The sequence below is a fragment of the Peribacillus sp. NPDC058075 genome (genome assembly GCF_042885195.1).
In the GTDB taxonomy this organism is placed as follows: Bacteria; Bacillota; Bacilli; order Bacillales; family DSM-1321; genus Peribacillus.
The window spans coordinates 33,854-91,524 of the sequence record NZ_JBHVSL010000003.1 but is presented as its reverse complement, the minus strand read 5'-3'; the positions used below and the strand labels follow the sequence as shown (position 1 = coordinate 91,524).

The following is a 57,671-nucleotide window of genomic DNA, read 5'->3' as shown; positions in this document are numbered from 1 at the left end:
AATTATAAGGGCCATAGAACTGGGAATTCAGCGTGTCCTTGGAATGGAGGAACCCGTCTTCAGCTTACTTTTGCTTGGTTCAAGTGATGCCAGTCACTTCAGGCGCCATGGCATTGACACCGTCCTTTATGGTCCGGGGCTGGAACAAACTATCCATGGGTACGATGAGCGGGTTTCAGTGGAGAACTTAGTGGAATCTGCCGAGATATATGCAGAGACGGCAGTTAAGTATCTTAGGTCATTTTAAATCTATTTTCATAAAACTTTATGCAGGTTAACGATGCAGGGTATACTGCACGTGCAACTGCTAATGTTCTCTTTCAAGGTGTATATGGCAGTGGTTATTGGTGGGAATATTTATATACTCGATGGTATTAATTCTTTAGCTAAACTAAATATATTGATAGTGTGTTTTGATCAAACTTTGTTTTAAATTTACATGAAGACCAAAAGCTAAAAAAAAAGAGCTTGGAGCAGAAAAACCGCTTCAGGCTTTTTTCTTTTTGGGAAAAGAGGTTCGTAACACCCCGAACCATGAGGAGCGGACGGATCGAAAAAAGTGCGTTAACGATAGAAAAAACTTAAACAAGACCTGGTTGTACTGCCAAGCCATTTTTTTCGGAGACTCCTGCGGAGGCATCGATTCTCATCGCAGAAAAGGTTTCTGTTCCTGACAGCGAATTGACCATTTTTGAAAAAAGCTGTCACTATCTTTCATTGATGAAAATAGGAAATTCATTTCGAGGATTTCCTCTTTCATAAATGTGAGATTGGGACTCCAGGAAAAGGCGGCTTCGCGCTAAGCATAACCGGGCAAGAGTTAGAGAGTCCAGGATAAACCGTTTGTGCTGAGCAGGAATTAATTATATATTAATCCTTGAGTACATTAATTCATGGATTAAAGTATGATGATAAGAAAAGCCCGGAGGAGACAATCATGAAAAATATCAATACAGAACAAGAATACCGTGAACAAATCAACCAAGAGGGACTGACGGTCGGGATTTTTACGACTACATGGTGCCCGGACTGCAAACGTTTAGACATGTTCATCGATGAAATCACTCAAGAACATCAAGACAAACAGTGGTTTACAATCGATCGTGACGAGTTCCCTGAGATTTCTGAAGAGCAGACGGTAATGGGGATTCCATCACTATTAGTATTTAAAAATGGGGAAAAGGTTGCGCACCTGCACAGTGCAAATGCTAAAACTCCAGAAGCGGTCAATGAATTTCTAAAAGACCTTTAAAAGATCTTGAAAAGGTGACCCCCTTATTGTGCTGAAATAGGGGGGGCACCTTTTTTTAGAAATTTTTTCTAGAAATGACTTGATTTCTAAGGTGAAACGGGTTTTAATTATAGATACTGAATATCCATTATGGATATCAAATATCCACATACATACTTAAAGAGGTGAACTGATTTGCAATTAACAAAAGGGGTCGAGCAAGCTATATGCATCATTGTTATCCTCTCAACCCAGGATAAAAATGTCCCGCTTTCGTCTAATGAGATCAGCAGGCGATTACAGGTGTCTCCTTCTTATTTAAAAAAAATCATAAGGAAATTGGTCGTTAAGCAGATAATCACTTCCGTTCCTGGTAATAACGGGGGCCTTACACTTGCCAAAAGCGTAGAAAAGATTAAAAACCTTGAAATTATTGAGGCGATGGAAGGTCCCATTTCGATGTTTCCGGATACGGGGCTTATAGAAAAAGCATTTAAAGATGGAGAGTATGCAGAGAAGGGGATGGACGTCCTTCGTCGGATGTTTTCCCGGGCGGATCAACTTTTAATAGAGTTCTTTTCCAGCCAAACAGTGGCAGATTTGCTGAAAGAAAGCTTTGGCACCACGGACATACCGACTCTTAATTGGAATTCAACGTCATTGAGTGATGTACTGCGTGAAAAGAAAGGTGAAAAGAAGTGAACATGCTTAAACAAGAATGGAAGCTTTTCCTTACAAATCGAAAACTGGTCGGTGTCGCGATCGTTTTACTGTTCGTCCCGATTATTTATGGGGGGTTATTTCTTAGTTCCGCTTGGAATCCATACGGAAATACAGGCAAATTGCCTGTTGCAGTCGTGAATAAGGATGTGAAGGCGGAATATGAGGGTAAAACCTTAACAGTCGGTAATGAGCTAATCGAGCAATTAAAGGACAATGATGATTTGGAATGGCATTTCGTAACGGAAAAAGCGGCGAAAAAAGGATTCGATGATGGTACATATTATATGGTCGTTACCATTCCGGAGGACTTTTCAAAAAATGCTGCAACCGTCATGGATGATAAACCAAAAAAAATGAATTTGACGTATGACGTGAATCCTGGACGCAGTTTCGTTTCTGAAACGGTAGGGAAACAGGCAACGAATAATTTAAAAACGGAAATTGCCGAAAGTGTCACAAAAGAATATGCGCAAGCGATCTTCTCACAACTGGATGAAATCGGAGAAGGATTCAATGATGCAGCAGATGGGGCATCAAAGCTGGATGATGGCGCAAAAAAACTGCATGATGGAAACAAAGAAGTGACGGAAAACCTGAATAAATTAGCTTCCAGCACATTAACCTTTAAAGATGGTGCGAATAAACTTCAAATCGGCGTCGGCGAGTTTTTGGAAGGAGCCAACAAGCTCGAAAGTGGCGCATCGGAATTAAATAAGGGAATTTCACAATATACTTCTGGTGTCGGTCAGCTGCAAAAGGGTGCGGACGAACTTGCATCAGGCACAGGGGAATTAACGAATAATAGTGAAGCGCTTATTCAAGGTTCATCCCAACTTTCCACTGGGTTGGCCAAAGTGGTTCCAGGAGCCCAAACTTTAAATACGGGATTGGCACAAGCGCAAACAGGCAGTGCGAATTTGAATGATGGGTTGAATCAATTATCACAAAATGCAAGCCAGCTGACGGACCAATCGACTGGAATTCCAAAATTGGCAGCAGGTCAGCAAAGTTTAAATGAGGGAATCCATAAACTGACAGAAGGAAGCCAGGCGTTAAATGACGGCCTGAAAAAAATGGATGGCCAATTGCCCGAAGAAGAACAGCTGAATCAGCTTAAGCAAGGACTGACAAGCATTCAAAGCGGTGTAAATCAATTGCAAGAAGCGATTCCCGCAGGGAGCAGCACGTCCGGTACCGTTTCCGGCATTACCCAAGATCTCAATAACAGTCAAGCGGCTTTAACGGAACTTCAATCAACGATTGCGAATAATGGTCAGAGCACGATCAATGCCGTTCAAAACACGGAAGCCTTCAGAAGCATGACCAGTGAGCAACAATCCGAATTAATTGGAGCGGTTCAAAATGAACTTCAAAGCCAGGCGGAAGCACAAAAACAAATCGCCTCGACTCTTGCTGCAAGTGTATCTGACTTATCAACGCAATTAACGGATAAAGTAATGCCTGTATTGAATGGTTTAGGCCAGCTTCCGGAACAAGTGGCCAATTTAAATAATGCGGTGAATAAAGTCAATCCAAACGCCGTTTCAGCGTTAAACGGATATACGGCAATAAGGAATGCACTGGAAGAACAATTGATTCCTGGTGCGACAAAATTAAATGGCGGCTTAAATGGAGCTATAGAAGGCAGCAATCAATTAACGGCGGCAACACAAAGTTTAAATGAGCGGACACCAGAACTAGTGAAGGGGATCAACCAGTTGGCACAAGGCGGTTCCTCGTTAAATAATGGCCTTTCAAAACTAACTGAAGGATCTGGTCAGTTGGTTGATGGGGTTTCACAACTTCAAGCAGGGTCATCCTCCTTTGGGAATGGTCTTGAAAAGTATGCATTTGGTGTTAGCCAAGTTGGCGAAGGGGCAAGCAAACTTGCTAATGGGGCCAATCAACTGAATGCCAACTCAGCGGCCTTGAACGAGGGCTCATCAGCACTTGTTAAAGGCACTGAACAATTGGCAAGCAATCTGCCTACTTTGAGCAATGGAGTCATCCAGCTTGCTGATGGCGCAGGTAAGATCAATGAAGGTTCATCAGCACTTGCTGAAGGTTCCGGTAAATTGGGTGATGGAATCTCCTCACTTAAAGATGGTTCGGTCGAGCTCTCGGAAAAACTCAGTGATGGTGCAGAAGAAATAAGTGAAAATAAAACAACCGATGATAATTACAGCATGATTGCTGAACCGACACAGGTTAAAGAACAAAAAAGCAGTGACGTGCCGAATTATGGTCATGCACTGGCTCCTTATGTATTGTCTCTCGGGTTATTTGTAGGAGCTATTGCCTTCAATATGGGATTCCCGACAGGCTTGCCTTCTACAAGACCTACATCAGGAGTGGCATGGTGGTTCAGTAAATTTACAGTCCTATTTATCCAAGCGACCCTTTCTGCATTAGTGTTGGATGCGATCATGATTTGGGGAATGGATTTACAGGTAGAGAATATGGGGCAATTCATTGGGGTTTCCATACTGACTTCCCTTACCTTCATGTTCATCGTTACCTTCTTGACCGTAGGGTTTGGAAATCCAGGTCGTTTATTGGCGATGATATTCCTTGTACTACAGCTAGGTGCAAGCGGAGGGATGTTCCCTGTGGAACTGACCAATAACTTCTTCAGTCATGTTCACCCGTTCGTACCGATGACATACTCTGTCATGGGATTCCGTCAGGCGATGAGTACGAGCCTTGGAGCGGATGCATTGACAACGAGTATCGTATTCCTTACTGGATGCATCATTGTCTTTAATCTGCTGCTATTGCTGACGATGGTCATCAAGAAGCGCAAAGTACACAATATCGAGATGGATGCATAAACAAATGAAGAAAACCCCCGGTGCAATGCGCCGGGGGTTTTCTTCATTATGATGGTTCTTCCTTGACCTTTTCTTTTTCGATGACTTTCAATTCATTTTCCCCTGAATTTTCAATCACATGTTTAAGGATGGATAATTTGTTATCCCAGAATCGATCGTAAAAAGAAAGCCACTGTTTTAATTCCGCTAAAGGTTCTGGCTGAAGCCGAAAGCGTTTCTCTCTGCCTACCTTCCGGCCACTGACCAATTCAGCTTCAGAAAGGATATGAAGGTGCTTGGCAATCGCTGTACGGCTCATGGAAAAGTGAGAAGTGATTTCTGAAATGGGTAAATCCCCTTCAGCAAGCAATTGCAGGACCTTTCGGCGGGTCGGGTCGGCGATAGCCTGAAATACATCATGCTTTTCTGCTGCAGACACTTAGCCCTCAACAGCCTTTTTAAGACCTTGATTAACGATCTGTTCCCAGCCGTGATTCATTCTTTCGCGAATCACTGAGCTTTTTTCGTTCGGTTTCGGAAGAATTGTTTCAGGCTCTTTCCAGCCGCCATGAATAAGGGTGAACTCCGTTTTGCCTTCCAGTTCTTTTAAAATGAAGGAAATGAACCAACCGTCCGTATCCCAACTGAATGAAAGACGATGAGGAGCATCTAACTCCGTCACCTTACAAGGAGATGGACCAAAAGGTGATTGCACATGGAACTCATGTCCCACTTTCGGTTGAAAATCATTTGGCATGAACCATGTAGCAATGCCCTCTGCAGTCGAAACGGTATCCCAAACTTTTTGGATAGGTGCTTCAAGAATAACCGTCTTCTTGATATCCTGTAATGTATTTTCCATACGGATTCTCCTTTTTAAGTGGAAATATGAAACCAATTGGTTTTGCTTTGTTGATTATATAAAACCTTTTGGTTTCATGTCAATAATTTGTTTCAAGTGATTCCTTTTTATTCATTACAGAATGCTTAATTGCCCAACTCTTCAATTTGTTTTGCCAATCCTGTTATATTATCGATTGATTTCATTATCTCTGAATCTTCCAATGCCTTAGGGTCAATTTGACCATTTTCAATATTATTCAGATATAATTCAATACCATCTGAAAGTTGTTGATTCGAGCTGACGATCTTCTCATGGATGCCTTCAGCGATTTGGGGTGGTTCCGTTGCATTGAATTCTTCAATCTCCGTTTTCATCAATTCCAGTTCTTTTTCAAGATTTGCTCTTGCTTCGTCATTCGCGACGGCGTCTTGTGACAATGCGGGCACCTCATTGGAAAAATCCTTAACGGTATTTACATATTCCGTCGCATTATCTGCATACTCCAATGATGAATTGACTTCTTCTAAAGCTGAGCATCCGCTTAATGTAAGGATGGACAGTAGAGCAATGGTCATTATTTTTTTCATATGTGCCTCCAATGTGATTTTTTATAGTAAGGATCAGATGGGCAGAAATCTCTTTTTATAAATCGCTGCAATGGAATTCAGTATGAAGCTGGGAATCTTCTTCGGAAAAAATGACTTCGAATAAAAAAGGTGAAATGCACTTTTCAAGTCGTGCCACTGATTGCAGGATTTCACTTGTTTAAACCTTGCAACGTCAATGATCTTCACCTTTTTTTCAGAAGTGATGAAGATGTTTCGTAAATGGATATCCGAAGGATTCAATCCCTCTTTCCTTGCCAATTGCAGGGCATGGTCTATCTCAGCAATGTTTTCTTCCGTTATCGGAATTCCCAATGTTAAACATTCAAAAAGGGTGTTGCCTTCAATGTGATCTATAACCAGATAATTTACGCCCGCATCATATAGGGTTGGATAGTATTCGATGGATTGGACGGTTTTGTATATTTCAGCTTCAACTTTAGCTGTGTGTGTATGATCCGGGAAAAACACTTTTAGTGCCTTATTGGTGGAATGTATTCGGAATACATATGCGCTTCGGCCTTTTCCGATCAGTGATAAAGATGGTGCGGCATCAAGCAATATATGCTTTTTATCATCGGAAATCTTAACGCTTTGAGCTAATTCATTATAGTTCTGCATACTTTTCACCTCTATTGTGCGATTTTTCGAATCAAAAAAGACGGTATAACCGATTAGTGGTTATACCGTCTTTTAAAATGTAAAAGACCTCACCAAATAATCGGCAAGGTCTTGCAAACAACTAAAATCAGTTGCCAATAAAGCCGAGGATTCAATCCTGTACTGACGACTTTATTGTATAGCTACTCCCCTTAACAGAAGGATTCTTATAAGTTATATACAGTAATTATATAGGGTATTGCCTCGATCCGTCAAATATAAGGATCGTGTGCTTACCCTTTATATATATTCACTTCAGGCAGAAAGATGCTCGTCTCATTAGTATTAATTTGAGGAGGGATTAATTATATCAATATACTTTATAGTCATCATTTGCTTGTCGCATAAGCATCATTGCAAATATTTCTGTAAAATTACTTAAATGTCTATTAGTTTACTATTATGTTACAATCGCTTTTATCTCCCTATAGATCCAATGGAATATGTTATATTTTAAACGAATGAGTATATTTACCTATATTATTATACTAATATTAACCGATATTTAAATAAATGTTAAAAATATAATTCTTTAGTAGGGAGAATGAGATGAAGAAATTAATTATACCAACTTTCTGTTTTGCAGTGTTGTCTACAGTTGCTTTCGAAGAAAAAATATCTGCAGCTCCACTACATGCGGAACAGGCCAATATTGAAGACGTCATGTTTGTGCAGGTGAATTCCGGATCGCTCAATATGAGAAAAAACGGGGCGGAAGGTGCCAGCATAGTTGCAAAGCTGGCAAATGGCACACAGGTGACGGTGTATTCGGAATCCAAAGGCTGGGCGAAGATCAAAGCCAATGGAAAAGAAGGATATGTCAGTACCAAGTATTTATCGGCAACGAAGCCAAGGACTTTAACGAAAACTGCAGTAACCATTAAAACGACAACAAAATATGTGAATTTGAGCACAGGTTCACTTAATATGCGAAAAAGCGGGAGTGATAGTGCCAGCATAGTCGCTAAGCTGACAAGGGGCACACAGGTGACGGTGTATTCGGAATCCAAAGGCTGGGCGAAGGTCAAAGCCAATGGAAAAGAAGGATTTATCAGTACCAAGTATCTATCGGCAACGAAGCCTGGAGCGGTAAAAAAAGCTGAGGCGACCGTTAAAACGACAACGAAATATGTGAATGTAAGCACAGGTTCACTTAATATGCGAAAAAGCGGGAGTGATAGTGCCGGTATAGTCGCAAAGCTGACAAGAGGCACACAGGTAACGGTGTATTCGGAATCCAAAGGCTGGGCGAAAATCAAAGCCAATGGAAAGGATGGATATGTCAGCACGAAGTATCTATCGGCAACGAAGCCTGGAACAGTGACCAAAGCTGAGGCAACGGTTAAAACGACAACGAAATATGTGAATGTGAGTAATGGTTCACTTAATATGCGAAAAAGTGGAACATCTACTGCAAGCATTGTTGCCATACTTTCAAAAGGGACGAAAGTGACGGTATATTCGGAATCCAACGGCTGGGCGAAAATCAAAGCCAATGGAAAGGATGGATATGTCAGCACCAAATATTTGTCTGCTTCAAAGCCAGGGTCGGGATCAAAGGCAGCCACACCTGCAAAAACGACGACGAAATATGTGAATGTAAGCTCGGGTTCGCTCAATATGCGAAAAAGCGGAAAAGCTACCGCAAGCATAGTCGCCATCCTTTCAAAAGGAACAAAAGTGGCGGTGTATTCGGAATCCAATGGATGGGCGAAAGTCAAAGCCAATGGAAAGGATGGATATGTCAGCACCAAATATCTATCTGCTTCAAAGCCAGGATCGGGATCCTCGGCCGTAACGCCTGAAAAAACGACGACGAAATTTGTAAACGTAAGCTCTGGAACGCTCAATATGAGAAAAAGCGGATCGGAAAGCGCGAGCATAGTCGCAAAGCTTTCAAAAGGAACGAAAGTGACGGTCTATTCCGAATCCAAAGGTTGGGCCAAGATCAAAGCAAATGGAAAAGACGGGCATGTCAGTGCCGAATATCTATCGACAACGAAACCATCAACGGCCGTAACGCCTGAAAAAACGACGACGAAATATGTAAACATAAGCTCTGGAACACTCAATATGAGAAAAAGCGGGTCGGAAAGTGCGAGCATAGTCGCAAAGCTGTCAAGAGGGACTGAAGTGACGGTGTATTCGGAATCAAAAGGTTGGGCGAAAATCAAGGCAAATGGGAAGGAAGGGTATGTCAGTACTGACTTTCTTTCGACGATCAAGCCTGGAGCGGACTCCAAGCCATCCATACCTGATAAAACGACAACGAAATATGTAAATGTCAGCACGGGTTCACTGAATATGCGGAATAATCCTTCAGAAAGTGCTTCCGTCATTGTGAAATTGGCAAGGGGTGTAGAGGTAGAAGTCATCTCGGAATCAAATGGCTGGTCAAAAGTTAAAGCGTATGGCGGAGAGGGTTATGTCAATACGCAATATCTATCAGCGACGAAGCCTGGTCCTTTACCGGGGCTGAATCCAGACGAAGAAGGAAACACGTCAGTTAAATATGTAAATGTGAATGATGGCTCCAGTCTGAATATGCGCTCTGCTGCATCAGCTACCGCTTCAATAATAGCCAAGCTTGTAAACAATACGGCAGTAACGGTTTATTCAGAGTCTAATGGCTGGTCAAGAGTCACGGCGAATGGAAAAACGGGATATGTCAGTACGCAATATTTAACGGTCAAAGCACCGGAAGGTCCGGGAAGTTCGAATGGATCGATAATCAGGATTGATAAAGAGTATGATCTTACGATGGAAAAGATGGTTGAAATTCAAATGGCCGTAAATGGTCAAACGGATAAAAAGTATAAAACCTACATACGTGAAGATGGGTTAACTTTAATCAATTCAACAAAAGGTACGGTTAAAGGAACCGGATGGCGTGTCAGGGGCGGAGCAGGTTCTGATTATTGGGTAGTCGGTCCTGTCAGCAATAATCAATCATTGAATATTAAATCGAAAGTAAAAGGCTCTGATGGATACTATTGGTATGAGGTGGACTATAACAAGACATGGGTAAGTGCCAGTCCGGAAGATATAGAATATAATCTTAACCCAAATAATTTTGTGAATGATCCAATCCATTCATTCCAGTTCGTCAAGCTCTCCCAAGTCACCAACATGAACGTTTCAGAAGTGAATAATCGAATCCTTTCAGGCAAAGGGATTTTACAAGGCCAAGCTGCAACCTTCACTGCGGCAGGGGAAAAATATGGGGTCAATGAAATCTACCTGATTTCACATGCCTTGCTGGAGACCGGGAATGGCACTTCCCCGTTAGCGACTGGCGTAAAGGTGAACGGGAAAACGGTCTATAATATGTATGGAGTGGGAGCATATGACGGAACGGCACTAAGCAGCGGCGCTCAATACGCCTATAATGCAGGCTGGTTCACTCCGGAAGCGGCCATCATCGGCGGTGCAGAATTCATCGCCAAAGGATATATCTCTGCTGGACAGGATACGCTTTACAAAATGAGATGGAATCCCACAGCTGCTGAAAGATATGGATATGCATCACACCAGTATGCCACTGATATTGGCTGGGCAACAAAACAAGTGAAACAGATTTATAATTTGTATAGTTTACTAGATTCCTATAAATTGACGATTGAAGTTCCTAAGTATAAATAAGAAAACAGGAAAAAACACATGAGACCGACTCATGTGTTTTTTTGCTAATTAGTTTTATCCTTTTCCAGAATACCTCTGACGACATCCTCAATCGTCACCACTCCCAATGCCTTTTCCAAGGCAAGTTCAGCAACTGAAAAGATAGGCTCTATTGTAGCTTGTATATTTCTTCCAACAGTGCATGCTGGATTAGGATTTTCATGGATTCCAAATAATTCTTTATCGGAGACAACGTTGACTGCCTGATAAACATCGAGCAAAGTGATATCCGATAATTCCTTGGCCAATGTCGCTCCTGCGATACCCGGCCGGACATTCACTAAACCTGCATTCTTCAGCATGCCGGTGATTTTTCTGATTAAGGCTGGGTTGGTGTTTACACTTTTTGCAATGAAATCAGAAGTGTTAACGCCTTCTTTGTTAATTTCTAAAAGAGATAATATATGGATCCCTACGGAAAAGCGGGTACTGATGGACATCTCTTTTTTCTCTCCTTTTATATCTCTATTCTTTATATAGTATAAATTAATTAACGTGTAATTCAAGTGGTTACAAGTTATAATGGCCTGCAAGAATAATATTCATCCATTAACCGTTTCCTTGTCAAGTCACGCCGTTTCTGCAAAGGTAAAAATAAAAGGTATGTGTAATTGACAAACAGCATGGTGAATCTTATATTATAACGTGTAAATGAATCAGTTACAGGTGAAAGGTGCAGGAAGGGGGAACTGAAATCGGCCGCTATGGCTGGATAAGGAATATCGACACAACAACAAGTGATGGAGGTATATGATGGCTAATAAAAAAAAGGGTAATCAAAAACAATCTTCTGCATTCACGTTTTGGATCATCGGGTTAATCGCTGTAATCATTATTGGCTTTATATTTTTGGCAAATGGAAAGGACGAAGATACTGCAGTTAATGAAATCGATTATAAAGCACAGCCTTATTTGGGAGAAAAATCGGCTCCTGTCCAAATAGTGGAATTTGGGGATTATAAATGTCCAGTCTGTAAGACATTCGAGGAGCAATTCTTTCCTTCTATACAAAGTGAATTGATTGATACAGGGAAAGCGCAATTTTATTTCATGAATTATTCGTTCATTAACGTCGATTCAACAAGATCCGCTAAATTCGCGGAAAGTGTTTATCAGGAATTAGGTAATGATACCTTTTGGAAATTTCATGAGCTTTTGTACGATAAGCAGCCAGCTGACCTGAAATATGAAAAGGAAGATGTCTTTACGGACAAATTCTTAGAAGAAACATTGAAAGAAATCGCAAATGACAAAGATGTGAAAAAGGTCGTTACCTCTTTTAAAGATGAAAAGTCCGAGGACCAATGGAACAAGGATATGGAGCTGGCCGACGAATTGGGCGTTACTGGAACTCCTTCCTTATTTGTCAATGGCAAGAAGTTTGAAGGAAATACAATCGATGATTTAGAGAAAATGGTTGATGATGCAGCGAAGGAGAAATAGTGATGAACAAGCCACTATTATTTTCTTGGATCCTGTCCATCATCGCCACTGCTGGAAGTCTCTACTTTAGTGAGATTCTCCATTATGTACCCTGTACCTTTTGTTGGTATCAAAGAATCTTAATGTACCCGCTCGTTATTTTATTAGGCCGGGCCTTTTATGAGCAAGACTTGAAAATCCATCGATACATCCTCCCATTATCGATTTTGGGCATGTTGGTGTCAGGGTATCACTATAGTCTGCAAAAAATTCCAGCACTGCAGCATTTCGAAATGTGCCAAAGCGGTGTTCCCTGCTCAGGTGAGTATATAAATTGGCTAGGATTCATCACGATCCCGTTTTTGGCCTTTATCGCTTTTACGCTCATCACAATCTGCATGGCACTGCTAATGAAAAAGAAAAAAAGCATCTAATTAAGAGGCGCACCATTCTAAAAGGAATGGTGCTTTTTTATTTATCTTCGAAAATTGCAAAATATCGACGAAAATCCGGATATATCTCCGAAATCTCCAATATATCTACGAACACCCCAAAAGAATAATGTTGACAAGATGGCAACCTGTAACTTATATTATTACATGTAATCAATAAAGTTACAATTAAAACTTCTAAAACAAGATATAGGAGGAATTTAAAATGAAAATCGGTATTATTGGTGCGAGCGGGAAAGCTGGAAGTCTGATTTTAAAGGAAGCATTGACTAGGGGACATGAAGCTACGGCCATTGTCAGGGATGAAGCAAAAGTCCAAATTCAAGGAGCATCCGTACTGGAAAAAGACGTATTTGATCTGAAAGCAGAGGACATTAAAGAATTCGATGTGGTAGTGAATGCCTTTGGCGCTGCTCAGGGGAAAGAACATCTGCATGTCGATGCAGGAAAAATCCTGATTGACGCAATGAAAGGGGCGCCTCAAACTAGACTGATCGTTGTTGGCGGAGCTGGAAGCCTTTTCGTTGACGAGGCAAAAACGATCCGGATACTGGATACGCCTGAGTTCCCTAAAGAATACTTTGCAACAGCCTTTAATCAATCCAAGAACCTTGGGGATCTGCAAAATGCCACTGGCATCCAATGGACGTTCATCAGTCCTTCCGCTTTCTTTGATCCGCAAGGAAATAGAACAGGCGTGTATAAGCTGGGTAAAGATAACCTTCTTGTAAATTCAAAGGGAAAAAGTTATGTAAGTTATGCCGATTTTGCCCTTGCAGTACTTGATGAAATTGAAATTCCAAAGCACATCAACCAACGCTTTACGGTTGTTGCCGAAGCTGAATAATTAAGTGGACGTCGCTCCTTGTGGTGACGTCCTTTTTTCGATCTATTATGTACAACAAATTTTTTCCAGAAATATTGACTGATGTCCATTTTTTGCAGATAATATAGAACGAAAGTCCTATAGAGGCTTTTTATTAATTTCTATTGTTATATTTTGATAGAAACATCTAGAATTCCCAACAAAGAAAGAAGGACTATGCGAAGATGAATTGGAAATGTTCTTACGACTCATGGGTGAATTTTGAAGCCCTTGATAATGAAATGAAATCATTACTTAACGAGATGCAAGATGATGAAAAAAATATAGAAGATGCGTATAAGAACTTGGAATTCGGCACAGGCGGTATGCGCGGGGAAATCGGGGCAGGTACGAATCGGATGAATCTATAAACAGTCCGTAAAGCGACATTGGGATTAGCCCATTATCTGCAATCGATGGGTGATGAAGCAAAACGCAGAGGTGTCGCGATTGCCTACGATTCACGTTTTAAATCGCCTGAATTTGCTTTGGAAGCAGCCAAGACCCTGGCTACAGAAGGAATCAAGGCTTATCTATTCGATGAGTTAAGACCAACACCGGAGTTATCGTTTGCCGTTCGTGAACTGAATGCATATGCTGGGATCGTTATTACAGCGAGTCACAATCCCCCTGAATATAATGGCTATAAAGTGTACGGGCCAGATGGTGCACAGCTTCCTCCGGCAACGGCTGATGTAGTGATTGAATTCGTGAACGCAATTGAAAACGAACTTGCCATTTTGGTAAAAGATGAAGAGACATTGAAAGCGAAAGGCCTCATTGAGATTGTCGGAGAGGAAATCGATACCGCCTATAATGATAAATTGCTTACTGTGCCCGAAAACAGAGATTTAAGTGAAGAAGTGGATGTGACAGTTGTATTCTCACCGCTTCATGGCACGGCAAATAAGTCCGTCAGACGTGCTTTACAAGATCTGGGATACGACAAGGTACACGTTGTAAAAGAGCAGGAATTGCCTGATCCCAATTTTTCGACAGTTCAATCCCCGAACCCGGAAGAGCATTCAGCTTTTGAAATGGCCATTGAATTAGGAAATGAAGTATCGGCAGACCTTTTGATCGCAACAGATCCGGATGCAGATCGACTCGGTATCGCCGTTAAAAATAAAGATGGCCAATATGTGGTGCTTACAGGAAATCAGACAGATGCACTAATATTGGATTATCTTTTAAAAGAAAAGCAAGCGAAAGGCACTTTACCTTCCAATGGAGTTGTCTTAAAAACGATAGTAACTTCAGAAATCGGGCGCAGAATCGCTAAGGAATATGGTTTAGGGACCGTTGATGTATTAACGGGTTTTAAATTCATCGCTGAAAAGATCAATGAATATGAGGATAGCGGCAAGCACACGTTCTTATTCGGATATGAAGAAAGTTATGGCTATTTAATCAAGGATTTTGCCCGTGATAAAGATGCAATCCAAGCGGCCGTTCTTGCGGTGGAGGTTTGTGCCCACTATAAAAAACAGGGCATGGCCCTATATGAAGGGTTGCTTACCATCTTTGAAAAGTACGGGTATTATCTGGAGGGACTACAGTCATTGACCTTAAAGGGGATTGAAGGCGCCGGGCAGATTCAAGGGATACTGAATCAGTTCCGTGAGGCTCCTCCAAAGCAAATTGCCGGAAAAGCCGTAACGATGCAGGAGGATTATCAAAGCGGTGTGAAGCTGACTGTGGGCACCAATAAGGAAGAAGTCATTGTTTTGCCTAAATCAAATGTAATTAAGTACTTCCTTGAGGATGGAACATGGGTATGCTTGCGGCCATCTGGTACAGAACCTAAAATCAAATTTTATTTTGGGATCCAAAGTGAAACGATGGAAGAAGCCGAGTTGAAATTGAAGCGGGTCATGAATGCTTTCATGGAAAATATTCATGGTATGATCAATAGTGCTAAATGAATAATTCTAAGTCTTTGGACCTATGAGTCATATAATTAAGAAAAATAAGGCCTTTTCCTGAAATATCGGGGAAAGGCCTTATTTTTTTCAATAAGAAAGCGGGTTATTGCCTTACTTGGAAGTTTAATTTATGGATGCGTTTACAAAAGAAGGAATTTTTCCTGTTAAGATATTTACAAAAAACGAGTCTATGTTACTATAAAAAGGATGATTCAGAAAAAAATGGGGTTTTTTGTAGATTTATCTTAATATGAAGGAGTTACAAAGGATGAAAAAAGTTAAAAAGGCCATTATACCTGCAGCGGGATTGGGCACTAGATTCTTGCCCGCAACAAAGGCTATGCCTAAAGAAATGCTGCCAATAGTCGATAAACCAACTATACAATATATTATAGAAGAAGCCGTGAAAGCGGGAATTGAAGATATAATCATTGTCACAGGAAAGAATAAACGAGCGATAGAAGATCATTTTGATAATGCTTATGAACTAGAGAATAACTTGAGTGAAAAAGGGAAATTCGATTTATTGGAGAAGGTGCGATACCCATCCAATTTAGCTAATATCCATTACATTAGGCAAAAAGAACCGAGAGGCCTTGGGCATGCTGTTTGGTGTGCACGTAACTTTATTGGTGATGAGCCATTTGCCGTCCTTTTAGGCGATGATATCGTGGAAAGCGATGTGCCCTCCCTACGTCAATTAATCAACGAATATGATGCTACAGGTTCGTCCATCATTGGAGTGCAGCCGGTAAATGAGAACGAAACACATAGATACGGTATCATTGACCCGCTTACGCAAGAAGGCAGAAGATACGAAGTGAACCGTTTCGTCGAAAAACCAAAACAAGGAACGGCACCATCCAATCTAGCCATCATGGGAAGATACATACTGACTCCGGAAATATTCGATTTCCTGGCCAAGCAGGAAACAGGGGCTGGCGGTGAAATCCAATTAACCGATGCCATCCAAAAACTGAATGAAATCCAAAAAGTCTTCGCTTACGATTTTGAAGGAAAACGCTATGATGTCGGAGTTGTCGATGGCTTTGTGAAAACGACAATTGAATTTGCCCTGCAACGTCCAGATTTAAGAGACGACATAATAAAAGTAATGGAAAATATCCTCGAAATGCATAAGGCAGTGGACAAATAAACGTTTACTGACATTCATAATCTTTTAATTTAATGTAGCAACCATCTTTAAAAAATCTCCAACTATTGATCATTCATAGTTGTTATTTTTGGTTAATGAAAAGCAAATAATTTTGAATGGTGAATTTAAATCGATAAAAGGGGATGCCTATTTAGTGAATAAGAAAGTAATAAAAAGAAAAGTCGATTTCCTTAAACAACCTATCGCCAATTTTCTATTAAAGGAAAATCATCAACGCGTAAATAGATATGCAAAGTATTATGAGAAATTAAGCGTGCAAAAAAACACGATTTTATACGAGAGTCGTGATGGAAACAGTATGACTGACAGTCCATACGCGATGTTTAAATATATGCTGGAAAATCAGGACTATCATGATTTCATGCACATTTGGTCCATCCAGGATTTCAGTGTCCTCTCAGGTGTAATAGCGAAGTATAAGGATATGCCGAATGTTCAATTCGTTCAGCGTAATTCAAAGGAATATTTAAAATGGCTGGCAACTAGTGAGTATTTAATCAATAACTCCACATTCCAGTCTTTCTTCATCCCTAAAAGTGATCAAATTTACATCAATACCTGGCATGGAACGCCCCTTAAGAATATGGGCTTTGATATACCGGGTAATCCTTCGGCCTCTCAAAACGTTGTGAGGAACTTCTTGGGTACAGATTACATTTTGAGCCCTAATGCCCATACTACCAACATTTTTACACAAAGCTATAAGTTAAATGGATTGTATAAAGGTGAAATTATAGAAGAAGGATATCCGAGGATCGATTTGACGCTGAATACGAATCCGGGGGAGTATAAGGATTATCTAAGAACGCTAGGTTTGAAAATCAGTGATGCTAAGGAAAATATTTTATATGCCCCGACTTGGAAGGGGACGAACCTTGCCAAGGTAGATAACGATCTTCTTCAAATCATTGCCGATATGAATGATTTACAAAGTCAAATCGGTGAACAATATAATCTATTTATTAAGGTACATCCATTTCTATATAAAGAAGCGGCCAAGCATTCGGATATCAAGGATGTGCTAATACCTGACTATGTGGATACAAATGAATTGCTTGCTGCAGTCGATTTGCTTATCACGGACTATTCCAGCATATTTTTTGATTATCTGGTTACCGATAAGCCCATTCTGTTTTACACATGGGACACGGACGTTTATGCAGAGCAAAGGGGACAATATCTCCAAAATGACGAACTTCCGGGACCGATGCTTTTTAACTCAAAAGAACTGGCACTGGCCATTAAAGATATTAAAAATGTGAAATCGAGATATTCTGATAAATATAAAAAAATGCAGGAAAAATTCACGAACCATGAGGATGGAAAAGTAACAGAGAGAATAGTCAAAAATATTTTCAATAAGTCTACTAAACAACTGAACACAATTACTGCCCTGGATACCGCAAAGGAAAAAATATTGATTTATCCGGGTGGATTGAGGGATAACGGAATTACATCCTCTTTCCTAAACTTAATGAATAATATAGATTATGATAAATATGATGTCAGCTGTTTTACTGCCACTCCTCACTCGCACGAGGTTTTGAAAAATATGGGCAAGGTGAATAAGAATGTACGTTTTCTATTCAAACCTGGCCTGCCTGTGTATAAATTTTTGGAAGTTTACAAAGATAAATTCATCCATAACAGAGGGGAAAGAGGTTTCTTAGGGAAGAAGCTTTACCCTGAAAATGCCTATATTAGGGAGCATGCACGTTTATTCGGTAAAACGAAGTTTGATTTTGTGATCGATTTTAGTGGTTATAGTCATTATTGGGCTAAATATCTGCTGGCAGCAGATGCAAAAAAGAAAGTTTGTTATATGCATAATGATTTGCTTTCTGATAGTGAGCGTATCATTAATGGAAAGAGACCTCACCGTATTAATCTAAGAGGGATTTTTTCGGTATACAATCGATTTGATAAACTGGTGAGTGTTTCTGAGGGAACGATGGAATTAAACCGAAAGAATCTATTGGAGTATGCAGACTTCGATAAATTCGATTATGTAATGAATTCTATCAACCCGGATAAAATCCTTCAAATCGAGTCAAATGAACCTGAAGTTACCGAAAATGATGAAAAGGCAATGGTCACAGAAAACTTCAAAGCAAGGGCGATATTAAACGATGTCAAGGATAATCATGTTTGGAATACCCTTCCGGGAATTTCGAATGCCATCCAATTTCCACTGGAAGAACGTTTTAAAGGTGCTGAAATCGTGATTTCGAGAAAAGCCCATGCCGATCAAAAGACATTTTACAAATTCAGTCATGATAATCAAATAATAGGGTGGATAAGTGAAGAAGCTGTGGAGCTGTTGCCAGACAGCATCATTTATGAAAAAGAAGTGGATAAAATTGCAAGGTTAGTAAGACCTCGATCGAATTATATTTGGTCCTTGCCATATAAAGTCGAAGGAACGTACAAAGTTTCCGGCAGTCATGATTTTAAAGGAATCATTGTAAAAGTCGATAGGGAAGCAAAAACCCAGCATTCGATTTATAGCAGAATATCTGTAAAAAACAAGATAATAGGCTGGATAGATAATTCAGCTTTATCCATGCTTGAACATTGTACAATCAATGAAGACATGAGTCTGAATGACAAGCTGCAAATCATGATGAAAAGAAAGTATATACTATCCAGAAACTATAAAAACAATAAAAAGTTCATTGATAAGATTGAGAGTAGAACGCTGAAGGAAATAAATACCGGTAATCAGAAGTACGGAAAAATAACTAACCCGGAAGACCATACAATCTGGACGAAGGCATATCCGAACTACAAGGCTAAAAGAGTAAGCAAGGCAATCGATTTTGAAGGACAAATCGCCAGAATCATAAAGTATAACAGAACCAACAAAGGCGGCTATTACCTATTCGAAATCGATAATAAGAAAATTGGCTGGTTAAATACGGGGGCATTCGAAATCATAGAAGAGCCAGTCCTGTTAAAAGAACGGGAAGTGCGCGGCACTGCCGAAATTAACTTAGGCGACTATAATATTTGGGATAAGCCTTATGGATTGCAGGATGCCATGGTCTTGGAAAATGGGCCAACCTTTAATGGGCGGATTGTGGAATTCGATAAAGAAGCGGTTACTCAACTTGGTACTTATGCCCATATATTATTGGACGGGATATCTATAGGCTGGATCGATAAACAGGCGTTAAATGTACAAGTGGTCCATGGATTAGAAGTGAATGATCAGTTCGTTCCATATCCTGATCAAAGTGATTTTAACTTTGTCAATATGGGAAGATTATCTCCTGAAAAAGGTCAAGATAATTTAATTCGTGCTTTCGCAGGCTTTCATGAGAAACATAAAAATAGTAAACTGTATATTTTAGGACAAGGACCCTTAAAGGAAGATTTGCAGGCAATCATTGATGAGCTGGACTTAAATCATTCCATTCATCTTTTAGGCCAGCTTGAAAATCCATTTTCGTTCATGGAAAAATGTGACTGCTTCGTTCTTTCCTCACATTATGAAGGGCAGCCTATGGTATTATTGGAGGCAATGACTTTAGGAATGAAAATCATGGCTACTGATATAGTGGCTAACCGAACCGTTTTGGAAAACGGTAAATATGGTTTACTTGTCGAAAATAGCATAGATGGACTGGAAAAGGGCTTATCAACTATGATTAGTCATGATAATCCTGAACTAGCGAAGTTTGATTACACGCAATATAATGGTTTGGCCATGGAAACTTTCAATAAATGCCTATAAAATGAGGGAGATACTTATAATTAGAGGAGCCTCACATATATAGGTTGCGAGATTTGGCAATGATTCATTTTAGCTTAAAGTAAAAGGAGAAATTCTATATGATTTTGGTCGTTGGCGGTGCAGGATATATTGGCAGTCATCTTGTAAAAGAGTTAGTGAATACTGAAGAGGTTGTCATTCTGGATAATCTCTCAACCGGATTTCGTTCGCTGGTTGATTCGAAGGCCATCTTGGTGGAAGGGAATTTAGGGGACGAAGCGGTCTTGAATGATATATTCCTTAAGTATCCCATTAAAGCGGTTATGCACTTTGCTGCAAATAGCTTGGTTGGGGAGTCTGTCCAAGATCCTTATAAATACTATGAAAATAATGTAGGTGCCACTCTTACATTGTTGAATACGATGCTAAAGCATGATGTTAAGAATTTCATCTTTTCATCAACGGCAGCTACTTACGGGATACCGAATGTTGATATGATTGATGAAGATCAGCCAACCAATCCGATTAATCCATATGGCCGCTCGAAATTGATGGTAGAGCAGATCTTAGGGGACTTTGCAAATGCATATGGACTTCATTATGTCGTCTTGCGTTACTTTAATGCGGCTGGAGCACATTCGTCGGCAGAAATCGGTGAAAGTCATGATCCGGAAACACACCTGATTCCGATTATTTTACAGCATTTATTAGGGCAACGTGAGAAGATTTCCGTATTTGGAACGGACTATGACACAGAAGATGGCACTTGCATTCGTGACTATATCCATGTAACGGATTTAGCCCAAGCTCATATAATCGCCCTTCAAGCCCTATTATCCGGGAAGAAGGATACGGCCACCTACAATCTTGGGAATGGAAAAGGATTTTCGGTTAAGGATGTAATCGACACTTGTGAAAAAGTCACAGGAGTGAAACCTACCATTGAGTATGCAGACCGTCGCCCTGGAGATCCAGCACGTCTGGTTGCTTCGGCAAATAAGATATATGAAGAGCTTGGATGGAAAGCATCGATAGATTTGGAAGAAATCATTGAAAGTGCGTGGAAATGGCATAAATCTCAAATGAATTAATGGTCCCATGGTTTCAAACTGCAGGCAAACTCGAAGAAATACGAGTTTGCCTGCAGTTTTTTGTTTGAAAAAGTGGCAGGTGATTTTTGAAATGCATTGAGGTTTTTATCATATAATACAGCAAAAACATGTAGTATAACCAAGTCTTGTTTTAAAATCTGGTGATTATTCCCTCCGATTTCTTTAAAATCTTGCTGTTAGTTCAGCTAGAAATAAATTGTTTCAATTTGAAACCATACTGATTGGGAAAAGGAATAAGAGTTACAAATAGAGTAGCTGGGGCTGCATTTAATGTAGTAAGTTTTTATAATAAGTCACACAATAGTTAATAAAATATTCGCTACCAGTAAACGGCCAAAAATATAGATTAAAAAACTATAATTACGTGTGTCGCTAAGCCTTGAGCGACAAATGAAAAAAGGGGGCGTTCAAAAAGAAGAGATCGCAAACCTTGCCTGCGATTCATAATATCGGGGATGTGCAAGTGAGATTCTTACTTGTCCTAAAAAAAGTGGTGGAGGTTTAATCACAAAACTTCCGCCACTTATTTTCTTCTTTATCTTTCTATTTCCAATGTTTTTTCTTCGAATTTCTTACTCTATTAGACAGTTTTCATTCTAAGCTTCCAATGCTTTCTGGATTGAATTTTTCATGGCTTTTACAAAATTCCGGCGTGTTTCTTCGGTTAATTCCAAAAGGGAAAGGTACGGATTTAAATCTTCCAGTTCTACTAATAAAAGTTCACCTTGTTCATTCCGGCAGGCATCAACACGTTGGATGCCCCAATCAAGATTGTTCCATTCAATAAATCGTTTAGCAAAGGCCAGGTCTGCTTCAGTAGGTGCATATTCTTTTAATTCCCATCTTTTCTCTTTATCAGGCGCATAAAGGGCGTACTGAAACTCCTTATCGATAAAATAAAAAGAGACTTCATACTCAAAGTTGATAAATGGCTGTACCAATGTGTTTTTTGATTCTGCATCCATTTTATTTCCCAATTCTTCTTTCGTGGCAAATTCCAAACCGATGGAATCCGCCCCATCTTTAGGCTTCACTATATACGTTTCTACATTGGGAAGTTTATTTAAAGATTCAAGTGAATCGATGGTCGGAATGACAGGGTATTGGGCATTCGTCAGTTCAATTAAGTATCCCTTCCCGTTCATATCAGCCTTTCCAACAAATGAATTGTACGTTTTCATATTACCAGCAGCTACTCTATTACGGAATGCTAAATACTTATCTTTAAAATTGGCTACTGGACCGGCATTTCGAAAGACGATCAAGTCAAAATCCTTTTCAAACGTTTCAATATCTTCAGGATGGCAAAGTACTAACTGAAAATCTTCTCTAAGCTTCGAAGTTAGGAACAAATCCTCCTCATAATAATTTCTTCCTTTTGCTTCATAGTATAAATCCGTTACGAATAATAGTGTCTGCATGACTCCTGCACCTGCTTTCCCGTTATTTTCATTGATTAGGTTAAAACAAAAAATCCCGTCTCATTAAGAGACGAGATTTGAACTCGCGGCACCACTCTTGTTTAATAAATGCTTACGAACGCACATTAATGCGTTGTCCTAATTAACGGGGGAAACCGGTAAAGCTTACTGAATTTTCGGCTTTACTTCTCGGGGATGATCTTCGGTCAGATTCTGGACACTGGCTTTCAGCAAAGCACCAGCTCTCTTTGGAACAGAACGATAACGTACTCCTTCCCTTCATGGAATTTTACATTTGATGAATTTGAGTAATTGTACAATAGTCAGAAAATAAAATCAATGGTTGTTTCTCTTAGTATAGGACGAAAAAGGGATATGGATAGTGATATAGAATGACTATTCCAGAGATTCATTTAATAGGAGATGTTAGATTTGAAAATGGTAAGGGTTTTTCATTACGATGCGTTCAGCAGTAAACCGAATAAAGGAAATCCGGCAGGTGTCGTTTTGGATGCGGATGGACTGACGGAAAAGGAAATGCAGGATATAGCACTGAAGGTGGGGTTCAATGAAACCTCTTTTCCGATGGAATCCGATATTGCCGATCTTAGAATCCGGTATTTTACACCGGGGCGGTTGAATGATAAGCATATAAAAACCCTGTGCTAAGACGTTTCATGTCTTAGCACAGGGTTCTTGATGAATCATTCTCCCATGCTCATTCCTTTTAAAACGACCGCCAGTCAGAAACACGGATGCGCAAATGATTGAGATTGGATACTTACAATCGCTGTCGGTAAAGGCATTGGGAATTCTTCCTTTAGATGATGGTCACACCGCTAAGATCAACCTTTGCTCCATGTAAAAAGTTGTAAGTGAGTTTATCCATCGAAGCTCCAGTAAAGTCGATTTTCTTTAAATCGGACATACGAAATTGAACATTGATGAGTGTGGCATCGCGAAATGATGCCTTTCTCAATGAAGAACCCTCGAAAATGGTTTGTTTGAATGTTTCCCCATCAAATGTAAGACCAGATAAATTGCAGCCTTTAAAATGTGTTTTATTATAAACGCAGTTCTTGAAAGTTACTCCTTTTAAATTTGCACTTTTAAATAAGGTGCTGGTTAAATTGGCGTTTTCAAAGATGCAATTATTTAAATTAGTGCTTTTAAATGTGCTTTTCGTCAGGTCGGAATGGCTGAAATCAGAACGGCTTAAATCGCAGGAATTAAATTTTCCATCATGGACCGAAACCGAGCGGAAGTCGGAATCCACTAAGCGATGCCTGGAATAGTCCATGCTTATCGCCTGCTCAAGCACATTGTATTGCAGATTAAGTGATTCCATGAGCTCTGATACTTCCCCAATCGAATCCACAGTCAGCTTATACGCTTCTTGCTCACTGGCACCATTCCTTCTATGGTCATTGTATTTTTCCAGTAAATTTTGCAGCAGTTCTTCTTCCAATTCCTTTGCTGTTTTTGCACTTTTGTACGGGGCAAAAATGCTATGAACATGTGCATTCAATTTTTCAATCACATTTCATCTTCCTTTCTTACAAGAGGCGCTCAAGTATTCGCTTGGCCTGCTCCCAGTCATTTTTATTTTGGATATATGTGTCTTCCCCGATCGAGGTGAGTTTGTAATATTTCCTTCTCCCGCCTTGTGTGGCATCTCCCCAATAAGCGACGATGCATCCGTCCTTTTCCAGTCGTTTTAAGCTGGAATACATCGTTGCTTCCTTAATTTCATATTGCTCATTGGAATTCGTATATATCAGTTTGCTGATTTCATAACCATATTTATCGCCACTTTGCAGGAGTTTTAGAATCATCGTATCTACATGTCCGCGAAGCAAGTCAGAGGATAGTTGTCGTTGAACCAAATCCTCACCTCCTTTGGTATATCTTATAGTATATTACTATGACAGTCAATGTAATTTAGTTACTATGAATCGTGCATGTTTTGTTCTTTATTAAAGGCTGTTTTCGAATACTTTGTTGCTATTTACCAAGTAAAGCGGTGTGGTTGATTTCCTCTCCAGATGCTCGCTTTCCGCGGGGCGGGCGGTGAGCCTCCTCGGCGTAAACGCCTGTGGGGTCTCACCTGTCCCGCTGCTCCCGCAGGAGTCTCGCACTTGCGCTCCAATCAACCCTAAATCGTTTTGTTTTAAAAACAACAATCTTTACGAAAAGAGCCTTATGAAAAGAACCATGCCCGTTTTCGTGAATCACTGTATCTCATACTTTTTAATTGTCCTGATTTTCAACATATAATATCCGCTTGGAAGGGATTTATCGTGCTCCATAGAAGAAGTATGTATGGGGGTGGGGATGGGGATGTTGAATAATTCGTGGAATAAAGTGATTTATAAATTTTGGTCGCCAATTTATGATAAAATCTTCAACTCTCATCTCTTTTTAGATGCCAGGAAAAGAATGTTTGAAGAGATGCATTTTCATGATCATGCAAAGGTTCTGTTTGTGGGCGTAGGTACGGGGGCTGATTTGGAGCTGGTCAAGAACCTTGACCTTGAGATAACGGCGATAGACCTGTCAGCCGATATGTTAAAAAAAGCGATGGGGAAATTTGATCATACATCGATCAATTTTCTCGAGATGGATGCACAACATATGGAATTCGATAATGAATCGTTTGACTATATAGTAGGAAGTTTGGTTCTTTCCGTCGTACCTGATGCCAATGAATGCCTGCGGGAAATGATCAGAGTTTTAAAAGAGGGTGGGAAAATAATACTATTCGACAAGTTTATTTCTAAAAATCAAGTGCTTTCACTGCCCAAAAAGCTTCTGAGGCCCATCATTCGATTTTTAGGAACGGATATCGGCTTGAGGTTTGAGGACTTGTTCAGTAGCCATGTTAAGAATATGAAAATGGAAGAAGATCGACCGATCATGCTGAATGGAATGTATAGAAAGATAATAATCAGTAAAACGGATGTGAAAGGAAGGTGGCAGAGGGAAGTTTCAGAAGTGGATTGGGAGTAGGATTCAAAGACATCAGGATCCGTCATAGAGCTGAGATTTATTGTTTGGAAGCTAACCTGTTTTGCTGTAAAGAGCATGTAAGGCCGATCATCGGGCTATTAAGTAAAAATGTAGCATACTATCAGAAGGCGGTTCGAACGCATCTTTGATACCTTTAAATTCCAGTGATCATCATATAATCAACAAGTCCAATTGTGTCTGAACGTCCTATGTCACGCATTTTTGATGCGGCTGTTACATAGGCAAAGGCCGAAATCAGTATAATTAAATGGTGGGATAAAATGGGGAGAGGTGATGGTATTGTCGGAGACGATTACAACCTATGAAGATTTATTGAATATGCTCGACTCGTTATTACGTGAGCCAACTGCATTCTGGAATGATTTTTATGAAGACCGAGAAAAGGGGGTTCCCTTTTTCGAAAATTTCCCTGATGAGAATTTGGTTACATATCTTGATGGTGGGTTAATCGGGCCAGGAAAGGTTCTTGAGCTTGGGTGCGGACCTGGAAGAAATGCCATTTACCTTGCTCAAAAGGGCTGTTCCGTTGATGCGGTCGATCTTTCGAAGGAAGCACTGGAATGGGGGAAAGAACGAGCGGCAGAAAAGAAAGTGCACGTGAACTTCATTCAAAGGAATATATTTGATTTGGACATTGAGGAAGGGCAATATGACTTCGTCTTTGATTCAGGTTGTTTTCATCATATTGCCCCACATCGAAGGATCAACTATTTGGAGATGGTGAAAAAGGCGTTAAGGCCTAAGGGGTTTTATTCGATTACTTGTTTTGTCGAGGGCGGCATATTGGGTGGTGCCGATCTTTCAGATTGGGAAGTATATAGGCAAAGAAGCCTTAAAGGCGGATTAGGTTTTACGGAAGAAAAACTCAGAATGGTCTTCAAGGATTTTGAAGTGGTGGAAATACGGAAAATGAGGAAAACGGAACAATCGGATGAAACCTTTGGGGTTCAAGGTTTATGGACGGCCTTATTTATGAAAAATTAATTTTAATAAGTTAGTTGAAAAGGGGTTTAAACGGAGGATTTGGGATCAGGTCCTTTTTTGCGTGAAAATTGTTAACAAAATATAAAAATGGTAAACTAAAATAATAAAATACTTTTTGGGTGAACGCAGATTTACCAAAATAATAGATGCAGGTTCTTACAAATCTTTTTTTGAAAAACAGTGGTTGTATGGTTTCAAAAACAGCTGGGAAGGTATATGGAAAGTGGGGACCATTGGGCATCAGATCATGACATTTCATGTATTGAAGAAGTTATCTTCGATGTTTTTCCTTAGGTGATGAAACGTTTAACTTTCAATACCCGGCAATGCTGTTCAGTATTTAGCTGCTGCATTGGAATTATTGAAGACTGAGACCAATTGGAATGCTATTTATAAAAAAATAGGTGGAGAAACTTATGCACAGAAATAAAGAACTATATTCCTTTTTATTGGGTGTGGCAGCACAATTGACTGAGGAATGGTACGCAACATTGAATAAAAACGATAAGGCGGGGGTTTACAGCTCACACGATCCCAATGTGATTAAAAAACTTAAGCAGCAAAATAATGAATTCCATTTACGATTCTTTCAGGTCTTTGATATAGAGGAGAGGGCATTCTTTGAGCTGCTTGGTGAGTGGATTGAAGATATCGGTCAAGATGAGCAGCATTTAAAAACACCCATCTATTTTATATTGAGGGAGTTTTTTCGAACGCAAGAGCAATACATGGATTATATTGACCGGTTTGTGGGATTGCATGGAGATAAATATACGCAGGCCGAAATAAATTCTTGGTATCGGATAGTGGTTAAGGTGTTTAGCGAAGTGATGGAAAAATTTACGGAAGCGAATCATAGGTATGCTAATAAAATCATGAAAGCCCAACAGGCAACCATCGATGAATTGAGCACGCCCATCATTTCCCTTAAAGATAACACGGCGTTACTTCCCCTGATAGGTGATATTGACACGGCGAGGGGCATGTCCTTGCTTGAAAACACACTACAAAAGTGCGCTGAAAAAAATGTCACCAGGCTTTTCATTGACCTCTCGGGCGTTCATGCAATAGATAGTGCATCCGCCCACCAGCTGTCACAATTGATTGAATCCTTACATTTGATTGGAATTCAAACAACCCTTTCAGGACTTCGGCCGGAAATAGCCATGACTGCCGTTAAGCTTCAACTGCCTTTTGATAAAGTGACGATAAAGTCCACTCTTGCCCAAGCGATCAGTACGATAAAATAATACATACATATCCTGGGCATGGGGATGCTCGTTATAAATTTCATCGAGAAGACCGCCATATGGCGGTCTTCTCGCATATATAGGTGATGCTGCATTCAAAATAGGTGCCGGCTCCATGAAGCAAGAGCAGGAACCTGCCGGTTATTCAATATTGGCAAAGACGGGTAGATCTTCTTTATTGCCGACCACTAAAAGCATATCTTTTTCATGGATATCCTGATCCGGTGAGGGTGCTATGATAATTTCTCCATTACTCACGATAGCAATGACGCTGATATTATATTTTGCACGCAAATCTAGCTCCCTGAGACTTTTTCCCTTCATGCTCAAGGGGAGGATGATTTCCTCGATATTGTATTCTTTAGAGAGCTCTATATAGTTCAGCATGTTAGGGGAAAGGAGCTGATTCGCGACCCGTTCCCCCATATCCCTCTCAGGATAGATGACCCAGTCGGCACCGACTTTAGTGAGCACCTGACCGTGATTTTTATTAAGGGCTTTGGCAATGACCTTTTCGACCCCAAGCTCTTTTAAAAGCAAGGTAGTTAAAATGCTCGATTGCATGTCATTTCCGATGGCTACGATGACACAATCGAAATTACGGATTCCGATTGACTTCAATGTCTCTTCTTCAGTCGTATCCGCCATGACCGCATGGGTAACGCTAAGTTCTGCATTCTCGACTCTTTCCTCGTTGACATCAATCCCCAATACCTCTTGGCCGGCCGTATATAATCTATGGGCCACACTGGTTCCGAATCTGCCTAAGCCGATCACGGCATATTGTCGTTTTCCCATCTTTTACACTCCTTCATTTACGATTAACCAATCATGATTTTCCCTTTTGGACGGCGGAACGGATCTGGTTTGCGCCTCATGGCGATAGCAAAGGCCAAAGTCAAAGGACCCACCCGGCCTGCAAACATCGTGAAAATGATGAGCATCCGGCCAACCGGTGATAATTCCGGGGTCAAACCCATTGAAAGTCCCACGGTGGCGAATGCTGAAGTGGCTTCAAACAAAATCATCAAGAAATCAGTTCCGCTTTCAGTGATGGTCAACAGAATGGAGATCATTGAAACCATGGATACGCCAATGAATGTAACGGATAATGCTTTAAAGATCGTCTCACTCACAATGCGGTGCCGGAATAATACCACATCACCCTTTCCTTTAATCTGTGACCAAACCGTTCCAACAAGCGTTGCTAATGTAGTCGTTTTAATCCCGCCGCCAGTCGATCCAGGTGAAGCCCCGACGAACATCAGAAAAATGATGAGCAGTAATGTTGGCTGAGTTAAATCAGGGATATTCAGCGTATTGGAGCCTGCCGTCCTTGGTGATACCGATTGAAATATTGATGACAGCGTTTTACCCATGAGAGATAAAGGCTGCAATGTCTTGGCATTGTCGAACTCGAATAAGAAGATTAAAATTGCACCGGCAATCGTAAGGGTCAAGCTAGTCGCCAGAACAATCTTCGTATGTACGGATAAACGATGGGTGTCACGATATTCGTATAGTTCATTCATCACGATAAAACCTATTCCGCCAAACGTGATGAGGAAGGCGACGGTAAGGGTTACGAATGGATCAGATACATAAGGAGTCAAACTCCTGAATTCCCCCATTAAATCAAAGCCGGCATTATTGAAATTCGATATGGAATGAAATACCCCGTAATAGATTGCTTTGCCGATAGGCATGTCAAAAGAAAAGCGAATCGATAAAATAAGGGCGCCAATGCCCTCAATGATGGCTGTGAAAATTAAAAGCCGCTTCACTAATCTGACTACACCTGCCATGGATAGATTATTTAAGGATTCCTGCAAGAGTAACCTGCCTTTTAAAGAAATCTTTTTGCCTAAAAGGAAAAAGAAAAACGTCGCAAATGACATGAACCCTAAGCCGCCTATCTGAATCAGTGTTAAGAAGACCAACTCACCAAAAGTGGTGAAGGTCGATCCAGTATCCACTACGACCAGCCCTGTTACACAAGTAGCGGAGGTTGCGGTGAATAAAGCATCAAGAAAAGAAAGCCCATTCCCACTTTCAGTAGAAACCGGCAGGGTCAATAAATAGGACCCGATAAGTATCAGGATGGCAAACCCGAGTACAAGTATTTTTGGAGGATCCAACAAATTTTTTGCTTTTATCAAATTGATCATCCCTACCTAAAAAAATTGTGTAAAACTGTATGATATTTTAATTATCAATCTGCTTTCAGAATCTTTTTAAAGGCATAATAAAAAGACCGGCGAAAACATCGAGCAGTTATTTTGCCACAAAAAGCGTGAAAAAAAAACTCCCGAAATAGGCGGTCTTATGACCTCCTTCGCTTTAGCCGACGAAGTTAGCTGACGGGTAGGATGGCGAAAGAGCTGATCTCATCCCTTCTGCAAGGCAGAATTAACCCCAATTGATTGGGTCCTCCGTACTCAATTCCATTGAGTTTAGGCCGAAATGCATTAAATTGATAAACGTATTCTACTCCCATTATTTAGTAGTTGTAAACCCCTAAATCGTAAAAAAATATTTCTTTAACAAGACTGAAAATTTACGTTTCATTTACATTTAAAAAACGTATTGACAAATATTAGTTAGCACATTATGATAGGTTCGATTAATCCGATTATGATAACCACCATCGATGTACTTTAATCACTACTTTCAAGCAGAACACGCTATTGTTAATCAAAATTTGTAATAGATATATTATGTTTCTTTTGTAAACCATAATGAAAAAAGCATGGCATTCGTATTTAAAGGTTCAATACATTTTATTAAAAAGGCGGGCAATTATGGAGAAGACGTTCAATAGATATGTTATTAATGCTACAGGCAAGGGTGGCCAGACATATTTAACACAATGCCAGGATAAAGATGCACTTAGGAAATGGATAGCCGAGCATGAGGATCAAATCATCATGAATGAGTTAAGGATAACGGATAAGAAAAAGAATCCGTTTTTAAAATTGTTTTCCCTAAGGTAAATCAACTGAAATCCCAACATCATTAGCGGTATTCAATTATAAAATCCCTGTGTTCTATCCGGGAACGCTGAGCGAAAAATCCATATCTTGTTTTGCTTTTAAACTCATTTATTTTGAATGAGTTTTTTTGCTTTATTTACATTATAAAACCATTGATGTTAAAATTTAGTAAATAAGATATAGGCGTAAAGAGGAGAAAAGTAAATGAAATGACCACTTTCCAAAAGAACCTCGAAAGCAGCCGAAAATAGTTGGGGATGTATGGTGACGCATGGGGTGGCACCGCGAATTGACCTCGTCCCGAGACGCATTGCTTGGAACGGGTTTTTTATTGTTCGGTCATGGGGGAGAAGCGATGACATTTAGAAATACATTAGTATCCTGGAAATACCCATCCATTCTATTGTGCGGAATGGGTATCTCCAACTTCGGTTCTTGGGTTTATTTCATTGCCCTTAATTTAATCGTTCTGGATATGACTGATTCAGCCTTGGCAGTAGCTGGACTTTATATCGTTAAACCGATGGCTGCCCTATTTACGAATGTGTGGGCAGGCAGCGTGATCGACCGGATAAATAAGCGGAATCTGATGGTGGCACTTGACCTATTTCGCACGGTATTCATAGCCTTGCTGCCATTGACTTCTTCTATTTGGGTCATCTATTCCCTTGTCTTCGTGATCAATATGGCAGGGGCCATATTCTTAACAACATCAAGGTCATATATTACAAAATTAATTCCCGTTGAACAGAGGAAACGATTTAACTCATTACGAAGCTTAATGGATTCTGGAGCTTTTTTGATTGGACCGGCGCTAGCGGGGATCCTTTTCTTGATTGGTACGCCCATTTTGGCGATTTATATTAACGCGGCTGCCTTATTGTTATCCGGTATCATCACTCTATTCATGCCTAATCTTGAAAAGGATCATCCCCTTGAACAATCCAGTCACTACCTGTCCTGGACCATCATGAAAAAGGATTGGGGCATCGTCCTGGACTTCAGCCGGAAATCTTCCTATATCATGCTCATTTATTTCTTATTCAGCTGCATGGTGGTAATGGAAACGGCGATCGATTCCCAAGAAGCCGCGTTTGCCAAGGCTGAGCTCCTTTTGTCGGACAGCGATTACGGATTCCTCGTAAGCATCGCCGGGGCAGGCATCATTGTGGGTGCCATAGTCAATGCCGTATTCATCAGTAAAGTGCAAATCTCGCACCTGATTGGTCTTGGATCTTTATTTGTCTCAATAGGTTATATGACCTATGCCTTTTCGAATTCCTTTTCACTGGCCGCCATCGGATTTTTCATCATTGCCTTTTCATTGGCTTTTGCCAACACCGGCTTTCAAACCTTTTATCAAAATAATATTCCGGTGGAAATCATGGGCAGGGTCGGAAGTGTTTTTGGTTTGTTAGAAGCTTTGTTGATCATCATGTCTACCGCAATTGTTGGTGTTTCAGCTCATTTCATTTCGATTAGGTTCGTGGTGATTTTAGGTTCCATGATCATGTTCGCTTTATCAATTTGGTTGTCGGTGCTTAGTATGAAGACCTCTAAGAGCAGATATTATTCGGTTGGTGATGTAGAGGTAGAAACGAAGGAAAAGATATAATCTGATTTAAAGGCATGTTGATGGAACATGCCTTTAATGAATCGTTCATTGGATGAATGTGCGCATTTGACTGATGAAGTTCAAGATTTGAAAATGGATTTTCGCCATTTCTTCCGCCGTTTGTTCTTCACAATTCTCCAGCCACTCCTGAATCACCCCTAAAATCGCCGATGTCAGGAAGGCGTGCATATACATGCGGAATGCTTCATCTTTAGCTGCTGGATGCAGGCTGATCAAACGCTCCAACAGTATTTCACCGAATACGCGCTTAATTTTTTTGGCAAAAGAAGGATCGCCCTGATCACCAAGAATCGCCCTTAATGCGTTGGCATGTTCACTGATGAATTGAAAAATCGCTACGAAAGGCGGGTAAAGCTGTTGTTGATGAAGAGCCAAAAAAGCCTCTTTCGGCAAAATGGCAGTAATGCGGGTTTGAAGTTCATTTAACAATTCCTGCTGTAAGTGATTCATCAATTCATATTTATCTGTGTAATGCAAATAGAATGTACCCCGATTAATGTTGGCACGCTCTGCAATTTTCTTCACTGATACATGTGAGAACCCCTCTGCTTCAACGAGTGCAATAAAATGATGGTGTATCTGCATTTTCGTCTTCTGTACCATATCCTCATGAATCGATGCCATGGAATGTCTCCTTCACTGAACATTTTTCCAAATGTGTTGATTGTATTAGATCAAATGCTGCCTTAGAATGATGATACACTCAACACCGTGTTAATTAAAGAGGGAGGATGTGTGTACATTGAAAAACGCGATTTCCATTGAAGGAATTGCCAAAGGTTTTCATCAGAAAAAGGTCATTCAGCCATTGAGCCTGAATATTGAAAAAAACGGAATTTTTGGCTTATTAGGTCCATCCGGATGCGGAAAGACAACCTTGATTAAAATGATTGTCGGATTGATTAAGCCCGATGCGGGCAAAGTCACGGTTCTGGATCATGAAGTGCCAAATCAAGCACTGTTAATGGATGTCGGCTATATGGCACAGTCCGATGCTTTATATACTGAACTGACGGGAGCTGAAAATCTCGAATTTTTTGCGAAGCTATACCGTTTTTCGAAAAAGGAACGAAGGGAACGCATTCAGTATGCAGCTGAAATCGTTCAGTTGACGAGTGATTTGAATGTTCGGGTTGCCCATTATTCCGGGGGAATGAAACGCCGTCTGTCACTGGCGGTGGCACTCATCCAAAATCCAGCGATTCTCATTTTGGATGAACCGACAGTAGGAATAGATCCTTTGCTGAAACAATCGATCTGGCAGGAACTTGAGCGGTTAAGAAATGAAGACCAAAAGACGATCATCATCACGACGCATGTTATGGATGAAGCGGAACGATGCGATAAACTGGCGATGTTGCGCGAAGGTGAAATCATCGCGGCAGGAACCCCGGAGGCTTTAAAAACACAATTTGCCGCGGAAACGCTTGATGATGTTTTTTTAAGGATTGGAGGTGGCCTAAAATGAGAATTGCCTCTCTAGTTACTCGAATTACCCAGCAGCTGCGCCGCGATCGAAGGACACTCGCTTTATTTTTCCTGGCTCCATTGCTCATTTTAACGCTCATGTATTTTATTTTCGATACAGAAGCAAGTGATTTGAAACTCGTAGTTACAGGCAGCGATGAAACCATGGTCAAAGCATTGAAACAAGCGGATTTTCAAGTCACGGCTGCTGAAAAGTTTTCTAAGGAAAGAATGATCGAAAATAATACGGATGGCTGGCTGCATGTTGAAAATGGTCAGATAGAATTGACGCTGTTAAACGACGAACCGACCCGTGCAAAAGCCATTCAAATGCAAATGATGCATGGCTTGCAAGGGAAAGAAAAAAACACTCCTTCCATTGAGGAGCAATATGTATACGGAGATGCCAACACAAAGAGTTTTGATACTTTCAGTCCGATGCTCGTCAGCTTTTTCGTTTTCTTCTTTGTATTTTTAATAGCGGGTATCGCGCTTTTGAAGGAGCGCACAAGTGGTACATTGGAACGGCTGCTTGCCACCCCGATTAAAAGATATGAAATCGTAGTGGGCTATATGATCGGATATGGCTTATTTGCTCTCATTCAAACCATAATTGTCGTACTATATGCTGTCAATGTATTGGATATCGTCCTTGTTGGCTCCATTTGGCTCGTTTTGCTGACGAATATACTGGTCGCGCTCGTTGCATTATCGCTTGGTACATTACTATCGAGTTTCGCGGCATCCGAATTCCAAATGGTACAATTCATTCCGCTCGTCATCGTGCCGCAAGTCTTCTTTACAGGGATTTTCCCATTGGATGGCATGTCGGACTGGCTGCAAAAAATCGGCAAGATCATGCCTCTCTATTACGCATCGGATGCCATGAACGGCATTATGTACAAAGGCTTCACTTTCAATGAGATTTCACTGGATCTGCTCATTCTCCTGGCCTTTGCCGTCGTCTTTATCACCATCAATATCATTAGTTTAAAAAAGTACCGTTCACTTTGAACTCTTTAAAAAAGAAGCCGGATTCCTGGAACATGAGGAACTGGCTTTTTCTGTATTGCTGGACATACTTTTGAGTTGAAAAGGACTAGCTATTATCATACCTATACTTTTTTGACCATGACCTTTTCATTGTTATAGTCTGATTCGCCATTGAATGCAAAGCCGAATTTCTTATACAAATGAAGGGCAGCCTGATTATCTTCAACTATGCTTAAATAGATTTCGGGACAATCATATTCTTCTATTAATCTTTTTATTAAAGCCTCCAACAAGATATTCCCAAGCCCGAAACCCTGATGTTCAGCGTCAATGAAAAAGCGGTCTAACCACACTCTGCCATTTTCGCCTTCCCCAGGGAAAAAACCATACATCGCAAAACCGACCAAGGTATCATCCAAATAAAGCCCAACTGGTCTGTAATATTTACATTCCTTCGCGTCTTTTAAACATTGCTCAGTCGTTTCGATGTAAGTCTTTTGCTCTTCGTTTATTCGCAATTTCAAGATATCCGCTACATTTTCGTTCGAGACTTCATTTATAGTGGTCTTCATCATTTATTTTCCTTTCTTAATTCGCACCTGATTATCCGCTTTGTTATCATGATATATTAATACCCTAAGGTATATGGTTACCATATAGTCAAGAGGAGAGATCGTAATGCCCGATGGAAAAGTAGGTAAATATTTTACGACTGGCGAATTCGCCAAATTATGCAATGTGAAAAAACAAACGCTCTTTCATTATGATGAGATTGGGCTTCTTACTCCCGATATAAAAAACGAAAAGGGCTATCGGTATTACTCTTATCAACAATTTGAAGTTTTTTCGGTCATCACGCTTTTAAAAGAATTCAATATGCCTTTGAAAGAGATCAAATGGTTTCTTACTAACAGGTCACCTATGGAACTAATTGAACTTTTCAAAGAAAAGACCATAGAATTGGAAAAAAAGATAAAGAACCTTCACAGAGTGCAGAAGATCATTGAAACGAAAATATACCTCACTGAAAAAGCGATTTGTATGGATGACTCTCAAATCACCTTGAAACTTCAGGAGGAAGAACAGCTCTTCCTTAGTGAATCCATCCTGAACTCTTCTGATGCCGAATTCTTAAAATCTACATCTGACTTCATTGATTTCTGTAATGAAAATGAATTTTACACAGGATTCCCTATCGGGGCCATGATTAGTAAAGAAAACATCATCAACGGGAATCATGATGACTATTCATTTTTGTACACGAAAGTCATGGAAAGGCACCCAGCCCCCACATTCTATCCAAAACCGAAGGGACTCTATGTTGTTGCTTATCATAAAGGCAGTTATAAAAATATCTCCGAAACGTACGAAAGAATATTACAATTCATGGAGAGTGAAAACTTGAACCTCAAATCGTTTGCATACGAAGAATACATCTTGGATGAAGTCGCGGTAAAGGGGTATGAAAATTACCTGACGCAAATCATGGTTGAAGTGGAATAAGGCTGGGGAGAGAGTCACATAGTTTGGGCGAGAACTAACGAATGAATCATTCCAAGCAATCCATTAGCCTTGAAAAGCTGCCTCTTGACGAACATACTGGCAGTTTTCTAAATGACAGGTTTATATTCTGCAGTTTGTTGACGGGTTCTTAAAGTTGTCCTAGGATATAAGGATATGCAATGATTTGGAAAGAAATAGAAGGGGGGAGTTATATGTCTCTAAAATCGGTCATGCTTTCCCTTTTGCTGTCGCAAGCATTGTTTTTGTGCGGTTTGCCTTTTTTCCTTCAGCTCCGATTATATTTGAATCCTTTGGTGATCTTCGTTGTCTGGTTTTGTATACTTCTTTTCGTTTCGTTTGCGGTTCTTTTTTTTCGAGGTGAAACGGTCCGAATTCCGCGCCTTTTGTGGCAGGCCACATTCTTTGGCTACAGTTTATCATTATTGGTTTTGCTGTTCTTTCGACCAGAAGGGCAGGTATATTCGTATAATTTGGTCCCTTTCTCTACGATTCTTTTATATTTATCGAACGATATGAACGGGCTTGTGTCATTTTATAACCTTTGCGCCAATGTGGGGCTGTTCCTTCCATTTGGGCTGTATTTGTTGTCAAGGGAAGGGAAGGAGCCCTCTGCAAAAAGGAAATTTCTTTATCCATTCCTTTCGATTTCGGCAATCGAAATCTGTCAGTTTGTTTTTCGGCGCGGAAGTTTGGATGTCGATGACCTTATCTTGAATATGGTTGGTGTTTATCTGGGGTACGTTCTGTATCCATTGTTCACAAGAGTGGCAGTGTCCCGTCCTGGAAAAGTAAAGGGATGAGAGGCAGTACAAATATGTTAAATGAAAGGGTGTATTTCCATGTATAGCACGTTAGAAGAATTATCGAGCCATCCGGTGTTTCATTATTTTGCAGCAATTTCCGAAATCCCGAGAGGATCGGCTAATGAAAAAGCGATCAGTGACTATCTGGTTCACTTCGCTAAGGATAGGAACCTGGAGGTGATCCAGGATGAAGCGCTGAATGTGATTATCAAAAAGCCTGCCACATTTGGATATGAAAGTGCACCTACCGTCATTATCCAGGGGCATATGGATATGGTTTGCGAAAAGAACAAGGGGACGCTTCATGATTTCGAGAAAGATCCGCTTCAATTAAGGATTGTGGGAGACATGTTGTATGCGACGGATACAACATTGGGGGCGGATAATGGAGTGGCTGTTGCGTATGCTTTGGCATTATTGGATGCCAATGATATTCCGCATCCCTCTCTTGAAATAGTCATAACGACTGAAGAAGAAACGACAATGAATGGTGCACTTGCCGTGGATCCGGCTCACTTCAAGGGAAAAATGATGATCAATATCGATTCGGAGGAAGATGGAAAGCTGCTGGTCAGCTCTGCAGGAGGAATACGCGTTCGTCAGGTCCTGCCAATCGGATGGGAATCGGCTTCTATTGTTGATGCTGTATCTTATAACATCAGGATTAAAGGGTTGAAAGGCGGACACTCCGGTATGTCCATCCATAAGGAAAGAGGGAACTCCAATAAACTTTTGGGCAGAGTATTACATGAATTAACGGCAGATTTCCCTTGCTGCATAAAGCAAATGAACGGGGGCCTGAAAGGGAATGCCATTCCTCGTGAAGCAGAGGCAACTGTACTGATTCATGCAGAAGATGTTCAGAAGATAACGGAGAGACTCCAGCAATGGGAAGATACTTTTAAAAATGAACTGCAATCTTCCGACCCTGAGGTATCGATCAGGTTTGAAAAGATCGAAACGGTTTCTTCAAATGTTTTTTCCAAAGAGACGGTGACAAAAGCCATTACCTCCTTACTCGTAATCCCGCATGGCGTTCAAGGAATGAGCATGGGAATAGAAGGATTAGTGGGAAGTTCGACGAATCTAGGTGTCGTTACAACAAATGAAACAGAAATGATATTCGAAAGTGAAATCAGGAGTTCGGTCAAAAGCATCAAATATAATATGGTCACACAGGCAAAGGCCATTGCCGGCATGCTTGGGTGCGAGCTATTGGTTGACGCGGATTATCCGGAATGGCCCTATAATCCTGATTCGAAACTCAAGAAATTATTTGAAGAGACATACAAAGAAAAATATCAGGAGGATATTGAAATCATCGCTGTGCATGCAGGGATCGAGTGTGGGGTATTCATAGATAAGCTACCAGGATTGGATACTGTTTCAATCGGACCGGATATGTTTTCCGTACATACACCCGAAGAACACGTAAGCATCCCTTCGACCATAAACAACTGGGAATACTTTGTTTACACATTAAAGAGAATGAAGGATTTATAAACAACTGCATTTTCTGGGGACAGTTGAATTCAATAGATTTGGAGACATCCTACCGTTAATCGATAGGATGTCTCTTATTTTGAGGGTTAGTAAATCAGATCGTTGATTTCCACTCCAGGCACTCGCTTTCCGCGGGCGGTCCGGGAGCCTCCTCGGCGTCGCCTGCGGGGTCTCCCTTGGCCACGCTTTTCTAAGCAGGAGTCTCGCGCCTTACGTTCCAATCAACTGGAATATTTTTTAAAAAAATCTGCAGGTAAACTTATTGGATGGAAGAATGAACTGAATGCTTTTTTGAGGGTTGTTAATATAGAACGTTGATTTCCACTCCAGGCACTCGCTTTCCGCGGGCGGTCCGGGAGCCTCCTCGGCGTTGCCTGAGGGGTCTCCCTTGGCCATGCTTTTCTAAGCAGGAGTCTCGTACCTTACGTTCCAATCAACTGAGACGTGTTTTTAATAACAACTGCAAGCTGGTCTATTCCGAACCAAGTTTTAGACTAGGTTATCCTTGATGTTTTTTTACTGTAATCCTTATTGGATGGAAGAAATTTGCGACACTCCTGCCGAATAACCGGCTAGCCGAGACCCCACAGGCGCTTACGCCGAGGAGGCTTGGCAGACAGTCGGCGGAAAGGGAGCGGATTTCTGAAATCAGCTGGAATGTTTTCTAGAAAAAAACTTCAGACAAATTTGCTTTTCTTAGGATTTCTCTGCAGTCTGAAAGAAACAGAGGTTTCTTTACAATCGTTATAAAATAAACTATTGTAAAGAAAACCTATCATTAATTATTGTTCGAAATCATTATGTATAGAGGAAGGTATATGGCAAAATGGGTGTTAAGTATAGAATGGTCGTAGAACAAATGGAGAAAGAAATAGTAGAAGGAAAATATACATTAAATACAAAGTTACCTACTGAAGAAGAGTTGATGAAGAAGTTCGATGTCAGCAGGAATACCATTAGAAAAGCAATCAATATATTGGTTGAGCAAGGTTATATCTATCAAGTGCAAGGAAGCGGCATATTCCTAAGGGAGTTTTCCAGACCGGGATGCATTTCGATGAGGGATATGGGTGGCTTAACCAAAGTGTTTCCAAATGATGAAATGAAAAGTAAAGTGTTGAAGTTAGAATTAATAGAAGCCGATGAAAAATTGGCCAAGCAAATGAAATGCCAGGTAAAAACGAAAATCTATAACCTAAAAAGGGTTAGATACTTAAATGGTGCACCCATTGTAATAGAAGAGTCCTTTTTCAATAAAGATATCATTCCCATCATAAATAAAGAAATCGCAAATGGTTCCATTTATGAATATATAGTCGAGGATTTGAAGTTGAATATCGGGTTTGCAGATAAAATCATTTCATGTGAAAAACTAAATGACGATGATGCCAAGCTTTTGGACTTGCAGCCAGGTGATCCGACCTTAATCGTTGAAAGTACAGTCTTTTTAAAAGCGGGAGCCGTTTTTGATTTATCAATCGAGAAATATAATTACACTTCAGCCAAATTATTAACATTGACTTAAAGAAACGGTGTGAATGGGAGATATCGATTCACACCGTTTTTTTATTCATTTCTCTTTTTCTCCAACGATCCCATAAAACAAAATCTTCATAATATCCTCAGTCAAAGGCAGGATGCTTTGATAAACCTCTTCCCGTTGGATTTATTCATTCATCGCTTTTATATAAAACAAAATCGCTTCATTAGATAAGTTCGGATCAACATATCCTTGTTCCTTCCCTTGGTTAAACAGGTCAAAAAGCCTGATTCTCAATGAGAAATCAGGCTTTTATTTTTTAGCCATGGGGTAGCAATAATAGTACACCTAGCGCAATGATGATAAAGAATAAATAGCTTTCGAATTTCTTCGCGGGAATTCTCTTATTCATGAAGATTCCGAGACCTGTCGCCAGTAATATGGCTGGAATGGAATAAACGTAGAGAATTAATGAATCGGCTGTCCACAGTCCGCCTAGTGCATGCCCCGTCACGACAAGGATTCCGGAGATAAGAAAATGGGCTTGCAATGTTCCGCGGAATCGATCTGGACTCCATCTTCTTAAAGTTCCATAGACGACGACCGGCACTCCATTAAAGTTATATGCGCTGCCAAGGACTCCCGACGCAAAACCGAACGGCCATACCCAGCCCTTCGAGGTGAGTAACGGTTTATCCACAGCCTGGAAAAGTTTTTGCTTAAGTAGGGAGTATCCTCCATATGCCATCAAAAAAACACCGAGTGCAGAAGTAATGATCTTCGAAGGTGCGTAATGGAGCAAAGCGAGGCCGGCTGGTATGCCTATGACCGTTGAAGCCGCCAACCTGATTAATACCGAACGTTCGATATGACGCCATCCGCTAACGACGGTTAGTGACGCAACAGTAAGACCTGCCAACCCAATCAGGGAAACCGAAGTATTAAGCGGAATGTGAAGTAAGGCAAGCAGGGGCATGCTGACAATCGCTTCACCGAACCCGAACATCGTCCGCATCAAGGCACCGATAAAAACTGCCGCCACCACCAATATGATGCTGCTGATCGTCATTTTTTCAACTCCTGAAGCAAAAATTAACTCTTCTGTAATTATACCATACTAATTGGGTTTTAGTTTGGCGGAACATCGTTTTGAAATAGGTTGATTAAGGTCTGTATCGCTACGTTTAACGCGTTTGTCGTGCGCTTTTATGGAGAGGTACACACCCTTTGCTTTTGTCGGTTAGGAGTCATAGGTGAGGCTTGGATAGCGAGTGTATATCTTGAGGTGTTGATTTAGTTTGTTACTGGCAATACTTTTTTAGGGAAGCATTTTTAATTTAATGAAAAAGTCATAGCCTTTCATTGGATTCGAACCAGGAAAGGCTATGATTGCGTTCACCTTTTATCAAGTTTGGCAGATAGATAGTTTCCGGCGAATTGGACGGATTGAACAATGATGATAAGAAGGAATACGGTTGTTATCATGATGTCAGTTTGAAAACGGTAGTATCCATAACGAATGGCCAAGTGGCCAATTCCCCCGCCGCCTACGACTCCGGCAATAGCTTAATAGGATATGAAAGAAACGGCAGTAACAGTGAGGCCTAGCAGGAGGCCGGAACGCGCTTCTAATAATAAAACTTTGCTAATGATCTGGAAGGGGGATCCGCCCATCGCAACAGCAGCTTCAATTGTTCCTTTTGGCACCTCACGTAAAGATTGTTCAACAAGCCGGGCTAAAAAAGGAAAGGCAGCTATCGATAGTGGGATGGAGGCGGCTAGCGGACCTACAGATGTTCCCAATAATGTTCGTGTAAATGGAATAAGAGCAATGAGTAAAATGATGAATGGGAAGGAACGGACCGTGTTGATCATTGCGTTTAAAACGTTATTTATGATAGTCTGTTCGAGTAATTGCTCCTTTGAAGTTAAGAATGTAATGAACCCAAGAGGGAGTCCCAATAAGATAGCTGCCAATATCGCTATTCCCTCCATTAAAAATGTTTGGCCTGCACCTAAGTGAATTTATGGAAGTAAGGAAATGATATTATCAAACACTTACCTTCACCTCTTCAGATTCATGTTTCAATAGAATTTTACCGATTTTCGTTATGGGAATGGTTCTATTATCCGCTAAGTTCAATTCCTCCGTGATTCTCCCATTTTCCATGACCGCCACCCTATTTGCTAACTTTCGAATTACATCCATTTCATGAGTCACGATCAGGATGGTCACACCATAGATTTCGTTTATTTTTTTTAGATAGGCCAGGATGGATTGAGTGGTTTGCGGATCAAGTGAAGAGGTTGGCTCATCATAGCAATACATTAGGTCTTGTGCTTATGGCGCGGGCGATAGCGACTCTTTGCTTTTGTCCGCCAGAGAGCTGGGCCGGATAATGATTGGCTTTATCAGTTAAATCAACGATTTGCAGGGGTTCAGCTATAATTTTGGCGCGCTCATGTTTTGGTACATTGGCAAGTTACAATGCGAGGCTGACATTTCCTTGCACCGTTCGATTTGCCAAAATGTTAAAATGCTGGAAAACCATCCCGATTTTGTTGCGTGCTTCCCGAAGCTGTTTGCCAGATAAATCACTAAGGATCGAATCATTTATAGCAATCGTACCTTCCGTAGGCTTTTCTAGCAGGTTGCCCATGCGCAGTAAAGTAGATTTACCTGCCCCGCTAAAACCGATGATCCCATATATTTCATTCTTCTTAATATCTAGATTCACATTGGAAACCGCAGTGAATACTTCTTTTTTACAGTAAATGTTTTACCTACATTTTTAAATGTTATCATTCTGGAACCTCCCAATCTTAAAGCGTTTATATCCATTCATTTAAAATAATCAGGTCGGTGAAATCCTTCAAATTCTGTATTGCTTTCAATCGCTTTTTGAAATTCAGGGGAGTGGTAGGCGTAAGGACAGGGTTGATCGGCAGTTACGAATCAGTTGCGATCAAAATCCAGGAACTTCAAGCGATCGGAATCGATACGATCCTATTAACTTTTCGAAATGCACTTGAGGAATTACCGGATTTTTATAACAACGTTAACAATCGTTTGGAATCAGAGTTCATAAAGAAATAAATATGGACAAGGAACCTTGAATGGTAAAACACTGAAACACGAAAGACTGCCATATGGTGGTCTTTTTCATTTTTTCCTCTACTGTAATTCTCACATAAAGAATCCGGGCTCTCAATGGGGAGCAAAAATTATACGTAATAAGAGGGGAAAAAACTAAGAATACTGGAATGTTGAACGCAAAAAACATATTAGGGCTATCTAGGGAATAAAATGAAGGGAATATTTTGAAGGAAAGTGGGGCAGTGCATGTGAAAATTCATGTGGTGAATAGGGGGGATTCTTTGTGGGGGATTTCCCAGCAATATGGTGTCAGTACAAACCGGATTGTTCAGGTTAATGGCCTTGAAAATCCAGATAAGCTAGTAATTGGCCTAGCACTTTTGATTCCTGAACCTTATCTTCATTACAGGGTTCAGGAAGGGGATACTCTAAATAAAATCGCAAATCAGTTTGGAACTACGGTACAGGAAATCATGCAATCGAATCGCATCACAAATCCTTCTGCTATCTATCCAGGGCAGAGACTAACCATCCCGGTTATTTATCATACCGTAAGGGAACGAGATACCCTTTATGATATAGCAAGGCGTTATGGAACGACAGTTCAAGCCATTATGCAAATGAATCGGATTACAGATCCGTCCAATATTCATATCGGACGAATAATAAGGATTCCCCAGAAACCAAAACCCATCATTGATGTAAATGGTTTTACAAACGTTTACGGGCAAGTAGGTGCGCAGCAGGTGCGTGAAGTAGCCTCCGATTTGACCTACGTAAGTCCATTTGGTTATAGAATGAGGCAAGATGGCAGCTTAGAAGTCATAGATGACACCCCAACGATACGGGCGGCACAGTCAACTGGCGTCATACCCATGATGTGTATAACGAATTTTTCCGCAACGGAAGCGGGAACACAGCTTGCACATACGATACTTTCCGATTTAAGTTTAGTGGAAAAATTATTAACGAACGTCATAAAAACGATGAAAAATAAAGGGTACCGTGGATTGAATATCGATTTTGAAAGTGTAGCACCAGAGGATCGTGATTTCTATAATCGCTTTCTCCAAAGAGCAGTGGATCGTTTGCATCCAGAGGGCTACTTTGTGTCATCCTCCCTCGCCCCAAAAACTAGCGCCAATCAAAAGGGACCATTAGTTGAGGCACATGATTATCCAGTTCACGGACGGCTGCTCGACTTCGTGGTGCTGATGACATATGAATGGGGTTACCGAAAAGGGCCGCCGCAGGCAATCTCTCCCATTGATGAAATAAAGCGTGTCCTTGACTATGCTGTAACGGCTATACCAACAAATAAAATCTTCATAGGATTTCAAATTTATGCACGAGACTGGCTTATTCCTCATGAAGAGGGGCAGGAAGCAGAGACTTTCGACATGCAGGAAGCCATCAGACGCGCAGTCCAATATAATGTAGAAATAAAATATGACGAGACAGCCCAATCACCTTATTATAGATACAAAGATAATCAGGGACGTACACATGAAGTTTGGTTTGAGGACGCACGCAGTGCTAAAGCTAAATTCGACCTGGTGAAGATTTACAGGTCAAGGGGTCTCAGTTATTGGGTGCTTGGTTATCCTTTTCCCCAGAATTGGGAACTGCTTAGGGATACATTTATTGTAAGGAAACGGTAGGGTGTTTTGTTACAGCAAGGTGAATCACATTATTAATATAGTGATGGGCAGCTTTTTTTATAAAGCTGTCTATTTTAGTGATTTCGAAATGCACTGAAAGTTTATCGGATTTTTATAACAACGTTAAACTTCGTTTGGTATCTTAGTTCAAAAAGATATAAATATGGACAAGGAATTTTGGGGCTTAATCGAGGATGCCATTTGGGACCTTGGATGAATGAAAAAAATAGAAATGAAAAAGGCCGCTCTATGGTGGCCTTTTTCATTTTAATGAGATAAAGAGAACTTTAAAAACAAGGGAATGGTAAGTCCATAAAGGAAATGTGTTCTACATTGTGGAAATGTATTACGGACAATCGCATTTAAGGAGGCATTTTTTTTTGGAATTAACCATCATTAATACGTTTACAGATCAACCTTTTAAAGGAAACCCTGCGGCTGTCTGCCTTCTAAACGGGGAAAGTGACAGCGAGTGGATGCAGCAAATAGCTAAAGAGATTAATATGCCTGTCACTGCGTTCATTCACCTTCATAAAGCTGAATGGCAGCTGCGTTGGTTCACACCTTCCATTGAAATCCCTATTTGTGGACATGGGACACTGGCAAGCTCTTTCTTTTTGTGGGGTAAAGGATACGTGCAAAGGGATCGACCAATTGTCTATCAGACGAAAAGCGGGCTACTCACTGCAAAGTTTGTTGACGGAATGGTTCAATTGGAGTTCCCGTCATTAATCGAGCAGGAGACTGCTGCCTCTGAATTACTGATAAAAGCTTTAGGCGTTGTGCCTGCGTATGTTGGACAAAACAAATGGGACTATCTAGTCGAAGTTCAATCAGAGGAAATAGTAAGAAATATAAAGCCTGATATAGATTCCATTGCCCAATTGCCGATTCGGGGTGTCATTGTAACGAGTCGATCGGAAAGCGGTGAATATGACTTCGTTTCACGCTTCTTTTCCCCTGCCCAAGGCCTTGACGAAGATCATGTAACGGGCTCGGCCCATTGTTGTTTGGGACCATATTGGAAAAGAAAGCTGGACAAAGGTATTTTTATAGCCTATCAGGCATCGGAAAGAGGAGGACTATTGAAGGTTGAAGTAACGGAAGACACGGTTAAACTTTCTGGACATGCCATGACAATGTTCGAAGGGAACTTAACCATTTAATGCAAGGGAGGGGAGGGTGAGGCATGAAAAAACTAACGATCCCTTCAGCTGCAAACCCTCATTGGATTGAAGAAATTTGACTCCTGCCGAATAACTGGCTAGCCGACAGGCGCTTGAGCGAGGAGGCTTGGCAGCCATTCGGCGGAAAGGGAGCGGATTTCTGAAATCATCTGAAATGTTTTTTTGAGGAAATGCCGCTCCAATCAACTTTATTTAAAGATTTAGATGGAATCCCATTTGTCTACAACTCGGCGCACCTTCTTAATGGAAGGAGCGTACCGTTACACTTTTAGTGTACAAGAATCGAAATCGCGCTATACACTAATAACAAAGCCATGATTACATTAAACTGACTTCTATACTTTGATAAAAACGTTTGAAAAACAGAACCGAACATACTCCAGCAGAACGTACTCATAAAACCAACAAAAGCCAGAAATAATGAAAAGAATAGTAAGCTGAAATTTGAAGAGTGATAAGGCAGTATGAAGGTCGAAATTGCCGTGATGCCATAAAGAATGCCTTTTGGATTTATGAATTGTAAAAGCATGCCAGCTATAAAACTATTGTTCCTGTCATCATTATCGTCCTTATCTTTATTTGAACTGGAAATGATTTTTATGGCCAGATACAGCATATAAATTGCACCTAGAATCATCATGAAAAATTCAATCCTTGGTATGAAATTTTCAAGCAAAACATTAAAATAACTGCACAATAACATGATTACAAAAAAACCGGCACCTACCCCGAAACAAAATTTAATCGTCTTTTTTAATCCGTACTTGTTCGCAAATAGCATGGCCATGATGTTATTTGGACCTGGAGTGAAACTCGTAATAAAAACAAATAGCAAAAAGGATAGTAAAGGCATGGTTGACTCCCCTCTGTATGTTATAATGACCAAAATTGACATTATAACGACTTCCTTTTTATTGTACAATGCGGACGTTATATTGTAAATGAGGAGAATTTTTATGGAAGAGATAAATTTTATTATTGCTAATAATTTAAAGACCATCAGGGAAAGTAAAAAATTAAGTCTTGAAAAGGTTGCAGAATTAACTGGAGTAAGCAAAACGATGATCGGACAAATAGAAAGGGGAGGATCGAGCCCTACGATTACAACCATTTGGAAAATAGCCAATGGATTAAAGATATCATTTTCTTCATTGATAAATAGTCCGCAGCCGGATACAAAAATCGTTTTAAAAAGTGAAATTCAATCATTATCTGAAGATAACGGCAAATACCGAGTTTATCCCCACTTTCCCTTTGAGGATGAGAAGCGCTTTGAAGTATATTCAGTCGAGATTGAAAAAGGTGGATTCCTAAGTTCCGATTCGCATAGGGAAGGAACAGAAGAGTACATAACTGTTTTTGAAGGGGAAGTGACTGTACGTGTAAATAATGAAGAATATACAGTAAGGAATGGTGATTCTATCAGGTTCAAGGCTGATAGACCGCATGCCTACCATAATTCAGGGGAAACATTAACACGAATAAGCATGATCTTATATTATCCAATTTAAAAAGGGGAGTACTGTAGTACTGTTTAATATATCTTTGCAAAGTGAATATCCCCTATAGATTGACTGGTGGTATGGTCTGCCTGTTGGGGATAATGCTTCAACAAGTTAAAGGCCCAATGATTTGACTTGTTATCAAATTACTAGTAAACTGATGGTGCATTAAAGATGGGAGGTAGGCTTAACATGGATAGACGGGGATTTTCTGATGAGAACAAATTGAGTTTGCTGATTTGGCTGCGAATGGTTCGTTTTTATCAAAGAAGCAATCAGCTTTCGAATGAACACTTACAGCATTTCGGCGTCACCGCTGCACAATTCGATATGTTGGCACAAGTGCTTATCCATCAGCCTGTTTCACAAATCGAATTAGCGGAGCACCTAACGATAAGCCGTGGAGGCGTATCACATATGCTGAAAAGGCTGGAAAAAGAGAACTTGATCGTCCGTAATCAACAATGGAAGGTTAAATATATTTCATTAACGGAAAAAGGGAAAGAGTTAATGGAAAAGGTCATGCCTATTCAATCCGATTTCCAAGCTTCATTATTCGATGTATTGGATGATGAAGAAAAGAAGCGCATGCATGAGATGATGATAAAGATTCATAGACATAGTTTACAGAGGGAAGTGCCTAATCCCAGCCAGGTGGAATACTAAGACGGATCAGGCAGCATAATGACAGCATTTTTATCAGTTTACTAGTAACTTAAGGGAGGAATGGAGTAATGAAAAGTGAAAATAATCTTAAACGTGATATTGTCGAAGTGAAAGATGTGAAGCTTCAAAGGTATAGTCCGATTCATACGGCCGGACCAGTCATAGAACCAGGAAACTGGAAAAAGAGTGATCCGTTCCTTTTAATGATGGAGGATAAATTTCAAAAGGGATCATTTGATATCCACCCGCACAGGGGAATCGAAACCGTTACATTCGTCATTGACGGAACGATCGAGCACTATGACAGTCATACAGGGGATGGAGGGATACTTGGACCTGGTGATGTCCAATGGATGACAGCAGGAAGCGGCGTTGTGCATAATGAGGTGCCTTCCGAAGGTGTGACTGCCCATTCCCTTCAACTTTGGGTCAACCTTCCCCGGAGTGAAAAGATGACGACACCAAGATACCAAAACTTAATGGCAAAGGATATGCCGGTCAGAAAAGAAGACGGAGCACTGATCCGCGTCTTTTCCGGATCATCCAAGGATGTTATCTCGACAACGAAAAACCATGTTCCCGTGACGATGGTGGAGATGGTCCTGGAGCCTGGAGCATCGGTCACACAGAATTTACCAGGAAGCTACAACGGAATCATCTATCTAATAGAAGGAAGCGGAATCTTCGGTAACAACGAAGTGAGAGCCTCAAGGGGACAGGTCTTATGGCTGGGTGCTTGTAAAGAATCAGGGGAAAGTGAAATTGATATAACGGCGACAGAGCCTTTAAGACTTGTTTTATATGCAGGAGAACCTTTAATGGAACCTGTTGTTGCCCGCGGACCGTTTGTCATGAATACTGAAGAGGAAATCGATCAGGCATATCTTGAGTATCGGCAAGGCACTTTCTTGAAGCATTAAGGTGGAAAAGGGCATCGTAACTGATGCTCTTTTTTATGAATCCTTCCATAAGAATGTGAAGGTCGAAAAAATTCGTGAACGGTCGAATAAAGTACGGTGAAGGTCGAATAAAGTGCTGGAAAGGTCGAATAAAGTGCTGGAAAGGTCGAATACATTCTTCTCTCATGCGAGAAAAGAACGCATCCGTTATTAGCTCCGGTTTCCTAACTGGATTTTTTAAAGAACAAACTGGAGGCTAACTAGACTTCTTCGACATTGTCTGCAGTCTGGGAGAGATTTAAATCTCTCCCTTTTTTGCTTTTTAGCAATTAGTTATAAAGACTAAGTTTAGATATAGTTCAAACTGATTCTATTTTACCATTAAATAATTTTCTTGATATATCATGAATTAGCCAGTAGGTATTTTAGGGTGATTATAATGATAATATTCTGTTAATATTCCGTGATGTATTGTAAATTTGTTTTAAAATTGGATTATTTTGTTGTAATATAAGAGATACACGGATCTTTAGAGGAAAAAAGTAGGGTGGATTTGTGTATGGGTAAGTCATTTGTCGGAATTCAATTTTTGGAAAAGCGCGTCAATTGTATGGATAAGTTAGCTGGATGTTATGTCAGTATAGAACTTATGGGGGGATTAACTATAATGGGGAAAAAGAAAATCGTAAAAATTGCATCAGCTACCATAATGGCTGCGACAACGATCGTAGCAGTAGCACCGGCACCTTCGGATGCTGCCACTAGTCTGAATAGTAAAATCAAAACGGCCAAGGCCGCCATCAAAAAACCATTCGACACCTATTTCTACACTTCTAAACTCGCTTCAGTGTCCACTGTTGAAAAACAAATCAAATCTGCAAAACAAGCAAAAAAAGACATCAACTCTACCATTAAAAAATCAATGCTAAGCAAAAAAGAAAAAGATGCCAAATACAAAGAAATCGAAGCTTATGATAAGTATATTACTCGTTCAGAAGGCTATGTAAAAGGATATAAAGCGGCAGAGAAAGCAAAAGCTGCACATGGAAAATCGATTGGCACCCTTACGAATGCAATCGTTGCCAAGAAATCAATTGATATCAGGAACCAATACGAGGCACTGGATAAAGCCGTGAAAAAGGCAGATGAAAATATTAAAGATACCGTTTACGGTGCGAAAATCGAAAAGCTTTTATACGATAAATTCACTAAATCGACCAAAACAGCTTTGAACGGTGACCTGAAAGTTCCGTACTACTATGAAAAGGCGGATTACTGGGTGAAGAAGGGTGATTTAAAGACCGCGGACAAGCGGATGCACACCGTTTCTTCGCAGTTGAAAAAAGTCAGCAAAACATCCAAGCTCGGAAAAGCCATACATGCCTATGTTAAAGAAGTGAAAGGCAAGTATGATGATGCGGTATATGCAGAAAAGAAAAAAGAAGTGGCAAAACGGGTCAATGCCTATGTAGCTCTTGCCAATGGGGAACTCAAAACGAAAGAACAGATAAATGCAGCTAAAAAGGCGAAAGCAGCCATTAATTTAAATGGAATCAAGGAAGCGGACCGAAAGGAATTCCTGGAGAAAATAGCATTGGCGGATAAGAAAGTTGCTGCCGCCGAAGAAGCTTTGAAAAATCCTGCGAAGGCGATCACGCTTTCCTTGATGCATACGAATGACACACATGCCCACTTGGATAATGTGGCCAAAAGAGTGACGGCTGTTAAGGAAGTCCGTAAGAGTAAGCCGCAAGCTATTTTGGTTGATGCTGGTGACGTATTCTCGGGAACTCTCTATTTTAATGAATTCAAAGGGCAAGCCGACCTTCGCTTCATGAATTTAATGAAATATGACGTCATGACATTCGGGAATCATGAGTTTGATTTGGGATCAAGCGCCGAAGGGCATCAAGCTTTGACTGACTTCATTAAAGGGGCACAGTTCCCATTTGTCAGTTCGAATGTGGACTTTTCCAAAGATGATAAGTTCAAAGGACTATTCTCGGACTTGATTTCAAGTAAGCCAGAGCAAGGGAAAATATACAATGGGATCGTAAAACAAGTGGATGGCCAAAAGGTAGGGTTCTTCGGGCTTACAACTGAAGAGACGAAAGATATTTCAAGTCCAGGAAGTATAGAATTCGAAAACTACCTTGAAGAAGCCGAAAAAGCGGTCAAGGCGTTCAAAGGCATGGGAGTCAATAAGATCGTTGCCGTATCCCATATCGGTTACGATGACAATGCGGCTTATGACAATGATTTAACATTGGCTGCCAAGGTCAAGGGCATCGACGTAATCGTGGGCGGGCATAGCCATACGCAGTTGGACGCCCCCGTTGTTATTGATAAGGATGATAAAGGGAAAGCCAAAGAGCCGACAGTCATCGTTCAAGGGTATCAGTATAGCGACTATTTAGGAACGATCGATGTGGAATTCGATAAGCAAGGCAAGATTGTCGGACAAGCCGGTAAGTTGATTAAGCTTTCTGAAAAACAGGATGATGCTGAAGCGGCAAAAGTGCTTGAAACATACTCCTCTAAGATTAAGGAGCTGAAGGAAACGAAGACGGGTGCAACAGCTGTGAAAGCCTTGGAAACACCTCGTGATGCAGGAGATGAAACGAAGCCGAGTGTCCGCAAAAATGAAACGGAACTGGGTAATTTAATTACGGATGGAATGCTTTCTAAAGCGAAGGAATTCAATAAGGATACCGTCATAGCCTTCCAAAATGGCGGGGGCATCCGCGCTGGCATCGATCAAGGTGAGATCACTTTAGGGGAAATCCTCACCGTTTTACCGTTTGGGAATACGTTGGCGACGATGAAGCTTACGGGTGCAGAAATCAATGAAGCATTAGAGCATAGTGTAAGCCTGGCTCCTAAGGAAAATGGCGGCTTCCTGCATGTTTCCGGAATGAAGTTCACCTACGACAGTTCGAAGGAAGCTGGCAATCGTGTGACAAAGGCTGAAGTCCTTGGACAAGATGGAACATATTCCGAATTGGATGCAGCGAAGGAATATGTCGTGGCGACCAATGCTTTTACAGCCAAGGGCGGAGATGGATTCACCGTTTTCAAGAAGGCTTATGAAGAAGGAAGAGTGACAGATATCGGACTCGCTGATTGGGAGAATTTACGGGATTATGTAAGCGGACTGAAAACTGTCGATCCAAGCATTGAAGGACGCATCAAGGATGTGGCCGGAAGCAATACAGACCCGACTGTGGTATTGGCTAAAGACTTTGGCGGAACGGCAGATGCCCCAAAAACACATGAAGGTGATGTGGTTGTGGATATCACGGATATCGCTTCATTGGAAAATGCAGTGGTTAAAGGAAATCTTACATTAACGGGAACTCCTTCGGATAACTTTACTTTTTCACAGGTTACAGTCGAGGGTAATTTGGATTTATCGGGACTTAACGGTAAGACCGTTAGCATGAGCGGTGTCACGGTGAATGGCGAAACCAATCTTTAAGCGGTATTCAAATGATTGCTGAGCCTGCGAAAAAAAGTTGGAGGGGTTGAGATCTTGAAGAAGAACGGGATAAGCAAGCTTTTCTTTGCCATGCTGATCGTGCTGTCAACGGTTTTGCCAAATGCAGCCGCTGCAAAAGCGGAAGGAACAATATCGGTAATGGAAGCGATTAATAATAACAGCGGAACGGCGACGGTGAAGGGATATATCGTCGGTACAGCTAAAAGCGGTACAAGCTATCAGCAAACATCGCCTTTTACTGAAAGTACGAACATAGGTATTGCGGATAGTCCGGATGAAACGGATGTTAAGAAAATCATGCCTGTCCAGCTTCCGGCCGGAAATATCCGAACGGCTTTGAATTTGGTAGAACATCCGGATTTACTTAAAGCGCAGGTGACGATTACGGGGAAGCTGGAAAAGTACTTTTCAGTACCCGGCCTGAAATCCGCAACGGATTACACGATCATCACTGATGGAGGAACAACTCCTGAACAGCCTGATGTGAAGGTCCTGGACTCGATTGCCGAGGCACGCACGAATACCGAAGATGTCGTGCAGGTCGATGGAGTGGTCACCACTGGGCTTGGTTATTGGGGAGGAAAAGGCTTTTATATCCAAGATGAAACGGCTGGGCTATATGTTTATGGTTCTTCGTGGCCTGCGGATGTAAAGCAAGGGGATAAGGTTACTTTAATTGGAAAAGTGTCCGCTTATAATAAGGAAATGCAAATCCAACCAACCTCCCTTGAAGTGGTTTCTTCCGGGAATGAACTTCCTGAAATCCAAAAAGTTGATGCATCTGGCGTCAATGAGGAAACACAAGGTGAGCTGGTCACCATTGAAAAAGCGACCATTACAGAATTGGCTGCATCGGGAACATACGGAACATTCGAATTCAAGGCGGAAGATACTGAAGGGAAATCTGTTATCGTTCGCCATGATAACCGGACCGGTTCGAGTTATGAGGATTTCGTAAGGAACTTTAAAGCAGGGGATGTCATTTCCGTAACCGGGATCGGATCGAAGTTTAATGACACGTATCAATTGAAGCCGCGTGGCATTGAAGATTATGAACTCGTCAACAAACCAGCCGTATACACGGATATTTTCCCTGGCACGGTTAGTGAAAATACAAAAGTATCACTTGATTCTGGTTGGGAAGGAGCGAAAATCCATTATACGCTGGATGGATCCACACCGACATCTTCAAGTGCTTTGTACACAGGACCTATCATTTTAACGAAAGATACTGTCATCAAGGCAATCGCTGTCAACGACAAGACATCGGAAGTTTTCACATTTGCCTATACCGTTAACAAAACCAATGAAGTGAAGATTCGTGACATTCAGGGGATGAATCATTTTTCATCATATGAAACTCAACTCGTCTCAGGTGTGGAAGGTGTCGTCACTTATGTAAAGGATGCGAATAATTTTTACATGCAAGATCCCAACCCGGATAAGGACTTAACGACATCCGAGGGAATACTTGTGTACAACAAAGAACATGGCCTGAAAGCGGGAGATCATATCAAAGTGGCAGGGAAAGTTGCCGAATGGTATATCGAAGGATACGCTGAAATGAAAACGACGGATCTGCCAACAACTGAATTGACCAATACGACGATTGAAAAGCTTGGCACTGCAGCTAGGCCAGAACCGATCATCATTGGAAAAGATGTCATTCCACCGTCTGAGAACATCGATGATGATAGATTGACAGACTTTAACCCAAGTGAAGACGGCATTGATTTCTACGAGAGTTTGGAAGGAATGCTAGTAGAAGTATATAACCCTAAAGTGGTTGCTCCTCAAGACTATGGTGAATTGGTCGTGATTCCGGGGAATATGGAAACGACGACTGCAGTTGGAGGCGTCAAAATAACGGAAACGGATTTCAATCCTGAAAGAATTACCTTGGATATAAATGATGAATCATTTACAGCAAAAACCGGTGATTTCTTTGAAGGCTCGGTTACGGGTGTCATCAGCTATGGATATAGCAACTATAGGGTACTGGCGGATAAAGCTCAGCTGCCGGCATTAAAGGATGGCGGTACGGATCGGGAAGTGACATCCTTGGAGAAGGATGCTGATAAGCTATCCATTGCTTCCTATAATATCGAGAATTTCTCGACTCAAACTGCTAATTCGAAAGTTGAAACGATCGCAACATCCATCATTACCAATCTAAAACAACCCGATATCATCGGCGTAACGGAAATGCAAGATAATGATGGGGCAACAGATAGCGGGACAACAGATTCTGCTCAAAGTGCCAAGAAGTTAACCGACAAAATAAAAGAGCTGGGCGGACCGCAATATCAATACATCGATATCGCACCGGAAGATAAACTTGATGGCGGGGCACCCGGCGGGAATATCCGGGTAGGCTTTTTATATAATGCCGACCGTGTCAAATTGACTGAAGGTACGAAAGGAACGGCAACACAGTCCGTGGCCTTCAAAGATGGAAAACTCACCTTGAACCCTGGACGAATCGAGCCTACCGATCCCGCCTTCACTTCAAGCAGGAAGCCTTTAGCCGCTCAATTCGAATTTAAAGGGGAAAGCGTAGTGGTGGTAGCCAATCACTTTAATTCCAAGGGCGGTGACCAGCCGTTATTCGGCAAAAACCAGCCTCCTGTCCTTTCTAGTGAATCGCAAAGGCTCCAAATTGCCTCTATCGTCAATCGGTTTGTCAGTGATATCAAGTCACAGGATGCCAAAGCGAATATCGTCCTGCTTGGAGACTTTAATGATTTTGAATTTTCGGCTCCGCTAAATACATTAAAGGGCAAAGACCTAACCAATATGATCGAAAAAGTCCCTTTTGAAAAACGTTACTCTTACACATATCAAGGCAATTCACAAGTACTGGACCATATCCTTGTATCGAATAATATGGCCGAGGCGACAAAAGTCGATATTGTCCATATTAACTCATCCTTCATGGAAGCTCATGGAAGGGCTAGCGATCATGACCCTGTACTGATCTCAAGCTCTTTATCCGGAAGAGGCGGAGTTGAACCTCCTGCTCCAGAAAAAACGTATAATCTAACAAACGTTAAAACAAAAAGACTCACGATTGCTTCACCTAGTGTTTTGATAGACCTTGATGAAACATCCAACATCGAAGAAGGTATATGGTTAAAAGGTTCATATGCTGTACTCAAAGGCCTCGGGCTGAAGAATGCTGCTGTGACGATTAAACCGGATAAGGAAGGCGCGATCATTGATTTTGGAGGCTTAACGGTGAAGGAAGTCATCATCGATAACGCCAATGTAAAAGAAATCAGGGGCGCTGAAAATGTTCAGAAATGGTCGGTAACAGAAGGTGTCGACACATCGAATATCAAGTTTGTCGATTCGAAAGGGGAAGCGATCGCTTCCCCTTTCGACCCTAAAGAAAATCATGCGCCAGTCGTAACGAAAAACCTGGAAAATCTTGAAGTGAAAGCCGGTTCCAAGGTCACCATCGATTTGAGTGAGCACTTCTCAGATCCAGATGGAGATGAACTGACCTTTTCATCCACTTTTGGTACAGTCGCCGGCCAAACATTAACCCTCTCTGCAAATGATGCTGGAACATACCTTGTCGCCGTAAAGGCCGAGGACCAGAAATCGGAAGCGGTTGCCCGTTTCACGTTGACCGTATCGGATGATAAGCCGCTTGAAGCTTATTACGAAACGGCGGCAGGAAAAACGGGAAAGGAATTGAAAGCTGTTTTGCACTCGATAATCAAGGGCCATACGATGTTATCTTATGATCAAGTGTGGAATGCCCTTAAAGAAACGGATGAAGACCCGATGAACAAACAGAATGTCATCTTGCTTTACTCTGGAAAATCAATCTCGGAGAACGCGAATGGGGGCAATACCGGACAATGGAACCGTGAACATGTTTGGGCAAAGTCCCACGGTGATTTTGGGACAAGCAAAGGTCCCGGGACAGACCTTCATCACCTCCGTCCCGCTGATGTAACGGTGAATGGTAAACGGGGCCACCTGGATTTCGACGAGGGCGGTCAAACATATAGTGGATGTGAATGTAAGTTTGATTCAGATTCATGGGAGCCGCCAGACCATGTTAAAGGCGATATAGCACGAATGCTATTTTACATGGCCGTCCGATATGAGGGAGGCGGCGAGTTGGATCTTGAATTATCAGATACAGTCAATACGTATCCGAAGCCTCTTCATGGAAAGCTATCGACACTTTTGAAATGGAATGAACTCGATCCAGTCGACGATTTCGAGAGCCATCGCAATGATGTCATTCATGACTGGCAAAATAACCGCAATCCATTCATCGACCATCCTGAATGGGCATCCAAAATTTGGGGTGCCGCTAAATCCAACGATGAGAAAAAGGCAAGTTAAATCGGAGATAGAAGGGAAAAGCAGCCTGAGGGCTGCTTTTTTAGTTTGCTGAAAGTGCAACCATGCTGGCAAGAGGAGACTTGGTTTAACTGGCTAGCGGAGGCCCTGATAAATGGGGCGCGCCGCTTGGCATTTAATGCGTGGACCGCAAAATAAATGCTTTGGAATTCTAATTATGAGGGAAGGTCGAATAAACTGCGTGAACGGTCGAATCGAGTGGGTGGTAGGTCGAATAAACTGCGTGAACGGTCGAATCGAGTGGGTGTAGGTCGAATAAACTGCGTGAACGGTCGAATTAAGTGGGTGGTAGGTTGAATAAACTGCGTGAACGGTCGAATCGAGTGGGTGTAGGTCGAATAAACTGCGTGAACGGTCGAATCGAGTGGGTGGTAGGTCGAATAAACTGCGTGAACGGTCGAATCGAGTGGGTGGTAGGTCGAATAAACTGCGTGAACGGTCGAATCGAGTGGGTGTAGGTCGAATAAAAGG

Annotated in this window: 44 protein-coding genes, 4 pseudogenes, 1 riboswitch and 1 other annotated feature (1 of these 50 cut by a window edge); of the genes and pseudogenes, 32 read left to right on the top strand and 16 right to left on the bottom strand. The window is 41.1% G+C overall.

Annotated elements, in window-relative coordinates:
* From ACFVS1_RS21205 to ACFVS1_RS21190, 4 genes are all read left to right on the top strand, one after another.
* Positions 1-247, top strand: the end of a protein-coding gene (locus ACFVS1_RS21205; RefSeq protein WP_387550262.1) for a M20 family metallopeptidase. The gene continues 1,034 nt to the left of window position 1, outside the view; the window shows 247 of its 1,281 coding nt (coding positions 1,035-1,281); the start codon falls outside the window, past its left edge; the stop codon is at positions 245-247.
* 642 nt (positions 248-889) lie between these two features.
* A complete protein-coding gene (locus ACFVS1_RS21200; protein ID WP_371748549.1) occupies positions 890-1,252 on the top strand; it encodes a thioredoxin family protein in 363 nt (120 codons plus the stop codon).
* Between the two features lie 174 nt (positions 1,253-1,426).
* Positions 1,427-1,933, top strand: a complete 507-nt coding sequence (locus tag ACFVS1_RS21195; protein ID WP_387550260.1) for an RrF2 family transcriptional regulator — start codon at positions 1,427-1,429, stop codon at positions 1,931-1,933.
* 2 nt (positions 1,934-1,935) lie between these two features.
* Positions 1,936-4,785: a YhgE/Pip family protein gene (locus ACFVS1_RS21190; protein WP_352925183.1), complete on the top strand. Its 2,850-nt coding sequence runs from the start codon at positions 1,936-1,938 to the stop codon at positions 4,783-4,785.
* Positions 4,786-4,831: 46 nt separating this feature from the next.
* Here the strand turns inward: ACFVS1_RS21190 and ACFVS1_RS21185 are convergent, their stop codons facing one another.
* The 4 genes from ACFVS1_RS21185 to ACFVS1_RS21170 form a co-directional block, all read right to left on the bottom strand.
* Positions 4,832-5,203 (bottom strand): ArsR/SmtB family transcription factor, encoded by a 372-nt coding sequence (locus tag ACFVS1_RS21185; protein WP_387550258.1) that lies wholly within the window; start codon positions 5,201-5,203, stop codon positions 4,832-4,834.
* Entirely contained in the window at positions 5,204-5,632 is a 429-nt protein-coding gene (locus ACFVS1_RS21180) for an SRPBCC family protein (protein WP_387550660.1), read from the bottom strand. It abuts the gene before it with no gap.
* Between the two features lie 119 nt (positions 5,633-5,751).
* Complete coding sequence (locus ACFVS1_RS21175) at positions 5,752-6,195, bottom strand: DUF6376 family protein (RefSeq protein ID WP_352924973.1); 444 nt, start codon at positions 6,193-6,195, stop codon at positions 5,752-5,754.
* A 33-nt stretch (positions 6,196-6,228) separates the two neighbouring features.
* Positions 6,229-6,834: a protein kinase family protein gene (locus ACFVS1_RS21170; RefSeq protein WP_241589945.1), complete on the bottom strand. Its 606-nt coding sequence runs from the start codon at positions 6,832-6,834 to the stop codon at positions 6,229-6,231.
* Between the two features lie 588 nt (positions 6,835-7,422).
* Between ACFVS1_RS21170 and ACFVS1_RS21165 the strand changes: the two genes are divergently transcribed.
* Positions 7,423-10,515: an SH3 domain-containing protein gene (locus tag ACFVS1_RS21165; protein ID WP_387550255.1), complete on the top strand. Its 3,093-nt coding sequence runs from the start codon at positions 7,423-7,425 to the stop codon at positions 10,513-10,515.
* A 44-nt stretch (positions 10,516-10,559) separates the two neighbouring features.
* On the opposite strand, the gene ACFVS1_RS21160 is transcribed toward ACFVS1_RS21165, so the two are convergent.
* Entirely contained in the window at positions 10,560-10,994 is a 435-nt protein-coding gene (locus tag ACFVS1_RS21160) for an Rrf2 family transcriptional regulator (protein ID WP_352924971.1), read from the bottom strand.
* Between the two features lie 313 nt (positions 10,995-11,307).
* Between ACFVS1_RS21160 and ACFVS1_RS21155 the strand changes: the two genes are divergently transcribed.
* The 7 genes and pseudogenes from ACFVS1_RS21155 to galE all read left to right on the top strand — a co-directional run bounded on the left by ACFVS1_RS21155 (position 11,308) and on the right by galE (position 21,201).
* A complete protein-coding gene (locus ACFVS1_RS21155) occupies positions 11,308-11,997 on the top strand; it encodes a DsbA family protein (RefSeq protein ID WP_387550253.1) in 690 nt (229 codons plus the stop codon).
* A gap of 2 nt (positions 11,998-11,999) precedes the next feature.
* A complete protein-coding gene (locus tag ACFVS1_RS21150) occupies positions 12,000-12,410 on the top strand; it encodes a disulfide oxidoreductase (protein WP_387550251.1) in 411 nt (136 codons plus the stop codon).
* A gap of 223 nt (positions 12,411-12,633) precedes the next feature.
* Positions 12,634-13,275, top strand: coding sequence for an NAD(P)-dependent oxidoreductase (locus ACFVS1_RS21145; protein ID WP_387550249.1), 642 nt, complete (start codon positions 12,634-12,636; stop codon positions 13,273-13,275).
* 203 nt (positions 13,276-13,478) lie between these two features.
* Positions 13,479-15,218, top strand: a pseudogene (locus tag ACFVS1_RS21140) (phospho-sugar mutase).
* Between the two features lie 268 nt (positions 15,219-15,486).
* Positions 15,487-16,374 carry a UTP--glucose-1-phosphate uridylyltransferase GalU gene (galU, locus tag ACFVS1_RS21135; RefSeq protein ID WP_352924966.1) on the top strand — a complete coding sequence of 296 codons (888 nt, stop codon included), beginning with the start codon at positions 15,487-15,489 and terminating at the stop codon, positions 16,372-16,374.
* A 154-nt stretch (positions 16,375-16,528) separates the two neighbouring features.
* Positions 16,529-20,131 (top strand): CDP-glycerol glycerophosphotransferase family protein, encoded by a 3,603-nt coding sequence (locus ACFVS1_RS21130; protein ID WP_387550247.1) that lies wholly within the window; start codon positions 16,529-16,531, stop codon positions 20,129-20,131.
* A 98-nt stretch (positions 20,132-20,229) separates the two neighbouring features.
* Positions 20,230-21,201, top strand: a complete 972-nt coding sequence (gene galE, locus ACFVS1_RS21125) for a UDP-glucose 4-epimerase GalE (protein ID WP_352924964.1) — start codon at positions 20,230-20,232, stop codon at positions 21,199-21,201.
* 617 nt (positions 21,202-21,818) lie between these two features.
* On the opposite strand, the gene ACFVS1_RS21120 is transcribed toward galE, so the two are convergent.
* Positions 21,819-22,643: an ATP-grasp domain-containing protein gene (locus ACFVS1_RS21120; RefSeq protein WP_387550245.1), complete on the bottom strand. Its 825-nt coding sequence runs from the start codon at positions 22,641-22,643 to the stop codon at positions 21,819-21,821.
* Between the two features lie 63 nt (positions 22,644-22,706).
* Positions 22,707-22,935: a binding site (T-box leader), on the bottom strand.
* A 140-nt stretch (positions 22,936-23,075) separates the two neighbouring features.
* Here ACFVS1_RS21120 and ACFVS1_RS21115 point away from each other — a divergent pair.
* Positions 23,076-23,276, top strand: a pseudogene (locus ACFVS1_RS21115) (PhzF family phenazine biosynthesis isomerase); the annotation flags it as partial.
* Between the two features lie 187 nt (positions 23,277-23,463).
* Here ACFVS1_RS21115 and ACFVS1_RS21110 read toward each other — a convergent pair.
* Positions 23,464-24,183, bottom strand: coding sequence for a pentapeptide repeat-containing protein (locus ACFVS1_RS21110; RefSeq protein WP_387550243.1), 720 nt, complete (start codon positions 24,181-24,183; stop codon positions 23,464-23,466).
* A gap of 16 nt (positions 24,184-24,199) precedes the next feature.
* Entirely contained in the window at positions 24,200-24,478 is a 279-nt protein-coding gene (locus ACFVS1_RS21105; protein ID WP_387550657.1) for a PadR family transcriptional regulator, read from the bottom strand.
* 508 nt (positions 24,479-24,986) lie between these two features.
* On the opposite strand from ACFVS1_RS21105, the gene ACFVS1_RS21100 reads away from it, so the two are divergent.
* The 3 genes from ACFVS1_RS21100 to ACFVS1_RS21090 all read left to right on the top strand — a co-directional run bounded on the left by ACFVS1_RS21100 (position 24,987) and on the right by ACFVS1_RS21090 (position 27,907).
* Positions 24,987-25,652 (top strand): class I SAM-dependent methyltransferase, encoded by a 666-nt coding sequence (locus ACFVS1_RS21100; RefSeq protein WP_387550654.1) that lies wholly within the window; start codon positions 24,987-24,989, stop codon positions 25,650-25,652.
* Between the two features lie 300 nt (positions 25,653-25,952).
* Complete coding sequence (locus tag ACFVS1_RS21095; RefSeq protein ID WP_387550651.1) at positions 25,953-26,657, top strand: class I SAM-dependent methyltransferase; 705 nt, start codon at positions 25,953-25,955, stop codon at positions 26,655-26,657.
* Positions 26,658-27,073: 416 nt separating this feature from the next.
* On the top strand, positions 27,074-27,907 hold the full coding sequence (locus tag ACFVS1_RS21090) for an STAS domain-containing protein (RefSeq protein WP_387550241.1): 834 nt from the start codon (positions 27,074-27,076) through the stop codon (positions 27,905-27,907).
* 141 nt (positions 27,908-28,048) lie between these two features.
* Here ACFVS1_RS21090 and ACFVS1_RS21085 read toward each other — a convergent pair whose 3' ends face one another.
* On the bottom strand, positions 28,049-28,705 hold the full coding sequence (locus tag ACFVS1_RS21085) for a potassium channel family protein (protein WP_387550239.1): 657 nt from the start codon (positions 28,703-28,705) through the stop codon (positions 28,049-28,051).
* A gap of 23 nt (positions 28,706-28,728) precedes the next feature.
* Positions 28,729-30,066, bottom strand: a complete 1,338-nt coding sequence (locus ACFVS1_RS21080) for a TrkH family potassium uptake protein (protein WP_387550237.1) — start codon at positions 30,064-30,066, stop codon at positions 28,729-28,731.
* A gap of 168 nt (positions 30,067-30,234) precedes the next feature.
* Positions 30,235-30,377: riboswitch (cyclic di-AMP (ydaO/yuaA leader) on the bottom strand.
* A 331-nt stretch (positions 30,378-30,708) separates the two neighbouring features.
* Between ACFVS1_RS21080 and ACFVS1_RS21075 the strand changes: the two genes are divergently transcribed.
* Together ACFVS1_RS21075 and ACFVS1_RS21070 are read left to right on the top strand one after the other, a co-directional pair.
* Positions 30,709-30,900: a hypothetical protein gene (locus ACFVS1_RS21075; RefSeq protein WP_137017582.1), complete on the top strand. Its 192-nt coding sequence runs from the start codon at positions 30,709-30,711 to the stop codon at positions 30,898-30,900.
* A 355-nt stretch (positions 30,901-31,255) separates the two neighbouring features.
* Positions 31,256-32,515 (top strand): MFS transporter, encoded by a 1,260-nt coding sequence (locus ACFVS1_RS21070; RefSeq protein ID WP_387550648.1) that lies wholly within the window; start codon positions 31,256-31,258, stop codon positions 32,513-32,515.
* Between the two features lie 45 nt (positions 32,516-32,560).
* Here ACFVS1_RS21070 and ACFVS1_RS21065 read toward each other — a convergent pair whose 3' ends face one another.
* On the bottom strand, positions 32,561-33,160 hold the full coding sequence (locus ACFVS1_RS21065) for a TetR/AcrR family transcriptional regulator (protein ID WP_387550235.1): 600 nt from the start codon (positions 33,158-33,160) through the stop codon (positions 32,561-32,563).
* 118 nt (positions 33,161-33,278) lie between these two features.
* Here ACFVS1_RS21065 and ACFVS1_RS21060 point away from each other — a divergent pair, with 118 nt between their 5' ends.
* Together ACFVS1_RS21060 and ACFVS1_RS21055 are read left to right on the top strand one after the other, a co-directional pair.
* Positions 33,279-34,004, top strand: coding sequence for an ABC transporter ATP-binding protein (locus ACFVS1_RS21060; protein ID WP_352924955.1), 726 nt, complete (start codon positions 33,279-33,281; stop codon positions 34,002-34,004).
* Positions 34,001-35,017: an ABC transporter permease gene (locus tag ACFVS1_RS21055; protein WP_387550232.1), complete on the top strand. Its 1,017-nt coding sequence runs from the start codon at positions 34,001-34,003 to the stop codon at positions 35,015-35,017. The genes ACFVS1_RS21060 and ACFVS1_RS21055 overlap by 4 nt, the downstream gene beginning before the upstream one ends.
* A gap of 101 nt (positions 35,018-35,118) precedes the next feature.
* Here ACFVS1_RS21055 and ACFVS1_RS21050 read toward each other — a convergent pair whose 3' ends face one another.
* The gene (locus tag ACFVS1_RS21050; RefSeq protein WP_387550230.1) at positions 35,119-35,568 is read right to left on the bottom strand and encodes a GNAT family N-acetyltransferase; all 450 of its coding nucleotides are present in this window, start codon (positions 35,566-35,568) and stop codon (positions 35,119-35,121) included.
* A 106-nt stretch (positions 35,569-35,674) separates the two neighbouring features.
* On the opposite strand from ACFVS1_RS21050, the gene ACFVS1_RS21045 reads away from it, so the two are divergent.
* From ACFVS1_RS21045 to ACFVS1_RS21030, 4 genes are all read left to right on the top strand, one after another.
* Positions 35,675-36,499 carry a MerR family transcriptional regulator gene (locus ACFVS1_RS21045; RefSeq protein ID WP_387550228.1) on the top strand — a complete coding sequence of 275 codons (825 nt, stop codon included), beginning with the start codon at positions 35,675-35,677 and terminating at the stop codon, positions 36,497-36,499.
* 212 nt (positions 36,500-36,711) lie between these two features.
* Complete coding sequence (locus tag ACFVS1_RS21040; protein WP_387550226.1) at positions 36,712-37,320, top strand: VanZ family protein; 609 nt, start codon at positions 36,712-36,714, stop codon at positions 37,318-37,320.
* Positions 37,321-37,359: 39 nt separating this feature from the next.
* Positions 37,360-38,826: an aminoacyl-histidine dipeptidase gene (locus ACFVS1_RS21035; RefSeq protein WP_387550224.1), complete on the top strand. Its 1,467-nt coding sequence runs from the start codon at positions 37,360-37,362 to the stop codon at positions 38,824-38,826.
* Between the two features lie 826 nt (positions 38,827-39,652).
* Positions 39,653-40,351: a GntR family transcriptional regulator gene (locus tag ACFVS1_RS21030; RefSeq protein ID WP_352924949.1), complete on the top strand. Its 699-nt coding sequence runs from the start codon at positions 39,653-39,655 to the stop codon at positions 40,349-40,351.
* Positions 40,352-40,625: 274 nt separating this feature from the next.
* Here the strand turns inward: ACFVS1_RS21030 and ACFVS1_RS21025 are convergent, their stop codons facing one another.
* The 3 genes and pseudogenes from ACFVS1_RS21025 to ACFVS1_RS21015 form a co-directional block, all read right to left on the bottom strand.
* Positions 40,626-41,375: a sulfite exporter TauE/SafE family protein gene (locus ACFVS1_RS21025; RefSeq protein WP_352924948.1), complete on the bottom strand. Its 750-nt coding sequence runs from the start codon at positions 41,373-41,375 to the stop codon at positions 40,626-40,628.
* Positions 41,376-41,701: 326 nt separating this feature from the next.
* A pseudogene (locus tag ACFVS1_RS21020) lies at positions 41,702-42,301 on the bottom strand (methionine ABC transporter permease).
* 55 nt (positions 42,302-42,356) lie between these two features.
* A pseudogene (locus ACFVS1_RS21015) lies at positions 42,357-43,112 on the bottom strand (methionine ABC transporter ATP-binding protein).
* 111 nt (positions 43,113-43,223) lie between these two features.
* On the opposite strand from ACFVS1_RS21015, the gene ACFVS1_RS21010 reads away from it, so the two are divergent.
* The 3 genes from ACFVS1_RS21010 (at position 43,224) to ACFVS1_RS21000 (ending at position 46,230) form a co-directional block, all read left to right on the top strand.
* The gene (locus ACFVS1_RS21010) at positions 43,224-43,403 is read left to right on the top strand and encodes a hypothetical protein (protein WP_352924945.1); all 180 of its coding nucleotides are present in this window, start codon (positions 43,224-43,226) and stop codon (positions 43,401-43,403) included.
* A gap of 248 nt (positions 43,404-43,651) precedes the next feature.
* On the top strand, positions 43,652-45,064 hold the full coding sequence (locus ACFVS1_RS21005; protein ID WP_387550221.1) for a LysM peptidoglycan-binding domain-containing protein: 1,413 nt from the start codon (positions 43,652-43,654) through the stop codon (positions 45,062-45,064).
* A 380-nt stretch (positions 45,065-45,444) separates the two neighbouring features.
* Entirely contained in the window at positions 45,445-46,230 is a 786-nt protein-coding gene (locus tag ACFVS1_RS21000; RefSeq protein ID WP_387550219.1) for a PhzF family phenazine biosynthesis protein, read from the top strand.
* A 289-nt stretch (positions 46,231-46,519) separates the two neighbouring features.
* Here ACFVS1_RS21000 and ACFVS1_RS20995 read toward each other — a convergent pair whose 3' ends face one another.
* Positions 46,520-47,104, bottom strand: coding sequence for a LysE family transporter (locus tag ACFVS1_RS20995; RefSeq protein ID WP_352924942.1), 585 nt, complete (start codon positions 47,102-47,104; stop codon positions 46,520-46,522).
* Between the two features lie 103 nt (positions 47,105-47,207).
* Here ACFVS1_RS20995 and ACFVS1_RS20990 point away from each other — a divergent pair, with 103 nt between their 5' ends.
* From ACFVS1_RS20990 to ACFVS1_RS20970, 5 genes are all read left to right on the top strand, one after another.
* Positions 47,208-47,762 (top strand): helix-turn-helix domain-containing protein, encoded by a 555-nt coding sequence (locus tag ACFVS1_RS20990; protein ID WP_352924941.1) that lies wholly within the window; start codon positions 47,208-47,210, stop codon positions 47,760-47,762.
* 183 nt (positions 47,763-47,945) lie between these two features.
* A complete protein-coding gene (locus tag ACFVS1_RS20985; protein ID WP_387550216.1) occupies positions 47,946-48,419 on the top strand; it encodes a MarR family winged helix-turn-helix transcriptional regulator in 474 nt (157 codons plus the stop codon).
* A gap of 68 nt (positions 48,420-48,487) precedes the next feature.
* Positions 48,488-49,339, top strand: a complete 852-nt coding sequence (locus tag ACFVS1_RS20980) for a pirin family protein (protein ID WP_387550214.1) — start codon at positions 48,488-48,490, stop codon at positions 49,337-49,339.
* Positions 49,340-49,877: 538 nt separating this feature from the next.
* Positions 49,878-52,796, top strand: a complete 2,919-nt coding sequence (locus ACFVS1_RS20975; protein WP_387550212.1) for a bifunctional metallophosphatase/5'-nucleotidase — start codon at positions 49,878-49,880, stop codon at positions 52,794-52,796.
* Between the two features lie 54 nt (positions 52,797-52,850).
* Positions 52,851-57,182 (top strand): endonuclease, encoded by a 4,332-nt coding sequence (locus ACFVS1_RS20970; protein WP_387550210.1) that lies wholly within the window; start codon positions 52,851-52,853, stop codon positions 57,180-57,182.
* The last annotated feature ends 489 nt before the right edge of the window (positions 57,183-57,671 follow it).

Bases quoted from the DNA above. Each gene is read 5' to 3' on its own strand.
- ACFVS1_RS21085 (WP_387550239.1), bottom strand. From the start codon at position 28,705: ATGGGAAAACGACAATATGCCGTGATCGGCTTAGGCAGATTCGGAACC.
- ACFVS1_RS21150 (WP_387550251.1), top strand. From the start codon at position 12,000: ATGAACAAGCCACTATTATTTTCTTGGATCCTGTCCATCATCGCCACT.
- ACFVS1_RS21165 (WP_387550255.1), top strand. From the start codon at position 7,423: ATGAAGAAATTAATTATACCAACTTTCTGTTTTGCAGTGTTGTCTACA.
- ACFVS1_RS20995 (WP_352924942.1), bottom strand. From the start codon at position 47,104: ATGCCTTTACTATCCTTTTTGCTATTTGTTTTTATTACGAGTTTCACT.
- ACFVS1_RS21105 (WP_387550657.1), bottom strand. From the start codon at position 24,478: ATGATTCTAAAACTCCTGCAAAGTGGCGATAAATATGGTTATGAAATC.
- ACFVS1_RS20980 (WP_387550214.1), top strand. From the start codon at position 48,488: ATGAAAAGTGAAAATAATCTTAAACGTGATATTGTCGAAGTGAAAGAT.
- ACFVS1_RS21040 (WP_387550226.1), top strand. From the start codon at position 36,712: ATGTCTCTAAAATCGGTCATGCTTTCCCTTTTGCTGTCGCAAGCATTG.
- ACFVS1_RS21120 (WP_387550245.1), bottom strand. From the start codon at position 22,643: ATGCAGACACTATTATTCGTAACGGATTTATACTATGAAGCAAAAGGA.
- ACFVS1_RS21155 (WP_387550253.1), top strand. From the start codon at position 11,308: ATGGCTAATAAAAAAAAGGGTAATCAAAAACAATCTTCTGCATTCACG.
- ACFVS1_RS20975 (WP_387550212.1), top strand. From the start codon at position 49,878: ATGGGTAAGTCATTTGTCGGAATTCAATTTTTGGAAAAGCGCGTCAAT.
- ACFVS1_RS21160 (WP_352924971.1), bottom strand. From the start codon at position 10,994: ATGTCCATCAGTACCCGCTTTTCCGTAGGGATCCATATATTATCTCTT.
- ACFVS1_RS21050 (WP_387550230.1), bottom strand. From the start codon at position 35,568: ATGAAGACCACTATAAATGAAGTCTCGAACGAAAATGTAGCGGATATC.
- ACFVS1_RS21190 (WP_352925183.1), top strand. From the start codon at position 1,936: ATGCTTAAACAAGAATGGAAGCTTTTCCTTACAAATCGAAAACTGGTC.
- ACFVS1_RS21070 (WP_387550648.1), top strand. From the start codon at position 31,256: ATGACATTTAGAAATACATTAGTATCCTGGAAATACCCATCCATTCTA.
- ACFVS1_RS20990 (WP_352924941.1), top strand. From the start codon at position 47,208: ATGGAAGAGATAAATTTTATTATTGCTAATAATTTAAAGACCATCAGG.
- ACFVS1_RS21145 (WP_387550249.1), top strand. From the start codon at position 12,634: ATGAAAATCGGTATTATTGGTGCGAGCGGGAAAGCTGGAAGTCTGATT.
- ACFVS1_RS21090 (WP_387550241.1), top strand. From the start codon at position 27,074: ATGCACAGAAATAAAGAACTATATTCCTTTTTATTGGGTGTGGCAGCA.
- ACFVS1_RS21045 (WP_387550228.1), top strand. From the start codon at position 35,675: ATGCCCGATGGAAAAGTAGGTAAATATTTTACGACTGGCGAATTCGCC.
- ACFVS1_RS21170 (WP_241589945.1), bottom strand. From the start codon at position 6,834: ATGCAGAACTATAATGAATTAGCTCAAAGCGTTAAGATTTCCGATGAT.
- ACFVS1_RS21075 (WP_137017582.1), top strand. From the start codon at position 30,709: ATGGAGAAGACGTTCAATAGATATGTTATTAATGCTACAGGCAAGGGT.
- ACFVS1_RS21035 (WP_387550224.1), top strand. From the start codon at position 37,360: ATGTATAGCACGTTAGAAGAATTATCGAGCCATCCGGTGTTTCATTAT.
- galU (WP_352924966.1), top strand. From the start codon at position 15,487: ATGAAAAAAGTTAAAAAGGCCATTATACCTGCAGCGGGATTGGGCACT.
- ACFVS1_RS20985 (WP_387550216.1), top strand. From the start codon at position 47,946: ATGGATAGACGGGGATTTTCTGATGAGAACAAATTGAGTTTGCTGATT.
- galE (WP_352924964.1), top strand. From the start codon at position 20,230: ATGATTTTGGTCGTTGGCGGTGCAGGATATATTGGCAGTCATCTTGTA.
- ACFVS1_RS21025 (WP_352924948.1), bottom strand. From the start codon at position 41,375: ATGACGATCAGCAGCATCATATTGGTGGTGGCGGCAGTTTTTATCGGT.
- ACFVS1_RS21030 (WP_352924949.1), top strand. From the start codon at position 39,653: ATGGGTGTTAAGTATAGAATGGTCGTAGAACAAATGGAGAAAGAAATA.
- ACFVS1_RS21175 (WP_352924973.1), bottom strand. From the start codon at position 6,195: ATGAAAAAAATAATGACCATTGCTCTACTGTCCATCCTTACATTAAGC.
- ACFVS1_RS21065 (WP_387550235.1), bottom strand. From the start codon at position 33,160: ATGGCATCGATTCATGAGGATATGGTACAGAAGACGAAAATGCAGATA.
- ACFVS1_RS21055 (WP_387550232.1), top strand. From the start codon at position 34,001: ATGAGAATTGCCTCTCTAGTTACTCGAATTACCCAGCAGCTGCGCCGC.